This is a genomic window from Chitinophaga rhizosphaerae (assembly GCF_003958645.1).
Classification (GTDB): domain Bacteria; phylum Bacteroidota; class Bacteroidia; order Chitinophagales; family Chitinophagaceae; genus Chitinophaga; species Chitinophaga rhizosphaerae.
The window spans coordinates 115,343-173,013 of sequence record NZ_RXLO01000003.1 but is presented as its reverse complement, the minus strand read 5'-3'; the positions used below and the strand labels follow the sequence as shown (position 1 = coordinate 173,013).

Genomic DNA, 57,671 nt, shown 5'->3' with positions numbered 1-57,671 from the left:
CGCGCCGCGCACTTTACATTACCGACCAGGCCGCAGGTGCGATACGCATGCTCGATCTGGCGACGTTGCAGCCATCGGCGAGCATCCCCGTGGGCGGGAAACCGTTCAAGCTCATCGTAGCCGGCGACCAGGAAGGGCTCGAAGCCGGCGACCATTAAGCCGTCCATACCATAAATCAAAAGGGGGACCAGCAATTGCCGGTTCCCCTTTCCTTTTCTGTCACGACTATTTTTACTTGATTTCGATCGGGAATTCTGCCTGCGCGTCGGAGCTGCCGGGGCCGTAGGTCCCGTCTTTCCCGGTAGGCTGATGGCGAACCACCATGCGGAAATATCCTTTGAAACCTCCTTTGGTAGCCACATGCACCTGGAGGCCGACCGGAAGGTTCTTCACGTCTTTATCCAGCGGCGTCACGGTTGCGGCGGTAGTTACCGAATCGGTCACCTGCGCGTTGGCATTCACGAAAAACAGGTGAAAGATGCGATGCTCGTCAGACTCTTCTTCGATTTCCTCCGTCACGTTATCTGCCGGGTTCTTGCGTTCGTCCAGCAGTTCGGTGGCCAGCAGGTAAGCGGTGTTGGCTTTCAGGTTGATGGGCGTGATCTGCGGAGCGGCACCACCGGTCCCGTCCATGTCTTTCCATGTTGCGATCACTTTTTCCGCCGGCGTGGCGGCGTTGGTGAAGGTGAGCTTCACGGTGGTGATCTCTTCGTTCTCGTTTTCGTGCTCATGGTCACCTTGTTTCTCCTTTTTACAGGCGGAAAATGCGAGCACGGCGGCAGCGGCGAAAATTGCGATACAGTTGCGGGATGTGAATATTCTTTTCATGATGATCAGGAGGATTTTTTGCCGAAAATGAGCGGCAGTTTGAGTTTAAGGTAAACGTTGGTACCCGGTTCGTCTGCATAATACCGGAAGAGGTTCATGTAGTCGCGGTAACGGGTGTTGAGAATGTTGGTGGCGCCGAGGATGACAGACAGGGGTTGCCTGCCGAAATGAACGGTGCTACCGGCTTCCAGGTTGAGCAAATTGTATGCGTCTGGCGGCGGGATAAGGTCTTGCCCGGCCGGATCGTAAGGATTTTTCGGATCGGCAGGAATCCGCGTTTGCTTCGTCACGTTTTGCATGCTGATGGCGAAATAGTTGTTTTTCAGACGCTTGGTATTGCCGGGAAAGAAACTGATCTCATGCTCGAAACGGTCAGACGGCATACTGATGAGCCAGTCGTTGATATCGTCGTTCCAGGCGCGGAGCACCGATGCTTTCGTGGTGAGTTGCCATTTGGGAAGGAAGCGCCAGCGCAACTGGGCGTCCATCCCTTTGGTGGTGGCATCGGCGCTGGTGTAATACATGAACGGGAACGATCCACGGATCGACACCACGATACTGTCTGTCGGCTGCAGGAAGATAAAGTTGGAAAACTTGTTGTAATACAGGTTCACATCGGCTTCCAGTTTGTCGCCCAGGTCGTAGTGCAGCCCCAGGTTGAACTTGTTGGCCGCTTCGGCCTTCAGCCCTGCATTCCCCAGTTCGAACGTTCCCGTGCCATGATGAAGCCCGTATGCATACAGCTCGTTCACACCGGCGGGCCGCCATGCGCGCGCGTAATTCACCGACGCGTGGAAATTGTCCGTCATGCGGAACTGCGCGCCGGCCGATCCGGAGAAACTGCCGTACGTCTGCGTTTCATAGGCGATATCGTTCGTATTGTCGTTGATGTTATAGTACTCTTTGTTGTCGTACCGCACACCGCCTTCGAACAGCCATTTATTGTCTGCACTTTCCCATTTTTCCGTCCAGAACACGCCCCACTGGCGGCTTTCATAATTGGGTATGAAGAGCCTGCGCTGGTAGCTGTTTTTCTGATACATACCGCTGGCGCCGATGGTGCCGCGCAGGCCGTTCCAGGATTTGTGGTCCCAGAGCAGCTCGCCCGTCCAGGTAGTGAGGAATAGGTTCATCCGGTTCACGGAAAGGGCGGAATTGTAATCCAGTTCTTCGCGCTCGTTGAACTGCCGCGAAACCACGAGGTTCAGTTTCCCGGCGTTCCCCGTGTTCACATATCCTTTTACCTTGAACAGTTCGTGTGCTACGTGCTGGTAAGGCCGGTTGATGCTGTAAGAAAACCCTTCCGTGTACTGCGATAGCGGCCGGCCCTGTTTGATGGCCTGTTCCAGGTCGGTGCGGTTGCCGATGTGCGCGCCTTCGAACACGCCGAGGTTGGTGTTGAACTGCGAATAGAAAAGCTCCAGTCCATATTGCTTCTTTTTATACCCTGCGGCTGCGGAGAAGTTGTATTCTTCCACGCCGGTGTTATCGAGCCAGTAGCCGGGTGTTCTGGTGTTGCCCCCTTTGCGGAGGGTCCCTTGCAGGCGCCAGCTGAGCCCCGGCACGGCGGGCACCTGTTGCTCGAGAATGGCGCTCAGCGCGCCCAGGCGGTTGTTGGAAAAGGCGGACATATTCACTTCGCCCGACATGCCCGGCTTCACGGGCAATTCCCGCGGTTCCACGAGCACCACGCCGCCGATGGCATCGCCTCCATACCGGAGGGCGCCGGCGCCTTTCACGACCACGAGCTTATTGGCGAGGAAGGGATCCACTTCCGGCGCGTGTTCCGATCCCCACTGCTGGCCTTCCTGCCGGATGCCGTTGTTGAGGACGAGCACACGGTTGCTGTGCAGGCCGTTGATGACGGGTTTGGAAACGTTGGGCCCGGTGGTCATGGCAGTTACGCCGTTCACCCGCTTGAGGGCTTCGCCGAGGGTGAGGCCCCGTGTTTTTTCCAGCTCCCGGCCGCTGAGCGATTCCACCGGTGCGGTGGTCACTTCCTTGGCGGCATGGCCGGTAACGGCGACTTCCTGCAGCTGGGTAACGCTGTGCGGCAGCGCAATGTTCCGCCGCTCGTCTCCGCTCACCTGCCAGGAAAGTTCTACCGGCAAACAACCGATATGACTGATGTGAATGGTATAATTTCCGGGGCAAAGCCCGTCTATGATGAATTGTCCTTTTTCGTTGCTCTTCGTGATCTGGCCATTTTCTTTCACGACGATGGTGGCGCCATACAGCGGTTTCTTCGTTTCGCTGTCGGTCACCGATCCGCCGATGCGGATGGTGCATTGTGCCATCGCCGGTGCGGTCCACGCGAATGCGAGGAGCCCGCACAGCCATGCGCGTAATCTCAAATTTCTCATCTGGTTACAATACGTCGGGGGCAGTAAGCAATACTGCCGGTGATAAATGCGATGTGGGGATGAAGGGGTTAAGCGGCAGGGGGAGCCCTGAGCGAGCAATAAAGCACCGGGGCCACCGGCACGGGAACGGGCTGCGCGGATGGCAGCTCGGCGAAGACGAAAGGCACTGAAGCCAGGTGCACGCTATGCTCCGGGAGAAAAGACTCCATGGCGCTGTGCAACCAGTCGCAGTGCTGGTGAACGGTGGAGATAACCGGCCCGTGCGCGTAAATGTCGCTACAGGCTGGCTCGTCTACCGTATCCTCATGGCCGGAAAAATGGTGCAGGTACTCCCGGGGCGTCAGGTAAATACTGAAGACGCCCAGGAGGAGAAAAACGCTGATTTGTAGCAAACGCTGTTTCAATGTACCCGGTTTATCCGGCCAAAGATAGCCATTTTCCCGCAATTGCAACATTGTTGCATGGTTAACGGACTTTCATCATGGTACGCACCTGCTGGGCCGCACCATTCTGGAAGCGCACGTAATACATCCCGGAAGGAAGCTGCTCCCCGTCGAACGTATGGGTATAAGTGCCTGCGGCGTGCTGGCGGTCTACCGGCTTGGCGATCAGCCTGCCCATGGTATCGAACACCTGGACCAGCGTATGCCCGCCACGGGTTTTGTAGCTGAGTACCGTTTTGGTGGAGAAAGGATTGGGATAATTGGTGATGAGCGTTTCATCGTCGCCCACACCAGGGATGCCCGTCACAACGCTGCAAGCCAGCCCATTGACGAGCGGCAGGCTCTGGTAGTTGTTGAGCATGATCCTGTTCAGTTCGGAAGACGGTACGCAGAACCACTGTTCGAGCAGCGAGGCGTATACCGAACGGAAATCGTATTGCATGGGCACGTTATCCACCGGAGACGCCGCATCGGGCATGATCGGGTTATTGCCTAAAATCTGCTGGTTCACGTAATCGCCGAAAACGATCATGGGCGCGGAGTTACCATGGTCGGTACCCATACTGCCGTTGGATTTGATCCTTCTGCCGAACTCTGAGAACGTCATCCCCACTACGCGCTGCGATTTCTTCTGCTGCTCCAGGTCTTTCATGAAGGCATGGATGGAGGAAGACACCATTTCCAGCAAATGCGCGTGGGTACCGGTGGTGGTATCGCCGCTATTGGTTTGGCTGGCGTGCGTATCGAAACCGCCGATGCCTACCATGTAAAGGCGAGTCTTCAACCCGCCGGCCACCAGTCTTGCCACGATCTTCAACTGCGCGGCGAGGCGATTGTCCGGATATGCCCGCTGGTTGGTCACTTTCGAAGCCGCCGCCTTGATCACGTCTGCATACCGGTTGGTTTGCCGCTGGATCTGGCGGATGTATTTCAGTTCCTTTCCGGCCCGGGTATTGGGTACGGTATCTTCGATATTTTCGAGGAGGTTGTAGAAGTCTGTGGGGCTGGTTACCGCCATTCCGAAATTGCCGCCGGAGCCCACGAAAGAAGGGGAAACGATCGACCCGATCTGGATCGCGGGCGGATCGGGCATTTCTGCGTTCGGGAACCCTGTGGGGTAGCCGGGGTATTCGGTATCGAGGAAACGCCCGCCCCAACCGGTTTCCAGCACCACGTTCGCGTCCGAGCCCGTAAGCCAGATATCGGTTGCGCGGAAGTGGGAAAAGTTCGGGGAAGGATAGCCGACCGACTGGATGATGGACACATGGCCTTCGTTATACAAATCCCGGATGCCGGTCATGGAAGGATGGATGCCGGTTTTGGTTTGTCCGGCGAGGCGCAGCACGCTGCCTTCGGGGATGGCGATGTTGGAGCGCGCGGTGCTGTATTTGCCGTACTGGTCCAGCGGGATCACCATGTTCAATCCATCATTCCCCCCATTCAACTGGATCATCACCAATACGTGATCGTTGTCGAGCGCGGTCTTCTCCAGCGCCGCCAGGAACGGGGACGCGGCAAAAGCCTTGATGGAAAAGCCATTGATAAAGGAGGGCAGGATAGTTGCCGGGGCGGTATATCGGAGGAAATCTCTGCGTTTCATAATTAGGTTTTCAACGTGATCAGGCCAGGTGATATTCTGACAGGTTCATGATGGTTTTGTAAAGGGCTCTCAGCATGTCTACGACCAGTGCTTTGTTCATCGCGTCTGACGGGTCGGAGATGTAAATATTCCAGACCTGCGTCCAGTAATAATCCTGTTGCTGCCCCTTGAGAAGGATATCGTTTTTGAGATAGGCTTTCATGGCGTCCGACAAGTCCATCCGGTACAGGATCGCCAATGCATCGTTGATGAGCAGCACGGGATTGGAAGGGTCTGGCAGTTGCTGCGTGAACACGAGCGGATCGATGCGCAGCGTCTGGCCCATGGATACATACCCGGTGGTGATCATCTGGTCGGCGAGGAAATTCCGTTTCGGCAGGGTATCGGTATTGATCCACAGCTCGTGGAACTGGGGCGCGAGGTAATAAGCGTCCCACCCGGAAACACCCGGCGGATCACCGATATTCTGCTGCTGGTTGCCGGCGGCGGCCTGGAGGGACCGCCATTGCGCGTAAGCCTTCGCGTAGTCGGACGCCGGTGCGAATTGTACGCCGAACTCGCGGCACATGCCTACCGTATAGTCTACCGGACTTTTGATGAGGCACGACATATTCGCGGGATCGTAAAAATGTTCGCTTTTGAAGAGCGCCGAAAGCACCGGGCGAATGTCGTAGTTGGCGGCGCGGAAAATATCGGCCAGCGGGGAGATCACGTCGTTTTCAGCGGCGGAATCGATTTCGTAGTAGATGAAAAACTGGTAGAGTTTGCGGCAGATGAACTTGGCCACTTCATGCTGCGCAAAGATGATGGTGAGCAGATCGTCCAGCTCGGTAGTGCCGTTGGGCCCGGTTTTGCCGGTGATGACCTTGTTGGAGAACCAGCTGGAGAACTGTTTATTATGATAATCGTGTTTCGTGGGATCGAAGTAACTGGTGATGTTCGTTTTGTCGACCTTGTACCCTGTGAGCACATGTGCGATGGCGCGAACGTCTTCTTCCTGGTAAAGGGAATCGGGGCCTTTGCCGCAGGTGAAGAGTTCGAGGAGCTCGCGGGCATAGTTTTCGTCGGCCGATTCGGCTTCGTTGAGATAGCCGTTGAGGTAAACGAGCATACCGGGATCGAGGGTGACCGCTTTGGTGAGGGCTTTGAAGTTCCCCAGGGCGTGTGCGCGCAGGGTAACGTTGTGGGCGTACATGAAGCGGGCATCCTGGATGGTTTGTGTTTCGGTGGCGAAGTGGTTATGCCAGAACAGCACCATTTTTTCGTGGATGGATCGTTGCTGGTTGAGCATGAGGCCGATCCACCAGGCTTTGTAGCTATACCGCCGGTGATCGTTGAGGTCTTCATCTCCTTCGGGGGCTGTTACCCACGGCGCTCCGGGAACCACGCCGGTAGGGTCTACATAGCCGCCGGTCTGGTAGCTGTTGACGGGGGGCGTGGGAACGGAGGCGTTTGGCACGAGCAGGGCATCCACCGCCTGGTTGAGGCTCATGGCGCCGAAGTGCTTGACGTCTGCCGGTGCGGCGCCGAACATGGCGCGTTTCAGCAGATGCACCACCTGCGCGGTGCCCCAGGGGCCTGAATAGGGCGCGATGCCGGTAAAAGTCCGGGCAGCTTTGGCTGGAGCGGCTTTGCGGGAGGAGTTGAGTGTGAGGAACGATCTGCGGTCCATCTGGGATACGGTTAAATAGCGGTCAAAATTTTGAGATGAAAGACTGCCGGGAAACCCACTGCAGCCATATTCCGCATCCAAATTAGTAAAAAGTTTAATTCAATTGTATTATTTTATATGTTTGGCGGCGATTTACGTGAACGATTTACCAAAAGCTGAAGTTAAGCAATGAAAAAGCCGCCGAAGTGAGTGACACAACGGCGGCTGATAGTTGATGACAAGCTGGCTTTAAAAAAATCTTTACGGAAAGGATCACGCGAGGTTCTCGATGATGCCCGCGATGCCTTGTCCACCGCCCACGCAGGCGGTTACGATACCATATTTTTTGTTGAGTCGCTGCATATCGTTCAGCAACTGGATCGTCAGTTTGGTGCCCGTGCAGCCCAGCGGGTGCCCCAGTGCGATGGCGCCTCCGTTGATGTTCACGATGCCAGGGTCCATGCCCAGTTCGCGGATCACGGCGATGGACTGGGAAGCGAACGCTTCGTTCAGTTCCACGAGATCGATATCGCCGAGCGATTTGCCTGCCTGGCGCAGCACTTTCGGCACTGCGGCCACGGGCCCGATGCCCATGATGCGGGGATGCACGCCGGCAGATGCGCAGGCCACGAGGCGGCCGATGGGCTGGAGGTTCAGTTCTTTCACCATTTTTTCGCCCATCACGATCACGAAAGCTGCGCCGTCGCTCGTTTGGGAAGAGTTGCCCGCCGTTACGGAGCCGCCGGCGGCAAATACCGGTTTGAGCTTGGCGAGCGCATCGATGGAGGTGTCTGCACGCGGCCCTTCGTCCGTATCCACGACCCAGGATTTCGTCTGTTTCCTGCCTTTTTCGTTCACATACACGTCTTCCACCGTAATGGGCAGTATGCCGGGCTTGAAATAGCCGTTCTGGATGGCGTTGATGGCTTTGAGGTGGGATTGCAGGCTGAACTGGTCCTGCTCTTCGCGGCTTACTTTATATTCTTTGGCTACCGCTTCGGCGGTGAGGCCCATGCTGAGGTAATAATCGGGATTGGTGGTGGCCACGCTGTAGGCGGGAACGGTTTTCCAGCCAGCGGTGGGCACGAGGCTCATGCTTTCGGTGCCACCGGCGATGATGCAATCTGCCTGTCCGCTGCGGATCTTAGCCGTGGCGATGGCGATGGTTTCGAGGCCGGACGCGCAATACCGGTTCACGGTCATGCCCGGCACGTCGATCCCCAATGCGCGCACGCTGATCATCCGGCCGATCTGGAGGCCCTGTTCGGCTTCCGGCACCGCGTTCCCCACGATCAGATCGTCTACCCGGTTCGGGTCCAGCTGCGGAACGGAACCCAACAAACCCTTGATCACGTCTACGGCCAGATCGTCGGGCCGGTAGAACCTGAACCCGCCTCTCTTCGATTTCGTCACCGCCGTTCTGTATCCTGCTACGATAAATGCGTCTTGCATGGTTATCTCCTTTTGTTTGGTATTCTCCAAATTTAAGGAATTCCAGCCTTATTTGATCGGTATCTCGAGCCAGCCGGAAGAAACCCCGGCAAATATCCCGTACCCCTTGTCCACATTGGAAAAGACGACAGCCGGGTCCACAAAAAGATTGCCTTCGCCGGAGCTTTGGAGCTGGAGCGACTTCAAATACTGCCAGCTGGCGGAAGTGAGGCCGGTCACCTCCAGCAGCAGCACTTCATCTTTCACCAGCACCTGCCGCGTCTGGAGCACCACCAGGATGTCGCGCCCATCGAAACGCTCATCGGGGATGAGGGAATATTCGTGGTAGGTTTCGGTGATGAGGTCGGTAAAATTGTTGTTGTACGAGGGATCGAAGCGGTATTCTTTCCGAGATACGGGCACATATTTCCCGTCTGCATCTTTTTTCGCCCCAAACAGCCGGATCCGGTAGCGGTCTATGCCAGGCCGATCGTCCAGGTACACTTTCACGCGGTTGCCGCCCGCCTGGGCGAAGGGGTCGTGGAGCCGGGGCCGCCGGGGCAGCGTGTCTTCCGCTTTCACGGCGGGCAGTCCGCCGGCGGTCACTTCGATCCGGTAAGGTTTGCCGGCGGCCACCGTTGTGGCAGATACGTAATATCCTTTTCCGTTGATTTCGCGGAATTGCATCGCAACGGGCGCATCCCCGGCAGTCAGTTTGATGCCGGCATTCTTTATCTCCGGGAAAGTAGTGGCGCCGGGGGGCTGCGAGCGGGTAAGGCGGAGATAGATCACGCTGTCTTCCTGCATAAGGCTGTTCACGACGATCCTGTCGCCTTCATACGGCACCGGGATATCCGCACTTTGTTCGCAGGCCGCGAGCGCTGCGATGACGAGGAGATAAGCTGCTTTTTTCATATCAAAACCTGACTGACCACGAAACGCTGGGCAGCACGGGCAGGATGCTCAGCATCGTGAGCTCGCGTTTTTGCGATTCGGGATTGTGTTTATAATAGTAGAAAAACGGGTTCTTGCGATTGTAAGTGTTGTACAGCCCGAAACTGAGCATGTACCGTGCGTTCTTGCGCTGTTTGGTAAAAGTGGCGCCAAGGTCCAGGCGGTGCACGTCGTGCATGCGGACGGTATATTGATCGCGGTACACATCCACCGGCTGCGTGCCGGGCTCGAATTCGGGCGGAGGCAAATGGGGCGAGGGCTCCGTCACGTTTTCATAGCTCGCCAAGGGCAGCGTGAGCGGGAGGCCGCTGGCGTATTGCCATTGGGCGGAAATTTCCCATCGTTTCCCCAACTGGTGCGTCAGTACTACTTCCAACTCGTGCCGCCGGTCGTATTTGTAAGGGAAAACCCGGCCCTGGTTGATGTTCGGGAAAGCGCGGCGGCTCCAGGCAAGCGTGTAACCGATCCATCCCCTGAACCGGTCCTGCTTTTTCTGCAGGAGCACTTCGGTGCCGTAGCTCCATCCGCGGCCCACCACCACCAGGTCTTCCCAGCTTTTGGTCGCCGAATTGAAATCCGCGTCCTGCTCCTGGTACTGGATCACGTTTTCCATCCGCTTGTAATATCCTTCCACCGACATTTCGTACCGGTTATCGTTGGTCGTTTTCGCCAGGCCCAGCGCCAGTTGCTGCGCGTGCATGGGCGGCACTTTGTCTGTAGCGGCCACCCAGAGGTCGGTAGGCAGGAAAGTGGCGGCATTGTTGGTCAGCAGGTGGATGTATTGCGTCATCACCGTGTACGACATTTTCAGCGCCCATCTCCGCGGCAGCATATACCGGAATCCGAGGCGCGGTTGAACAGAAGTGTACGCCCTTCCCTCCACCAGAAAAGCGGACGTATGCACGCCGAGGTTGAGGTGCATGGAATCGCGGATCTTCCAGTCGTTCTCGAAATACAAAGACAGCTCCACGCCGCCGTGCGTCTGGTCGTTGTAAGTGGTATCGGCCAGCTGCTGGTCGTCCGACACATTGTTGAACGCGGTGATGCCCGGCCTGAACACGTGCCAGGTCCCCTGCGCCCCGAAACGCACGATATGGCTGGGGTTCGGCCGGTAATCGAAATCGATCTTCGCGCCGAGATTGTCCACTTTCGAATAATACCTGCCGAAAGCGTTATCGTTCTCGCGCAACCGCGGCGTATCGAGCGCCATGTATTTGTACCTGTAATCGGTATTGAAGCGGAACTGGGAATAATTGACCGTAACGTTGGAAAACAGCTGCGGATTGAAGATATGGTTCCAGCGGAGCGCATAGGCCTGGTTGCCCCATCCCAGCCGGAATTTCATCTCTTCATGATATCTTTTCGGCGCGCCCTGAAAGGAATCGAAAGTTTCGTTGCGATGCATCGTCAGATTGTCTTCCCCGCCATATGCGCTGAGGTAAAGGCGGTCTTTCGGGGAAAAGATGTGGTTGATCTTGAGGTTCGCATCGTAGAAATACGCCCAGAATTCGCCCTGTTCACCCAGCTTCAGTTCCTTGTTGGCCGCGTCCTGCAACAGCAAATCGGCGTATGTACGGCGTGCGGTGAGGATGTAGGAAGTTTTCCCTTTGACGATCGGCCCTTCCACCGCCAGGCGCGACGCCAGCAGCCCGATCGAAATCTCGCCGTGATGTTTGTACATGTCGCCGTCTTTCATCGAAATATCCACGACGGAAGACAGCCTACCGCCGTACCTCGCCGGGAACGCGCCTTTATACAGGTCCACGTTTTTAATGACATCCGGGTTGAAGACGGAAAACACCCCGAACAGGTGCGTCGAATTATAGACCGGCGTACCGTCGAGCAGGATGAGATTCTGGTCCGGGCTTCCGCCCCTGACGTGGATGCCGCTCGTTCCTTCCATCCCGCCGCTCACGCCGGGCATGGCCTGTATCGACCGCAAAACGTCCGCTTCTCCCAAAATCCGCGGCATCGTTTTCGTTTGCGACATATTGACGTTCACCTTGCTCATCTGCGTCTGGTCCTGTAACCGCGGCAAAGTTTCCGAGACTTCCACTTCCTTCAGGATGTTGGACGGGCTCAGCCTGAAATTGAGTTGTTTGCTGTCGCGGTCGCGGACGGGCACCTGCATGGCGTTGTAGCCGGTGTAGGACACGAAGAGCGACAATGTATCGCGAAGTGTGGTGAAGCTGTAGAACCCGTAATTATTGGTGACGGTGCCGGCTTTGAGATGCGGGGCGTAAACGGTGGCGCCGATGAGCTTTTCGCCGGTGGCCGCATCTTCCACATACCCGCTGATGGTGCGCTGGAAGGGTTGTCTGGCGGCCAGCACGAGGAGCCCTCCGATGCGGCGGTATTGGATGCCATTGTCGGCGAAGAGCTGATCGAGCACTTGGCGCAGGGGCATATCGCGGACGCGGAGGGTCATGCGGCGGTTGAGATTGACAACGTCGCGGCTATAGGAAAACGGAATGCCGTAAGTTTTTTCCAGATGGTCACAATACACGTAAAGGGGCTGATCTTCCAGGGAGACCGAGATCCGGGTGCGCCAGTTCCATGCGAACACCTGCAGGGGGAGTATTGCCAGCAGCAATAATCCCGGCAGGACTTTTTTCATTTGCAAGTAATTGACTATGACAAATAATTGTTACAGCGGCTGCAGCCGGTACGTGCCCGGCGCGGGCGTTTCCACCGATGCGGAAACCATAAACGCCAGGGCTTCCATCACTTCTTCCACCGATTCTCCGGAAAAGCGGGTGGTGATCCGTTTTTCCAGCATCGCGGGGTCGGCGACGGTGATTTTGACATGATATTCTTTTTCTGCCGCTTCCACTACCTGGGCGAAAGGCACGTCTTCGAAGCTCAGCCCCTGCGAGCCTTTCACTTCGAATTCCCCGCTGTCGGCGTTGCGCCGGAGGGTCATCCCTCCGGTCATCACCACGGGTTTACCGAGGTCGGGGTCGGTCACCTGTATTTTCCCGCTTTCGACGCGGATGAACAGGGAAGTGTCCCACTCCACGGTGAACTTCGTGCCCAGTACCTGGATCCTCGTTTCGCCGGCCTCCACGATGAAGGGTTTGCCGGCGGCGGGAGCGATGTCGAAGCTGGCTTTGCCTTTTACGCGGACACGCCGCTCCTTTTCTCCAAAATCCTCATCCACGGTCAGTTTCGCGTTACCAGCGAGCTGGATGCGGCTACCGTCGTGCAGATCAGCGGTTTGGCCGCCGGAAAACGACTGTTCACCGTTCCTGAAGCGCGTCACGCCCCAAATCCCCGCTACCACGAGCAATGCTACGGCGGCGGCCATCCATACCCTGTTTGTCCGGCGCATGGGCACCACTTCCGTTTCGGGAGCGGGCGTGGCCGGCTGGGCGGTGATGTTGGCGCGGAGGCGTTCCCAACTGCTATCTGTACTGATGCCGAAGGAGGGGTCTCCGGGGCGGGGGGCTTCCAGCAACTGGCGGATCGCTCCGAGCGCGGCTTCGTTGGCCGGCTGGTCTTTCCGCCATGCCTCTACCCACGCGCGCTCGGGGGCTTCCGCCTCGCCCAGCAGGTATTTGCACAGCAAAGAATATAATGCCTCGTCTGGTTGCAGATGGCTCATGAACAGTTGTAAATATTAACTAGACGGAAAGAAGACGCACGCCGGGGCGCCCATCCCCCATCCCGTATCAAAAAAACAGGTGCAGGTAATCCCGCAGTTCCTCATGGAGGATCCGCAGGGCCTTTCCCATTTGGTTCTCGACGGTTTTAACGGATATATTCATCACGGTGGCGATCTCGGCGTATTTGAGCTGCTCTTTCCGGCTCAGGACGAACACTTCACGGCAACGTTCGGGCAGTTTCCCGAGGGCCATCTCCAGCCTCCCCTCCAATTCGCGCGCCTGAACGGACAAGTGCACGGCATCGCCCTGCATCTTTCCGAAGGCGACTTCCTTTTCGGTCCGCACCTGTTGCTTCCGCCACTGGCTGATGGCCATATTCCGGATGGCCGTGAAAAGGTACGACCGCTCCGATCCGGAAATACGGATATTCTCCCGCTTTTCCCATAACTGGGAGAAGACGAGCTGTACCACTTCCTCCGCCTCCCAGGGGTCTCCCGTGTAATGCACGGCAAAGGCAAGACAGTGGCTGTGATGCTCGCGGAAGAGCTTTTCAAATTTGGCGAGGTCCAACATGATCGATGCGGCAAAATTAGGCGGCAGGGGCACATAAACCAAATAGTGCGCCGGACTGGGCAATTTTATATCTTTGCGCGACATGTACGGTTTTATCAAAAAAATACTGTTCGGCTTCCCCCCGGAGCGCATACACTACGGTGTGATGCGCGGGCTGAAAGTCGTGAATGCACTGCCCTTCGGCAAAAATCTGCTGGATGCATGCTGCCGCCCGAAAAACACGGGCCTGGAACGCAAACTCTGGGGCCTCACCTTCGCCAACCCGGTAGGCCTCGCCGCCGGGTTCGATAAAGACGCCCGGTTTATCGACGAACTGTCTCACCTCGGGTTCGGGTTCGTGGAAATCGGCACCGTTACGCCCCTGCCGCAACCCGGCAACGACCAGCCCCGCCTGTTCCGCCTCCCGGAAGATGAAGCCCTCGTCAACCGCATGGGATTCAATAACGAAGGCGTTCGCGCGGCCGCGAAAAGACTGCAGAAACGCAGGTCTAACATCATCGTCGGCGGTAACATCGGCAAAAACAAACTGACGCCCAACGAAGAAGCCGTGAGCGATTACGAAAAATGCTTCCATGCCCTGTTCGACGTAGTGGATTATTTCGTGGTGAACGTCAGCTCCCCCAACACCCCCGGCCTCCGCGCCCTGCAGGAAAAAGAACCGCTCAAACAGCTGCTCCATCACCTGCAAATGCTCAATAACCAGAAACAACAACCCAAGCCCATCCTGCTGAAAATAGCGCCAGACCTTACCAACGAACAGCTCGACGATATCATCGAGATCGTCCGGGAAACGGAACTGGCGGGGCTTGTAGCCACCAATACCACCATCAGCCGCGAAGGCCTCCAAACGCCGGCCGCAACACTGGAGAAGATCGGAGCCGGCGGGCTGAGCGGGCGCCCCGTGCGCGAGCGCGCCACGGAAGTGATCCGCTACATCCACCGGAAATCGGGCGGCAGCATCCCCATCATCGCCGTAGGCGGCATCTTCACCGCAGCCGACGCGCAGGAAAAACTCGACGCCGGCGCCAGCCTCGTACAGGTGTACACCGGTTTCATTTACGAAGGCCCCACCATCGTGAAGAAAATCTGCCAGGGATTATCTATTCAACCATAACCAATGATCGCATTTCAAGAACTCCTGACCGTTGATTCCCTCATCAGTTTGCTGACCCTTACCCTCATGGAAGTGGTATTGGGCATCGACAACGTCATTTTCGTATCCATCGTCATGAACAGGCTACCGGAGGAAAAACGCCTCAAGGCCCGGCGCATCTGGATGTTCACCGGCATCGCCGTGCGCATCGCACTGCTGCTGTGCATCGGCTACATCATCCGTGCCACACAGCCCCTGTTCTCCATTTTCGGGAACGACATCAGCCTCCGCGACCTCATCATGCTCGCCGGCGGTATCTTCCTCACCGTCAAAACCACGCTGGAAATCCACCACAAACTGGAAGGCGAAGAAGAGGCCACGCCAAAGAACGGCGCACAGAAAGCCGCCACCTCCCTCTTGAACGTGGTGGGGCAGATCATCGTGATCGACATCGTGTTTTCGTTCGACAGTATCATTACCGCCGTGGGTATCGCCAAGCACGTGGAGATCATGATCGTTGCGGTGATCATCGCGATGTTCGTCATGTTTACGTTCGCACCGAAAATCAGTGCGTTCATCCACAAGCATCCTACTTTCAAAATGCTGGCGCTGTCTTTCCTCATCATGATCGGCGGCATCCTCATCATGGAAGGCTGGAACTCCGACCTGGTGCATAATTTCCACCTGAAGAACTACGTGTATTTCTCGATGGTGGTGGCGCTGCTCGTGGAACTGCTGAACATGCGCGTCCGCAAAAAACAGGCCGCACATCCGGTGGAACTGCGCGGGCCGAAAGAGACCGACCTCGAACCGAAGCCATAAATCTATCCGTTATAGCACGCGAAAAGGCTGACCTGCGGGTCAGCCTTTTCTATGTTTATCTGCGTGTATACCTATCCGTTATTAACCGCCGCCAGCAGCGTGCAGCCCACCAGCCCGGCGGTTTCCGTGCGCAGGCGGGTGTTTCCCAGCGTTACGGGGAGATAGCCGTTTTGCAGCGAAAGTGCCACTTCCTCCGGCGTAAAATCCCCTTCCGGCCCGATGAGCAGCAACGCATCCTCCGCCGGCCGGGCGATCTGGAAAATGGATTTTTTCTCCCCGGGAAGACAGTGTGCGATGAAGCGCTGGCCCGCTGTCGCCATCAGCGATTCGAAAGGCTGCGGGGTATGCAGTTTCGGGAGATGCCATTGCCGGGATTGCAGCATCGCCGAAACGAGGATGCTTTCCAGCCGCTCCATTTTGAGATGTTCCTTTTCGGTGCGCCGGGTAACGAGGGGGATGATTTCCGACATACCGATTTCCGTCGCTTTTTCCAGGAACCACTCCATCCGGGATGCGTTTTTGGTGAACGCGATCCCTATGCGCAGGCGCGGCGCGGGCGCAGGTACCTGTTCCGATCCGATAATGGCGGATACGCATTTTTTGCGGTGATCGTCGGTGATCTCGGCCGTGAATTTCCCGCCGCGCCCGTCGGCCAGCAGGATTTTATCGCCTTTGGTTTTGCGCAAAACGGTCACGCAATATTTGGACGTAGGCTCGTCCATCGTATAGGCGGCTGCGCCAGGCGCCATATCTCCGGCGTAAAAAACGGGCAATTCCATCCGGCAAAATTAGCTATTTCCCGCATTCCTTTCCAGCCGGCGGGTAAAGTCCTGGAACCGGAAGAACAGTAGCACCGATGCCACCACCAATCCCAACAGCAGTCCCCACCAGATCCCCTGCACACCGAGCCCCAGCGGAAAACCGAGGATATACCCGACCGGGAGGCCGATCACCCAGTAAGCGATCATCGTGATGACCGTGGGCACCCGCACATCGCCCAGGCCCCGCAACACACCGAGCCCCACTACCTGCGTACCGTCGAACAGCTGGAAGAACGCGGCGATGAGCAACAATCCAGAAGCTATGTGCACCACTTCCGGATCGTTGATGTACATCAGCGGCAACCACCGGCTGCCCAGCACGAACACCAGCGCCGCGATCCCCATCATCACCGCCACCATATGATAGCTGGCGATGGAAGAACGCCGCAGATCGGAGAAGTTGCCGGCCCCGAAGTTATTGCCGCTCCGGATGCCCGCCGCCGCTGATATCCCGCTCGCCATCATATACGTCATGGACGCGAGGTTGATGGCGATCTGGTGCGCCGCCTGCTGCGTGGAGCCCAGCCATCCGGCCATCACCACCGCTCCGCTGAATGCGCTCACTTCAAAAATATATTGCAGCGCCACGGGCGTCCCCAATCCGGCGATTTTCCGCAGCAGCGATTTCGATATGTCCCGGAAATGGAAATCACCGAGATATTCCCGGAACCGCGGCGATTTCAGTACATACCACGCCATGGTGATACCCATCAGCAAGCGGTCGGTAAACGTAGCGATCCCCACACCGGAAATCCCCATGCGCGGCACGCCGAGCAGTCCGTACACCAGCGTAACGCCGATCACGATATTGAGGACATTGCCGATGATACTGATGTTCATGGCCTGGCGGGTAAAACCCAGCCCTTCCGCAAATTGCTTGAACGTAAGGAACACCATAAGTGGGAGGTAGGAAAATGCGAGGTACCGGAGGAAGATACGCGCTTCCGGCGCCACAGCCGCCGGTTGCCCCATCCGTTCCAGGTTTTCTGCGGTGATCAATATCCCGGCGAACATCACCAGGCCGGTGATAGTATTGATGATGAGGCTATGCGCGAGCAACCGGCCGCAGATATTCTTTTCGCCCCGCCCGTTCGCCTGCGCGATGAGCGGCGTAAGGCCGTACGAAATCCCGATCCCGGCCACCATGAAAATGCTGAAGAACCCCACGCCGAGCGACACGGCCGCCAGCGAAATTTCGCCGGTGTGGCCCATGATGATACTGTCGCTCAGCCCCACCAGGGTATGGCCGAGCTGGGAAATCACGACGGGGTATGCGAGCTGGAAATTATCCTTATAATGATGTTTGTACTTTTCGTAAATCCATTTCATGTTGATCCATTAAAAAAGCCGGCCCATCTTTTCAGAACGAACCGGCTTTCGATTATGTGCGATGCTATCGTTTAGAACGGAGCATCACCGAATGCGTCGTCGTCAAAATCCATATCGTTCATCTTCGATCCTTTCTGGATGAACACTTTCGCTTCATCGAACCCGCCAGGACCTTTACCGGGGAAGCCTGCAGGGCCACCGGGGCCGCCGATGGGGGCGGGCGGGCCGTCTACGAAACCATCGTCTTCGAAACGCTGGAACTCCAGGATGGCGCGGAGCTTCACGGTATCGAGCTGGCCATTACGGTGTTTCGCGATACGAACGTGGGTTTCGCCTTTATTGGATTCTCCCATTTCGTTGGTCGTGATCTCGTAGTATTCAGGACGGTAAATGAACATAACCATGTCCGCATCCTGCTCGATCGCACCCGATTCACGAAGGTCGGACAGCTGCGGCATCTTGTTGCCGTCTTTCCGTTTCTCCACATCGCGGGAAAGCTGGGAAAGCGCCAGTACCGGCACGTGCAGCTCCTTTGCGAGGCCTTTCAGATCGCGGGAGATTTTGGAGATTTCCTGTTCACGGTTGGTATTGCGGCCGTCGTTCGGGCCAGACATCAGCTGCAGGTAGTCAATGATGATGATGCCAACGCCGTGGTTGTGCACGAGGCGGCGGCATTTGGCGCGGAGCTCGAAGATGTTGAGACCGGGAGTATCGTCGATGAAGATCGGGGCTTTTGCGAGGCGCTCGATACCGTGGGTCATCAGCTTGCGCATTTCATGCTCTTCGAGCTTGCCCCGCGTGATCTTCTCCAGCCGGATTTCGGATTCGGCGGAAAGGATACGCTGAACGATCTGTCCGCTCGACATCTCCAGGCTGAATACCGCCGCGCCTTTCGCGAATTTCGGGTGGAGGGCGGCGTTTCGCGCGAGGTTGAGGGCGAACGCGGTTTTACCTACCGCAGGACGGGCAGCCAGGATGATAAGATCGGAGGGTTGCCAGCCGTAGGTGATTTTATCGAGAGACGGGAAGCCGGAGGGGACCCCGGTGATTTCGTCGCCTTTGTTGCGGAGGTCTTCGATACGCTTGATCGTATTCACGAGGATACGGTCGATGGAGTCGTAGTTCTTGCGAAGGTGGTTATTGGTGACTTCGAAGAGTTTGGATTCCGCGGCATCGAGGAGGTCGAACACGTCGGCCGTATCTTCATACGCTTCGGAGATGATTTCGCCGGAGATGCGGATCAGCTCGCGCTGGATGAATTTCTGCAGCACGATACGGGCGTGCGCTTCGATATTGGCGGTGGAAACCACCATGTTGGTGAGGCGGGAAACGAAGAACGGGCCGCCAACGGCTTCGAGGTCGCCGCTGGACTTGAGCTCTTCTACCACGGTGAGAATGTCTACCGGCATCGATTTACCGGCCAGGCGCTGCATGGCGGAAAAGAGCTTTTGGTGGGCATCTACGTAAAAACATTCAGCTTTCAGGATCTCAATTACGGTATCGAAGGCTCCTTTTTCCAGCATCAGTGCACCCAGTACAGCTTCTTCCAGCTCCTTGGCCTGTGGGGGCACTTTTCCATACACCATCGTCGACAGGTCCACGCCGGGCTTGCGGCGTGTATTACGGTCTTTCTTCGTGAGATCCATTATATGTGCAATACGTTAAGAAAGTTAAAAAAATGGTTACTGAACGAGGCCGGACATAGGTTTTCTACAATTCCGCATGCTTTCCATTCACCCATCTTTAACAAATTGTAAAATTTTTATTAGCCAGGAAAACTAAGGTAACGGACTTTATCCATTTCCCTCCCGCACAACGGAATTATATTTGTTCGACCCAATTCCACCGCTATCCGCACACTTCCAGACCAGTTATCCACCGTTTTGCACTACCTTATCCACAAAATCAGCAAACAACACACCGCAAATGTCCGACAATTCACAATAAGTGTGCATAAAGATTTTTCCACATTTTCTTGCGCAAAATTCCATCTTCCCGTACGGGAGATTTGTTAACTTTACGCGGCGCGACCTGCATCCATATACGGAGGCAATCATCCCGCAAATTATTGATTGACAATAAATTAAAACGATCCGGCGGAAGCCGGACAGCATAATACAAGGAGCATCCAATGACAATTTCGTACAACTGGTTATGTGATTATTTGCCGGTAAAGCCCGCACCGGAGGAACTTTCCGTGATTTTGACCGGCGTAGGCCTGGAAGTGGAAAGCCTGGAACGTTTTGAAAGCGTGAAAGGAAGTCTCGTAGGACTGGTAATCGGCGAGGTGCTGACCGTAGAAAAGCACCCCAACGCCGACAAGCTCCGCCTCACCACCGTGAACATCGGCAACGGAGCGCCCCTCGCCATCGTGTGCGGCGCTCCCAACGTAGCCGCCGGCCAGAAAGTGGTGGTTGCCCCCGTTGGCACCACCATCTATCCCGCCAACGGCGAGCCCCTCACCATGAAAAAAGCCAAAATCCGCGGAGAAGACAGCTTCGGCATGATCTGCGCGGAAGATGAAATAGGCCTCGGCGCCAGCCACGACGGCATCCTCATCCTCGACGCCGCCCTTACACCCGGGACCCCGGCCAGCGAAGTGTTCCATCCTTACCAGGATTGGGTATACGAAATCGGCCTCACCCCCAACCACATGGACGCCATGAGTCATATGGGCGTAGCCCGCGACGTATGCGCGTTCCTCAACAACCGCGAAAACACGCAGGTTTACCAGCTCCGCAAACCCGGCATCAACGCCGCCGCCAAAGCGGAAAAACCGCTTCCTGTTGCCGTGGAAGTAAAAAATACCGAAGCCTGCCCGCGGTACTGCGGCCAGTCGATCACCGGCGTAAAAGTAGGCCCCTCCCCCGCCTGGATGCAGCATCGGCTGCTCGCCATCGGCGTCCGGCCCATCAACAATATCGTAGATATCACCAACTACGTGCTGCACGAAACCGGCCAGCCCCTCCATGCGTTCGACGCTTCCCGGATCAAAGGCGGCAAAGTGATCGTGGAAAACCTCCCGGCCGGCACACCCTTCCTTTCCCTCGACGGTAAAGAACGCAAGCTCGATGCAGGCGACCTCATGATCTGCGACGGGGAAGATAACGGCATGTGCATCGCCGGGGTGTTCGGCGGCCTGAACTCCGGCGTGAAAGACGAAACCACCCAGATCTTCCTCGAAAGCGCCTATTTCGACGCCACCAGCATCCGGAAAACGTCGATGCGCCACGGTCTGCGGACCGATGCGGCCATCCGTTTCGAGAAAGGGCTCGATATTTCCCTCGCGCCTTTCGCGCTGGAAAGGGCCGTGGCGCTCATCAGCGAACTGGCGCACGGCGCGGCGGCATCCGATGTTACCGACGTGTACCCTTCACCGAAGCAGCCCTGGCAGATCGACGTTACTTATGCGTACATCCGCACCCTCAGCGGTCATCAATATCCCGAAGCGCAGATCAGGAATATCCTTTGCAGCCTCGGATTCACGATCCATGAGGAAAATGAAGGGCGCCTCCGCGTGGCGGCCCCCCTCCACAAACCCGATATCACCATCCCGGCCGATATCGTGGAGGAAGTGATGCGTATCGACGGGCTGGACAATATCCCCATCCCTGCCCTTGTATCCATGGCCCCCTCCGTACAGGCGCAGCCCGACAAGGAGCGCGTGAAGGAAAGGATCGCGGACTACCTCGCCGGCAACGGGTTTTCGGAGATTTTCACCAACTCCATCACCAACAGTCAATATTACAAACACCTCGACGCGGATTCGCTGGTGAAAATGCTCAACAGCCTCAGCGCCGACCTCGACGTGCTGCGCCCGTCCATGCTGGAAACCGGCCTGGAGCGCATCGCCCATAACCTGAACCGGCGGAACGAAGACCTGCTGTTCTTCGAATTCGGTAAAACTTACCGCCAGGAAGCCGTGGGGCAATATCCCGAGAAAGCCCATCTCTGCCTGTACCTCACCGGCCGCAAACAGCCCGAAAACTGGATGCATAAAGAAAAACCGGTGGATTTCTACGACCTGAAGGCTTTCATCGGCAACATCCTTCAAATGCTGGGCATCAGCGCTCCGCAGATGACGGCGGCAACCGTTCATGGCCTACAGCCTTCGTTCGAGATTACTTCAGGCGGCAAAACCATTGCCGTGGCCGGAAGCGTGGCGCCCGCCCAGCTGAAAGCGTTCGACATCAAGCAGCCTGTCTGGTTCGCAGATTTTAACTGGGACGTGATCCTGACCCTGCTCCCTACCAAAGACGCGTTCTACGAAGAGATCCCGAAATTCCCGGCCGTTCGCCGCGACCTGGCGCTGGTGCTCGACAAAAACGTGCCTTTCGCCGCCGTGGAAACCGCCGCCAGGTCCGTGAAAACGAATCTTTTGCAACAAATCAACCTGTTCGACGTTTTTGAGAGTGACAAACTAGGCGCCGGCAAAAAGTCGTACGCCGTGAGCTTCACTTTCCAGGACAAGCAGAAAACCCTGACCGACCAGGATACCGACGCACTCGTGAACAAACTCGTAAAAGCCTTCGAAACCCAGTTACAGGCGGAGATCCGCAAATAAACCATGGAGATCGAACAGTATATACAAAGCATTGAGGACAAGCTGCAGCAGCTGTTCCGTAAACTGCAACAGGCGCAGGCGGATAACGTCACGCTCCGGGACCAGTTGAAGGCGCAGCAGGAAGAGCTGCTGCAGCAGCAGTCCACCATCGCATCCCTCGACGAAAGGCTCAAGCTTTCCAAAATCGCTACCGCTACGCAGGGGAACGGGCTTTCGGAAGACGAAGACGCCTTCCGGAGGGAAGTCCGCGGGAAGATCAACGATTACATCCGTGAGATCGACCGCTGCATCGCCCTGTTGAATTCATGAGAAAATCCTGGCCTGCCGGGTTTGCCCGGGCTGCCTGATGGCGGGGTAATAGTCGAGCACACGGATTTGTTTGGCCAGCGGATGCGTGATATTGATGATGTAGATCCATTCCCGGTGAAGGGAGATGGAAGGAAAAGCGAGCAGGAGTTTTTTAGTTTTCCGGAGGCGGGCGGTACCAAAATCCCGCGCCACAAGCCGTACCCTGCCATCGTCCCACCCTTCCGGCAATTCCTCTTCCGGGAAATATTCGATGCTGCCGTCGGGCACATCCAGCACGATGATCTTCGCGTCTTTGGGGATCATGCGAAACCGTTTCACCATCTCCTTTTCCAACAGGCATTGGGAAGATTGCCCAACGGCATACCTGCAGGGCACTCCGGCATGATTCCAATAGCCGGCGTAATTCACACGGCGCAGCAGATCGACTGAACCGGCGCTCCGGCTCAACATAAACAAGGTCATATCTTCTGTTTAAAGGATAAACGCATCTATCCGGTACAGCGCATTCTTCACCTCTTCGATACCGGTAAGGGTATCCATCACTTCCAGCGGGGCTTTATCCCCGAACTCCCGTGAAGGATCGCGCAGCCACGCGTGAAACCCTTCCCTGCTTCCAAATACGTTGTACCCAACACTGAACACATCGGCGATGAAGATCAAACGGTCGCTGATCCCGCGGTTCATCCGCTCTTTCCCCTTCTTGAGATGTAGGGAGCGATTGGTGACCGCAAGCAAGACACTCAACGTGTCGTAATCCAACCCGAAAATCTCTTTTAACCGCGTGAGCTGGTCTTTCGAAACTCCCGACCTGACCATCTCGATCTTCCGGCCATAAGGGAATGACCTGAGCTCCACTACATCGGCGTAGCTTTGCAGCACCATTTGTTCTTCCTGTGCATGCTGTACCGGGACTTCCGACTTCCGCGGCCTGCCCCGGCGCCCTTTCCCATGCAAATTATCCATTCGAAGATAGGTTTAATTTCCCAAAAAATGTTGATATTCGTAAACTGCATAGAATAAGTTCAATTTCCATGAAACAATGAATATCAATATGATAATACTTGTTTCATGGCCAACCTGCTGTGCAGTTTCATCAAACATTATACTGATAAAGCCTGATGGAAACTTTTTTCATCGCGTAATTTTCCGCTTTTTTTATTAACATGTGGATAGCTAAAAGTAGCCACCATGAATAGTTTCACGAAATCTACAGCATAACTTCATCTTTGAACGGGCGATGAAAAAGTGGCATTCGCTGCATCGAAAACCTTACTTAATAGTATATAAAACCCTTTACCATCAATGGTTTCGGCACATCTTGGAATGGCTTTTGTTTACATATGATACACACGTTTTTATCGCAACCGTCAACGCCCACCCCCGCACAGTTTTTCCAAAAACCGCCACCACGAATGGTTTCACCACGCAAATAGCATATCTTCATTTTCGAATTGTTAATTCGTTCATTTATTACATTTGTATAAAGACCATCAACATGGAACCGCAACTGATACCTGTTAATATAGTCGTAGCAGACCGCACCTACCGCATAAAAATCCGGAAAGACGAAGAAGAGGACGTAAGGAGGGTGATGAAGGAAGTGAACGAGAAGATCGTCGAGTTCAAGGCCGCCTACGCCGGCAAAGACATCCAGGACTACATCGCCATGGCGCTCATCATGTACGCCACCCACCCGGCCACCATCGGCGGCAAGGCCCAGGCCAATATCGCCCCGTTTTTAAGGGAAAAACTGCAACATCTTGACAATCTGCTGGATGAACAGCTGAAATGACGGGGAACCGCCACCGCACCCGTTCGCAAATAACTCATTATCACGCCCCATGATGCGTTCCTGACAATTTTTACTTATTTTCGCGGGTCGGCTGGGCCGTTTGGAAAAAACGGGCCTTAGTCGTATTTTGATATACCTAAACAATACTTTTATTAAACAAAACAGAATATGGACATAATGGTGTTAGTAGCCGGCGTTGTCGCCCTGGCTATTGGAATAATACTAGGAAAACTGATTTTCGCGAAAAATACCCAGATAAAGATCCAGGAAGCAGAAGAAAAAGCCAGCCGAATCATCGAAGAAGGAAAACTGAATGCAGAGAATATAAAGAAAGATAAATTACTCGAAGCCAAGGAGAAATACATTCAGATGAAGTCGGAGCATGAGAAAGAAGTCATGCAGCGCAACCAGAAAATCGCAGAATCCGAAAACCGCATCAAACAGAAAGAGCAGAGCCTGAACCAGAAGAACGAGAACTTAACGAAGCAGGTTACGGAAAATGAAGCGATCAAGGAAAATCTCGCCCGCCAGATCGAACTCGTGAACATCAAACGCTCCGAACTGGAAAAACACCAGGAAGAGCATATACGCCGACTCGAAAAAGTAGCCGGCCTCACCGCGGAAGAAGCCCGCAACCAGCTCGTGGAATCCCTGAAGGAAGAAGCCCGCAACCAGGCCTTCAGCCACATCCAGGAAATCATCGAAGACGCCAAGTTGAAGGCCAACAAGGAAGCCAAGAAGATCATCATACAATCTATCCAGCGCACCGCCGCCGAGCAAACCATCGAGAACGCCATCACCGTATTCAACCTCGAAAGCGACGAAATCAAAGGCCAGATCATCGGCCGCGAAGGCCGTAACATCCGCGCCATCGAAGCCGCTACCGGTGTAGACCTGATCGTGGACGATACCCCGGAAGCCATCGTGCTCTCCTCCTTCGACCCGCTCCGCCGCGAAATCGCCCGCCTTTCCCTGCAGCGCCTCGTGCAAGACGGCCGTATCCACCCGGCCCGTATCGAGGAAGTGGTAGAAAAAACCAAACGCCAGCTGGAAGAACAGGTAATGGAAATCGGCGAGCGCACCGTGATCGAGCTCGGTATCCACGGCCTCCACAAAGAACTCGTTCGTATGGTCGGCAAGATGCGGTTCCGCTCTTCCTACGGCCAGAACCTGCTCATGCACTCCAAAGAGACCGCCAACCTTTGCGCCGTAATGGCCGCCGAACTGGGCCTCAATCCCAAACTCGCCAAACGCGCCGGCCTCCTCCACGATATCGGTAAAGTTCCCGATGAAGAATCCGAACTGAGCCACGCCCTCCTCGGCGCCAAACTCGCCGAGAAATACGGCGAACATCCCGCCATCGTGAACGCCATCGGCGCCCACCACGACGAGATGGAAATGAGCTACGTGATCTCCCCCATCGTACAGGCCTGCGACGCCATCTCCGGCGCCCGCCCCGGTGCACGCCGCGAGATCATGCAGAGCTACCTCCAACGTATCAAAGACCTCGAAAACCTGGCCATGAGCTACGACGGCGTTGAAAAAGCCTACGCCATCCAGGCAGGCCGCGAACTGCGCGTTATCGTGGAAAGCGAAAAAGTGACCGACAACGATGCAGACCGCCTCAGCTTCGAGATCGCCAACAAGATCCAGAACGACATGCAGTATCCCGGCCAGATCAAAGTGACCGTGATCCGCGAGCGCCGCGCCGTAAACGTTGCCCGCTAATACCGCAGGTCTTCCCATATTTGCAAGAGGCCGCCTCCCCGGGCGGCCTTTTCATTTCCGCTCCCCTTCCACCCAAATCGGCATTTCCCCACCCGCCATTTCCCGGGGTACTTCTTAAACTTTTTTAATTATCTTACCCGTCCACAAAAAAACTACAGGAGCATGAAAACAAAATTGATGACGCTGGCTGCCATCGCCCTCCTTTCCGCCGGAACGGCTTTCGGGCAGAAAGCCCAGAAACTCTTCAACGGGAAGAACCTCGACGGCTGGAAGATCCATGGCACGGAAAAATGGTATGTAGAAAAAGGGGAACTGATCTGCGAAAGCGGCCCGGATAAAGAATACGGATATCTCGCCACCGATAAGACTTTCAAAGACTTCGAACTGACCGTGGAATTCAAACAGGAAGCCAACGGCAACAGCGGCGTCTTCTTCCACTCCTCCCTCGAAGGCACCAAAATCGCAGGCTGGCAGGCTGAAGTGGCGCCTCCCGGCCAGCACAGCGGCGGCATTTACGAATCATACGGCCGCGGCTGGCTCATCCAGCCCGCAGCCGAAAAAGATAAAGCACTGAAAATGGGTGAATGGAACACGATGAAGATCGTGGTAAAAGGCAACCAGGTAACCACCTGGCTGAACGGCACGGAAATGATCACGCTGAACGACGAAAAGATCGGCGCCAAATCCGGCCAGATCGCCCTGCAGATCCACTCCGGCGGCGGCATCAAGGTGCGCTGGAAAAACATCAAGGTGAAAGAACTGAAGAGCTGATCTTCTTTCGAAACGATAAAAAAAGCGGTCCCGGCAAATGCCTGGACCGCTTTTTTTTATGGGGTGTTATGCAGTGGATGGCTGGATATGAAAAATGCTTCGCCGGCCGGGGTTATTGCCGTCATCAAACGTTACATCCATCGGTAGTGGCTATTATTCGCCCAGCCATTTACGGAAATCCGGGGCGCGCAGGCGAGACACGATGACGTCTTCCTCCAGCGCGGGCTTCACCTGCACTTTCAGCTTGCCGTTGAACCAGGCCTGCACTTTCAGGATACTGCGGTAATGCACGATACACTGGCGGTTGAGGCGGAAAAAGTCGCGCGGATCGAGCTCGTTTGCGATATCGTCCAGACTTTTGTCGATAAAGTAGTCCGTATTCTGATGGGTGCGGATGCAGGCCATACGGTCGCGGATATAAAAGAACGCGATGTCCTGGATGGCGACGGAAATGAGGCGCGTGCCGCTGCGAACGAGGTATCGCTGAACGGTTTGCGTGGTACGCAGCCCGGATAGCAGCATGTCTATCTGGCTGTTGAACTGCAATATCTCCACATCGGGGTCAATGGTGGAAATCATGTCTTTCAGCTTTTGCGCTGCGATGGTTTCGGTTTCGTTGATGAGAATCTTCATGATGGGAACATTTAAAAAGCATGGATTGTCCCCAAATGTAGCAAGTGCCCCCTGAGCAGCACGAACAAATCGATGAAGTGCATGAATCGGCGATGAAATGACCGTAGCGGCGATGAAATTGCAGACGGGCGTTAGTGCGGGTATTTCTTCAGGATGTCTTCGATGCGCTCGTCGGGCACGAGCTCGGTGGTCTCGATCAGGCGGATGCGGCGGAATTCGGGATGGAGGGTGTGGAGCACGTAGTTGGAGGATTCGGGCAATACGGCGGAAGGCACCTTCAGGACGGGCGTTTTCCCTTCATCGAACCATTTGTTGCCCAGGGGCTGGCAGTGGCTGTAGTCTTTGAAATCGCGCCATTTGGCGGGTAGCTGTCCGGGTTGGATGGAGGAAATCTCCAGGCCGTCGGGCACTTCGATGATCATGATCTTGAAATCCTGGTTGAAGCCAACGCCCTGGCGGCGGATCATGTTTTCCAGGAAAGCGAGGGAAATGGATTCGGCACAATAAATGACCTTCCGGCCGGCGCCGTTCCAGCGGCCCTTGATGCCGGAGGCATAGAGTTCCTGGCTGAATTGTTTATGGGTGATGCGAAATACCAGCATGTAAAAGGGTAGGATAGTTAAACAGGGTAACCTTCGGCGAGTTTGTCGAGCTCCTCGGAGATAATATCTACGCCGCCGGGAGTTACCAGCCAGTCGATCGGTGTTTCGCGGGCGCCCCAGAACGGTTTTTTCAACCAGTAACTGAATTCGTCGACGGTGCCGAAGATGGTTTCGCCTTTTTCGTACAGGGCGATGAGCTTGAGCAGGTGCTCGCTATAAATGGGTTCCAGCACTTTCTGCTGTTCCTTGTAATTGCTGATGGTGCGGGCAGACAGGTTGATGATGCCTGCCAGTTCTTTTTCAGGCATTTTGATGGTTTCCGCAAAGTCATAGAACACTTTGGTTTTCACGCCTTTGTGTGCGGATGTTACCAGCCTGTAGAGGTTCCCCAGTTCCAGGCCCATGAACCGGTGCAGGACGGAGTACTTTTCCTTTTGCAATGCGATGGCTGTGGCAGGCATACGTCAATCATTTGTTCCTTACAAAGGTAGGAAATTTTTCCGTTTGAAAATAGAAATATTTCAACTCACAAATGACTGATCGTCAATTCCGGTCGTCTTTCCCTTCTTCCTCCTCTTCTTCGTCTTCTTCATCATTCAGGCGGTCGTCGGCGTCTTCGATGGCCTGTTCTTCGTCGTCGGCCTTTTCGGCATCGTCGCTGTCGTAGGGATCGTCCTGGTAGGGAATCGTACCGGCGGCTTCGCCTTCATCATCGTCATCATCGTCGTCGTCAGGCTCCTCTCCGTCTTTACGGTCGCCGAGCATGGCTTCGATTTCGCCGTCTTCGTCGAGTTCGTCTTCATCATCTTCCCCGCTGTCGGCCATTTCAGGATCGCCGCCGGAGCTGTTGCCGGAAGCGTGGGGATCGTCTTCATCGTCGCCGCTTCCGCCGTCTCCCGAAGATGCTTCGGGGATGTTTTCTTCGGAAGGTTCATCTTCCATGACAACGGTGGTGGTTTCTGTGAGCTCGCCGTTTTCGGTGACAACGAAATGTCCGTCTGGCAGGGTTTCTTCGTCCACTTCCAGGTTTTCGACCGCTTCGAGCGTGAGTTGTGTGGGCGGCACGAAATCTTCTTCGAATACTTCCTTGAGCTTAGGCAGATCTGCGGGAGAATTGAGCCCGAAATAGTCCATGAACGCTTTGGAAGTAGAGTACAGGAGCGGTTTTCCGGGTAGCTCTTCGGAACGGCCGGAGATGATGATCAGTTCCTTTTCCAGCAGTTTGGTGATGGAATAGTCGGTGCTGACGCCGCGTATATGTTCGATTTCCCCTTTGGAGATGGGTTGTTTATAGGCGATGATGGCGAGGGTTTCCAGCGCGGCGGTGGAGAGCCGTTTGAGAAATTTCTCGCCATTGAGTTGCGCAACGGTTTGATAATAGTCCCTTTTGGTGAGGAACTGGTAGCCGCCACCGCTTTGGCGAACGCTGAACGAGTAAAACTCGGAGCTGTATTTTTCCTGGATGGCCTCAATGGCAGCTTCTACCTGCTCGGGCGTGGCGCGGTCTTCGAGGAAGGCCAGTGCGTTGTTGAGCAGCTCCAGGATGTCGGCGGCCGGAAGGGGCCGGTCGGCGGCAAAGATCAGGGCTTCGACATGCGGAATGAGCTGTGAGATCTCCATGGGAAATGCGGTTTAGGTCAAATAAAAATGTCAAAGGCCGAAAATAAGACCTTTGACATTCTTTATAAAATATAAAAAAGTTGCTGTGGATGAATTGTTGAAAACATCATCCCATCAGTGCTGCGGCACCAGACACGATCTCGGTGAGCTCGGTGGTGATGGCGGCCTGACGTGCACGGTTGTATTCGATCTTCAGGTTGCGGAGCAGTTCGCCGGCGTTGTCCGTAGCTTTGTCCATCGCGGTCATCCGCGCGCCATGCTCGGAAGCGTGGGCGTCGAGGACGGCTTTGAAGAACTGGGTGTTGAGGATTTTGGGCATCAGTTCGGCTACGAGTACGTCTTTTTCGGGTTCGTAGATGAAATCTGCCTTGCGGCCTTTGTTTCCTTCGTTTTCCACCTTGGCGATGGGGAGGAATTGTTCCAGTTTATAGCGTTGGGTAGCGGCGTTTTTGAATTCGCTGTAGATGATATCCACGGCATCGTATTCGCCTTTCACGAAACCATCGAGGGCTACGGCAGCAGCGGCTTTCACGGCATCGAAGCTGAGGTGACCGAAGAGGTTCCAGAAGTTTTCGTTCACTTTGTAGCCGTTCTTGGTGAAATGTTCCCAGGCTTTTTTGCCGATGGGAAGCACTTCCACGTGGCCTTTGGCGAACTGGGCGGCGTACTTTTCGCGGATGGTTTGCTTGGCCAGCTTGATAAGGTTGGAGTTATACGCTCCGCAAAGCCCGCGGTCGGAGGAGATTACCACGATCAGGACTTTTTCCACCTGGCGGTTGGCAGCGAGTGCCATATCGATGTCTCCCTCGGTATTGCTGACGATGTTTTGCAGCATTTCCTGCAGTTTCTCGGCGTAGGGGCGCATCTGGAGGATGGCGTCCTGCGCGCGGCGCAGCTTGGCAGCACTCACCATCTTCATGGCTTTGGTGATCTGCTGGGTAGACTGGATGGATTTAATACGGTTGCGAACTTCTTTAAGCTGTCCAGACATATATTATAAAATATTTATAAAAAAGGGCATCCGGCCCCTTATTTTGGGCGCAAAGGTAAGTAAAGGCGGGATCATTCGGAAATCCCCCCGCCGATATTTCTCCTGATTCTGGTCAGGTTTCCCGTCAAGGTTCGATCCGGGTGCCGAGGACTTTCAGGAAAGCCGCCATCCACTGGGGGTGAGCGGGCCAGGCGGGGGCGGTCACCAGGTTGCCGTCGGTCACCGCTTCGTAGACGTTCACCGATTCATAGGTGCCGCCGGCCATGGTTACTTCGGGCTCCACGGCCGGGTAGGCCGTCAGTTTCTTCCCGCGCACCACATCCGCCGCCGTAAGAATCTGGATACCATGGCAAATGGCCGCGATCGGCTTGCCGGCGCCGGCGAATTGCTGCACCATCTCGATCACCTTTTTATTCAGCCGCAGGTATTCCGGCGCGCGGCCTCCTGCCAGTACGAGGGCGTCGTATTCCGCAGGGTTGATGTCTGCGAAGGAAGCGTTCAGCACAAAATAATGCCCCGGCTTCTCGCTGTACGTCTGCTGCCCCTCAAAATCATGGATCGCCGTGATCACCTTCTCCCCGGCCGATTTGTCCGGGCACACCGCGTGCACGTTGTGCCCCACCATCTGGAGCATCTGGAACGGCACCATCGTCTCATAATCTTCTGCATAATCCCCCGTAAGGAACACGATCTTCTTACTTGCCATGTCTTATTTTTTTAGCTGGTTATAAAGATAAGGTATTATATTGTCCCCCGGAATCCATGCCCTGTCCCATGCCATTGGATAGAACAAACAATTTGCAACCGATTGTAATTGTGCGGCAAAATGGCTATCTTGGCTTCGCCGGGCGGCGGTAAACCGTGCCCGGGCGCAATGTTACGGGCAGCAGGCGCAAACAATGGTCAACTTACAACAAGGAAAGCGGGGTCGCAAACAGCCCGGATTGTCAACGGCCGCTTTTACTGATACAAAACACAATCGATGAAAAAGCACCTCCTTCTGGGCTGCGGGGTTTTGCTCATGTCTGTTTCCTATGCGCAGACGGCCAAATGGCAGAACCTGTTCAACGGCAAAGACCTGAAAGGCTGGAAACAGCTCAACGGCAAGGCAATTTATGAAGTGAAGAACGGCGAGATCGTGGGTACCACGGTGCTCAGTGAACCTAATTCCTTTCTGGCTACGGAAAAGGATTACGGTGATTTTATTTTCGAAGTGGAGTACAAACTGGAAAGGGATTTCAATTCGGGCATCCAGTTCCGCTCCCAGAGCAAGGCTGATTATCAGAACGGCCGGGTATTCGGTTACCAGATGGAAGTAGACCCCTCTCCCCGCAAATGGAGCGGCGGCGTGTACGAAGAAGGCCGCAGGGGCTGGCTGTACCCCCTCGATCTGAACCCCGGCGCCCAGAACGCCTACAAACCGGGCGACTGGAATAAATACAGAATTGAATGTCGTGGCTCCGAAATCCGTACCTTTATCAACGGAGTATCGGCCGCACACGTTATCGACAGTGAACTTCCCTCCGGGTTCATTGCCCTGCAGGTCCACGGAATCGGCAAAAAAGCCGAAGATGCAGGCAAGAAGATCCGCTGGCGCAATATCCGCATCATGGAGAACCCTGCCGCATCGCAGTTTTCGAAGTATGATGACGTGTACGTGGTGAACAACATTTCCAACAACATCTCCGAACAGGAGAAACTGCAGGGCGTTCGCCTGTTGTGGGACGGGTCCAGCACCAAAGGCTGGCGCGGCGCCTACAAACCTGATTTCCCGGCGAAAGGATGGGAAATCAAGGATGGCGTCCTCAGCGTGCAACCGTCTGACGGCGGAGAATCCACCAACGGCGGCGATATCGTGACCGAAGAGGAGTTCGCAGCGTTCGACCTCGAATTCGATTTTAAACTAACGCCGGGAGCCAACAGCGGCGTGAAGTATTTTGTGACGGAATCCGAAAACAACAAAGGCTCCGCCATTGGTCTGGAATACCAGGTGCTGGACGATGATCAGCATCCCGATGCCAAACTGGGCGCAGCCGGCAACCGCAAAGTGGGTTCGCTGTACGATCTCATTCCGGCCTACAGGATGACCAACTCCCATCGCAAGATCGGGGAATGGAACCACGGCCGTGTGGTAGTATACCCCGACAACCGCGTAGAGCACTGGATGAACGGCCATAAAGTCGTGAGCTATACCCGTGGCGACAATATCTACAAAGCTCTCGTGGCACGTAGCAAGTATGAGAAATATCCGAACTTCGGGCTCGCAGAAAAAGGCCGCATCCTGATCCAGGACCACGGCAATAACGTGAGCTTCAGAAGCATCAAGATAAAGAGTTTGAAGTAGTCAGCGACTATTTCATTGTTCACTGTTTTTCAAACCGACATCCCTGATTCTTCGGGATGTCTTTTTTTTGCCCAATAAAAAAGCCGGTTTGGGGAAACCGGCTGATTATTTATGTTTTATCCTATGTGCTCCAGGATGATATCCCTCACATCGGTGGCCTGTACCGATTGCGGGACGGGCCTCGAGGTCAGCAGCACCGCATGATCCTTCACGTCTTCCGCCAACCTGCCGTGCGAACCCTTGATCAGCGTGGCATCCAGGGGGATGACGTTCATGAGGTACCGGAATCCCAATTTCTTTTTCAGCACCTTACCGATCACTTTCAGCTTCACCAGCGGGTCTGCCGGATTGAGGAACATCTCCACAGGGTCGTATCCCGGCTTGCGATGGATATCCACCAGCCGCGCGAAGTCAGGCGCCTTCGCATCGTCGAGCCAGTAATAGTAGGTGAACCAACTGTCTTTGTCGGCCACCAGCACGAGGTCGCCGCAGCGCTCGTGGTGCAGGTTGTGCGCACGGATCCCGTCGCGGTCGAGCACCTGTCCCACCCCGGGCAACTGCTCCACCAGGTCGCGGACCTTCTTCGTCACGCACCGGTCGTTGATGTAAATATGTGCGATCTGGTGATCGGCAACTGCGAACGCTTTGGAAGCGCCCGCGTCCAGCAACTCCGTTCCCCGTTCCACACGAACATCGATCAGCCCGTGCTCACGCAGCAGGCGGTTGATGTGTACCGGGCGGTTGACGTTGGTGATGCCGTATTCGGAAAGGATGATGACCTCTGATTGCTGCTGTTCGTAATATTCGATGAGCTGTTTCACCACACCGTCGATGGCGCGCAGTTCCGGGCCGATCTTCGTATAGTCGTGACCGAATTTCTGCAGGCAATAGTCGAGATGGGGCAGATAGATGAGCGTGAGATCGGGATGGTGCCAGCGGTCTGTGAGGATAGACGCGTCGGCGATCCATTGCGAGGATTTGATGTTGGCGCCGGGGCCCCAGAACTGGAAGAGCGGAAAAGTGCCCAGCTCCTGCTGCAGGCGGTCTCTCAGACCGGCCGGGTACGCATAGCAATCGGGCATCTTCCGGCCGTCGGAAAGGTACTGCGGGCGCGGTGTTACGGAGAAATCGGCGGTGGAGTACATGTTATACCACCAGAACATCTTGGAACAGGTGAGCCCGGGATGTTTCCGGCGGGCGGTTTCCCAGACTTTTTCCCCGTGAACGAGTTTATTGGATTGTTTCCAGAATTTGATCTCACTGTCTGTCCGGTCGTACCAGCCATTCCCGACGATGCCGGTTTCACTGGGCCATGCCCCGGTAAGGTAGGTCGACTGCACGGCGGTGGTAACGGCGGGCAGCATGGGCCGGATGGACGACTGGTGATGCTTCTTCGCCCAGGCGCTCAGGAAGGGTGTGTGCTCCCCGATGAGGGCGCCCGACAATCCTACGATATCCAGCACTACGGTTTTTCTCATATTCTTGGCTTCTCTAATTGCGTATCTAATCTAAATATCCAGCTGCTTCATCACCCATTTCAGTTCCCTTGCGATGGAGGCGCCCATTTCCTGCTTTAGGCCGGCGGGCAATACTTCCCAGGTATAGGTTTCCACTTCGAGATGGGTAGTGAAGGGTTTGGATTGCTGGCGTGAAAGCACGCGAACGATATCGTCGCGCGTGGAGCTGAGGGCCCCGAATTCGCCGGTGAATACGGGCACGTGGAAGTGCGCGCGCCATTCCTCCACATCTTCCCTTCCCGCTTCCGCGAGGGCTTCCGGCAGATCGGGATAATGGATCTTGCCGCCATCGTTTTTCCGGGCGATCACCTGGTGGAGGTAAACCGCCTCGTTGAACTGCCGGAAAGCGGACACCACGTTTTCCCTGTCGCCCTTTGGCAGCAAGGCTTTCAGCGCGGCGCTTATCTGTATTTTCCCGACTTTCAAACCGAAAAACTGCATGCGTTCCAGTACCACCTGCGGGTCTTCATAAGACACGGCGAAGTGGCAAACGTCGTAGCAAAGCTGCACGTGCCGTTTGATGGCGAGCGTGGCTTCTTCTTCGCTGAAACCGAACTTTTCGGTGAACAGCATCACGCCAGCGGGCAGGAGGTATTGGAAGTACCAGTCCAGGTACTCTTTCGAATTTTCCAGGAGGCCGTCGGGCTCGGGCTCGATGTCGAGGTGCAGCAACGGCCCCCCGTTCCTATGCACCTGGATGAGTTGTTCCACGACGAGCAGCATATTGAAAGTGGCGCCTTCGGTCACGGATTTCCTTTCTTCTTCACAACGGTGCCAGAACTTGTAAGACAGTGGTGAAGTGGAGATGCCGCCTTCCATCCCTTCCGGCAGCAAAACGGCCAGGATGCGGAACAGGCGGGCGGTGTAGGCGGCGCGTTCGGCGGTAGACCAATCGGGCGTATGCACCTGGTCTTTCACGCGTTCGTGATGGAATCCGCCGAAGGGGAAACCGTTCATGGTAAAAACGTAGCAGTCGTTTTCCTGCAGCCATAGTTGGAACTCCTCCAGCGCAGGCGCCTTCGACAGTTCGAGGCTGGCGAGGTTACTGAGCCGCAGCCCGATCCCGAAAGGTTTGCCGGGGCTCACTTCGGCTTTCACGGCGGGGATGAACCGGCGCAATTGCTCGAAATGATCGGGCCAGCTTTCGCCGGAGTGAATATTGGTACAATAGGTCAGATGCCCGAATGGTGTTTCCATGTTATTTATTGTTGACGGGGGCAGTTTAGCGTTGAGGTGCTACCATTTATCGCGCAGCATGTTCACGGCTTTGCGGAGGTTGTTGACGTCGATGGAATGTACTTCCTTCCCTTTGCCGATGGCTTCGAGGAGGGAAATGGTGAGCCTTCCGCCGAGGTGCTCGCGGAATTCCTGCAGGCCGGCCACGATGGGCGCTTCGTCGTCTTCGATCTCCAGCAACGGGTGATAGAGCGGCAGGCGCAGGGCTTTCAGCAGCTGGATGATGCGTTCCAGGCTTTCGGGGTCGAGCAGACCGGTGAGCCAGGAATACACACTGTCCAGCGCGATGCCGATAGACACGGCTTCGCCGTGGCGCAGTTCGAAATCGGTGAGCTGTTCGAGCTTATGCGCGCTCCAGTGGCCGAAATCCAGCGGACGGGAAGAGCCGCTTTCGAAGGGATCGCCGCCGCCGCCGATGTGCTGCATGTGCAGTTCCGCGCAGCGGTGAATGAGGTAATTGAGGGCTGCCGGCTCCGCTTCGGTGAGTTGTGCGGCGTTCGCCTCCATCCAGTCGAAAAAGGCGGCGTCTTTGATGAGCGCCACTTTCACCGCTTCCACCATGCCGCTGCGCCAGTCGCGCTCATCGAGCGTGGTGAGGAAATGCGCGTCGTTGAAAACGGCCGCGGGCGGGGCGAAGGTGCCGAGGAAGTTCTTTTTGCCGTGATAGTTGATGCCGTTTTTCACGCCTACGCCGGAATCGTTTTGGGACAGCACGGTGGTGGGGATACGGATCAGTTTAACGCCGCGATGGCTCACACCGGCTACGTACCCTACGAGGTCGAGCACGGAACCGCCGCCGATGGCTATGATATAGGAATGACGGTCGATGGCATGCTGGTCTACCGCGTTCACGAGCCAGTGGAACAGCTGGAGATCGTTTTTGGAAGCTTCGCCACCCGGTACCACGATCACATCTTCCACCAGTTCAAACCCTTCGATATCGGCGCAATAAGCCGTGATCTGCTCCTGCAGGTAATCGTGCCGGCTGGAAACGCCATCGTCTACGATGAAAAGTAATTTCTTACGAAAGCCTTTCTCTGCGCGGGTTTCTAGGAATTGTGCGAAAACCCGGTTGTCTGTGCTGAACAGGTGCTCCGTGAAAAAAACCTTATACTCGAATGCAACACTGAATGATTGTTGAATAAAAGCCATAGCAAAGATCCTGAAGTCCCGGTGTTTGCGGGACGGTTTAAAACGGTTAAAAGTACGAAAACGGGACTACCGGAACAACAATAAAATGGCGGATGTGAAAGGGGGACGGATGAACGGGGGAAACGGCGGAAACCTCCGCAATCCTGTTGGTGCGTTTTAGCTGAAAGTAGCCGTGGATCAGGTAACGGCGAAGAGTTTACCGAGGAAGATGGACAGTGGCAGGAAGGCGAGCACGGCCAGGCCGAAGGGGGCGCCGGCGAAGGCGGCCGTCCACGCGGCGTTCATGGCGATGAGGCCCAGTACGCCCCATTTGACGGACTTCCCGATGTTGGGGCCCGTGGGCGCTTTCATCGCATTGAGGAGCGGTTTATAGATGAGCCAGGCGAAGAATGCGAGGAACAGGGGGACGGTTAGCCATTGGCCGGTCATGTAACTGAAAAAGCCGATGACCCCGATCACGAGCGCATAGGTGACCGCTGCGCGCATGAGCGGTGTTGTTGTGCCGCCGTGCACTTCATCCCGCGAAATCATTGTTACGGCCGCGATGTAAGCTACCGGCACAACGGCGATCCACCAGAGGAAATCTCCCTGGAGGGAAACGAGGTAAACGCTCATCCCGAGCGAGAGGTTCAGGCCGCGGCAAACGCCCATCAGCAAAGGCCCGAGCACAGAATGATGTTTCGCCCATTTATCGTAAACGAGCGCCGAAACGGCGGTCAGCACCGCGATCCAGCCGGAAAAATTACTGACGGTGAAAGCGGCGAGAATCCCAACCACGAGGAGGTACCCGCCCAGCACGCTGGCTTCGGTGATGGAGATAACGCCGCTGGGGATAGGCCTTTCCGGGCGTTCCACCTTATCGAGTTTTGCATCGAACACGTCATTGAAAACCACGCCGCCGCCATACAGCCCGATGGTGGCGATCACGAGGCATCCCAGCTGGAGGATGGATTGCAGATCTTTCAGCCCATGTTCAAAAAAGCCTACGATGGCCGCTCCGGCAATGATGTCGGTAATGGCGGTCAGGATATTGGCCGGCCGCATGAGCCGGAGGTAGCCCATCAGTTTGCTAAGGATATAGTTCACGCTTTTCCCAGGTTTTCAATACGATACGATAAAAATTCGGTCGGTTTCTTATCGTATGATCGTGGATTGTTTGTTTGGTCTTGGCTGCTGACCGCCTCTCAAAACGGTGCTGCCATTGAATTTCAGGCTTTGATCGATTTCCGCGGGCCGTTCGAAATCCGCTACGTTGATCTGGCCGCTCTGCGCGAAAGCCGTAATGGCGTTGCGATAGGTGACCATTTCGATATCTTCTTTCGATATACCCCTTTCGAGCATGAGCGCGGCGGTTTTGGGAACGGCCAGCGGATCGCTGATGCCCCAATCTGCTGCGGAATTCACCATGATGCGCTCCGTACCGTACTGTTTCACGATATCTACCATCCGCTCGTTGCCCATTTTGGTGAACGGGTAGATGGTGAAAGCCGCCCAGAAACCACGGTCCAGCACTTCTTTCACGGTTTCTTCGTTGTTGTGGTCTACGATCACCATGCCCGGATCGAGCCCCATTTCGATGGCGATGTCCATGCTGCGGGTGGTGCCCTGCTTTTTGTCGCGGTGCGGTGTATGGATCTGCACGGGCAGCCCGGCTTCTTTGGCGAGCTGCAGCTGTGCGCGGTAATATTTTTCTTCCAGTGCCGTCTGATCGTCGAACCCGATCTCGCCCACGCCTACAACGCCTTCCTTGTAAATGAACAGCGGGAGGATTTCCATCACCTGTTCACTGAGTTTTTCGTTGTTGGCTTCTTTGGAATTGAGGCCGATGGTGCAGTAATGTTTGATGCCGAACTGGGAGGACCGGAAGCGTTCCCACCCGATTAGACTGCTGAAATAATCGCGGAAGGTATCAATACCGGTCCGCGGTTGCCCGAGCCAGAAGGCCGGCTCAATGATGGCGACCACGCCGGCGTCGGCCATGGCCTGGTAATCGTCCGTGGTCCGCGAGGTCATATGAACGTGCGGGTCGAAAAACCGCATGCCTTTGATGGCATCCAGGAAGGCCGGGTCATATGATTGCGGGACTAAATCCTTTTCCGTCAGCTGAGCATTACAACACATATAAGTACGAATTACGATTGGATTAAATTAATAAAAGGGGCGTTGCCGGATATAACATCTAAAGACCATTTACACGGGCGGCAACGGTGTCCCAGGTCAGTTGCTGCTGCTGTATTTCCGCGGCCATGCCGGCGCGGGTTTCGAGCAGTTGCCTGGCCGGCGCGTAGGTTGACAGGTGGCAAGCCAGTGCGGCGGCTTCGCGTTCGGCGTGCACTTCGGAGAACCAGGCGCGTTCGAGGTCTTCGAAGTTATCTTTATCGATGAACGGGCCAACGAGGCGCCAGAGCATGGGCGGAACGGGGCGCGCGGCGGCGCGGCGCTCGCGGGAGAAATCTCGCAGGATGCGGGCCAGTTCCGGGTTTGCACGTTGGTCGAGGCCGGAGATGAGATGAACGGGTTTGTCGGTGAAGAAGGCTTTCATGACGAGCTGGTTCCATGCGGGTTCGTCGAGATACTGCGCCGGGTAAGGGTTGCGGACCATGATGGCTTCGAGGACGGAGCCGATGTTGGAGCGGATGCCTTCGGCGGTGCGGAGTTTCCATGCCTGCGGGAATGCGAGGAACGGTAGCGCGCCGTAAAGGGCGGTGAGCTCGTACATTTCTCCGGCAAGGAAGAGGTTTTCGACGGCCTGTACGTAGGTGGTTTGATCGGCAACCGGCAATTGCAGGAGCCACCAGGTGCGGAAGAGGCGATCGGCGGTGAAACCGTCTACCGATCGGGGCAGCAGGGCTTCGCGGGCGGCGGGCGGCACGGAGATTTCGTCGCGGCCCAGGAACCTGGGGGCGGCGGTGAATGCGATATTGAAAGATTGAAGAGTGCCCTTCGTTTGCCAGGCTTCCAGTTGGCCGGCTATCCATTGCTTACCCTTTTCGGGGACCTGCTGTTGAATGATCTCTGCTAAAACTGCGGCTGTACCCGGTGCTTCGTATGCGTATCCCATGCAGCTAAAATAAATAAATAATCAGCGTTCCTGCTGCTGATTGTGATCAGCGATGCCCATGACCCAAAATAAAAGAGAGGCAACTAGTGCCTCTCCTTCCGCCATTCTAAAACCTGATTAGTAACCAGGATATTCTTCAGGGGTGGTGCCCCAATATTTTTGTCAGGGTTAGCAGGAAAAATGGCCGGAGGTTTCCGGTTCCGGCCCTAATTCTTTTGCAATATAAGGATTAAATATCGTTCGGCGCTCACCTGAATGTGTGAAAATTTTAACTTTTCCTTCAGGAAAAACGATTTTGCATGGGTTATCGCTGATCGGGAGCCAGTGTCGGCAATTTTTTCAACTATACTGAGGTGGAATTTATAAAGGCAAATAAGTTTGTTGGCCTCCTCGTAATCAGCGTAGATCGTTGTTCATGCAAAGTTCCGTACGATGGGTCCGTCCTTACGTTCTAAAATTATAACATTAATTTAACAACCGCAAACTTCCGTCCGACTTTTTTTTACGCGTGTTTATCTAGTGTTCCAGTTTAGTTTAACTGCCGGATTTTCCGTAAGTTTATCGGATATACCATTTAGCATGATGAAGATTTTCAATGTGTTTTGCTGTGTAATGTTTGTGCTGTTCGCCGCCCTTCAGTGGAACGATCCGGACCCCTACATCTGGATCCCCGTTTACCTGTTCGGAGCCATTCTCTGCGGCCTCGCCGCCAGCCGCCGCTATTATCGCGGCTGGTACCTTTTCGGCATCCTCGTTTTCCTCGCCTACGCCACCTTCCTCTTTTTCGAGAAAGACGGCGTGCTCAGCTGGGCAACCGAGCACCAGGCCCAAAACATCGCCGGCGCCATGAAAGCATCCACCCCCTGGATCGAAGACACCCGCGAATTCTTCGGGCTCTTCATCCTCATCATCGCATTACTTGTCAATTTCGTGCACTCCAGCCAGAAAAAAGCCAAGAAAATGCGCAAAAAAATGATGAAAATCGGGTAATCCCCTCACCTGAAGTCGTTCCGCGAAAAGGGGCCGCATCTCGCAGATGCGGCCCCTTCGCATTTGTTCCGATTACCCCGGCAAATTATCCCGGCAAAAAATCCGTCTCGCCCTGAAGATGGCCTTGGTCGGTGATCACGTCCTAAAAAAGGCTTTACACTCTCATGCAGTAGGGATACAGTAACCGCTTAGTACAGATACCGTACTCGAACCGTAGTAATTGAGTATTTGAACGACAACCTTAGTTTCATAAAGAAAGCCGTCCCGCAGCAACGGAACGGCTTTCTTATAATTTGAAAATCAATTTATTTCGCCTGCAATCTGAAGTAATCGATCGCCACCGGCGTTTGCTCGGCCGGATCGGCCGCCTTGATCACCAGCACCAGCGACTGCTTCTTCCCTCCCGCAATTGCCGGGAAGGAAATGTTCGCCACGTTCGGCTGGCCCGCTTTCGCGCCCTTGCCGATCGTTACGCTGCCCAGCGCCGCGCCCGCCTGGCTGTCCAGGTGTACGGACACGGTATAGCCGTGAGCAGGGATCTCCCGCACGAAATACGTCAGCTCGATGCCGGATACGCCGGTCAGATCGAGGTTGGGATATGCCGCCCAGGTATTGGCGCCCGGAACCAGCAGTTTCATCCCTTCGATCTCTACGGAATTCGCACCGTCGGATTCCTTGTAGCTTTCCGCCTGGATTTTCGGGTTGCGCAGTTCCACACTGGCGGTTCCCGTGATCGGCCGGATGCCGGGGCCGCCCTTGTCGGTATAGGTGGCGATCAGGTAAAGGATTCCCCTGTCTTTCACTTCATTGCCCAGCGTCGCGTTCAGGCTGCCGCTCGCCGGCAGCGAGGGGTCCTGTTTGGCGCCGCCCGCCAGGGAGAAGATGTATTCCACGATCTGTTTGGCTTCGCCATGAGAAATGCCCGGGTGCGCGGCCATTGCCGTTTCTCCCCAAACACCGCCACCGCCTTTGATGATCTTGTCTGCCAGGTAGTCGGGCGATTTCGGATCGGCCTTATACTTGTTCGCCACTTCCACGAAGCTCGGGCCGATGGATTTCTCGTTCGGTTTGTGACAGGTTTTACAATCGGAAGATTCCATGATGTTTTTCCCTGCGATCGCACCGGAGATGATCTGGTGGCCCTGAGACATCGCGGCCTTGTCGCGCCCTTCCATATAAATCGCTTTCACGTACAGGCTGGCGACGTCGAAACCACCGGCAGCGGTCTGCCCGTCTTCCTTGTCAGCCACTTCCACCGCATATTCCACTTTCTTTCCGGGGAAATAGAACATGCTGTTGCCTTTCACCTGGATGTTCACGGCGGGCGTTTCGTTCCCCGCGTACACCTGGATGGTTTGGCTCAGGGTATGTGCGCCCTTGTCGTCGGTCACTTCCACGGAAACCGGGTATTCTCCGGCGGTGGTATAAGTGAATTCCGCCGAAGGCGTCGTCGTTTCTTTTTTGTTGCCGTTCCCGAAATTCCAGGTATAGGTGATCGCGTCCCCGTCGGGATCAACGGACCCTTCGGCGGAAGCTTTCACGGTAAACGGCAGGGCGCCGGTCAGTTTTTCCACGTCCATCTTCACTTTCGGCGCGCGGTTGCCGCCGTTGTAATCGATGCGGACCAGCCCTGCGTCGGCGTTTTTGGAGAACCAGCCATTCCCGTATTCGAGGATGTACAGCTTCCCGTCGGGGCCCATTTCCATATCGATGGGCGCGTTGAATTTCTGCGACGGCAGGAAGCGTTCCATTTTCACATAATTACCGTCTTTATCCATCGTAACCGCCATCACCCAGCCCCTGATCCAATCGTAGATGAACAGTTTGCCGTTGTAGTAATCGGGCAGGCGGGTTTCTTTCGGATAGAATTCGCTGTAATACACAGGTCCTGCTTCCGCGTTACGGCCACCGGTACCCACCAGCGGGAACTCGTCCGATTTGCCGTAAGGGTACCAGATGAACGCGGGCTGCGCGGGTGGCAGCTCGGTCAAACCGGTATTGTTGCGGGAATTGTTGATGGGCTTCTTTGGATCGTTGTAAGGCCCGGAAACGCCCGTTGCGTAGTCGTATGCGCGATATGGTTTATTGTCGGCGATGAACAGCGGATACCCGTAATAGCCGGCCTTCTTCGCCTGGTTCACTTCGTCGTAACCGCGCGGGCCGCGGGTGGAATCGTCGTTCGCCGCATCGGGCCCCACTTCGCCCCAATAGAGGAAATTCGTTTTGCGGTCGATGGAAATGCGGTACGGGTTGCGGGTCCCCATCGTATAAATCTCGGGTTTCGTTTTCGCGGTACCTACCGGGAAAAGGTTGCCCTCGGGTATTTCGTAAGAACCGTCTTCTTTCAAACGGATGCGCAGCACTTTACCGCGGAGATCGTTGGTGTTGGAAGAACTGCGGCGGCCGTCGTACTGCAGGTGGCCGGGACGGTCGTCTACAGGCCCGAAGCCTTTGCTCACGTAAGGCTGGCCGGCTTCGTCGAACGGTGTAGTATTATCGCCGGTGGAAAGGTACAGCAATCCGTCTGGACCAAACGCGATGGAACCGCCGGTGTGGCAGCAGATATCGCGTTGGGAATAGAACTGCAGGATCACTTTTTCGGATTGCATATCCAGCTGGCCGTTCACGAATTTGAACCGGCTGAGGCGGTTCACGGAAGTATCGGTCGGGGAATAGAAGAGGTAGATGTAGTTATTTTCCGCGTAGTCCGGATCGGCGGCGAGGCCCATGAGCCCTTCTTCCGCGTTCACATTGGGGACTTCCGTTTTATGGTACACGTGCAGCAGGCCTACCTGTGAAAGTTTCTGCGAAGCGTTGCTATAGAGCATCAGTTCGCCACGGCGCTGTGCAACGAGGATATCGAGGTTGGGGAGGATGGCCATTTCGGTGGGTTCGAAGAACTCGCCGCTGGTGAGGGTTTGGCGGGTGAAGCGGTCTTCTTCCGGAACGCGGAGCGATTTGGCTTTCGCGTAGTCGAGTTCCAGGTTTTTGCCGATGGCGTACTGGATGCCGCCGAGCACATGCTTCAGGAAGTTCTCCTCTTTGTAGGCTGCTTCCGTATGGCCCAGTTCGGTGTAGAATGCACGGCCGCCGTCGTATTCATGGTACCAGGAGATGTTATGGTCGTTGCCCATCTTGCCGCCGGTGTAGGAGGATTCGTCGACTTTCATGAGCACTTTCGTCTCCTTGTTCACGTTTTTAAAGTTATACCATTCGTCTGTATGCTCCCAGGTGTCGGGGAGGTTGGCGGTGGACGGGTGTTTTTTGTCGGTAACGATGAGTTTGGCTTTGTGGGTGCCGGCCGGGTGGTCGGAGAAGTATGCGCCTACCAGTTTACCGTACCAGGCCCAATCGTACTCGGTGTCGGTTGCCGCGTGGATGCCCACGAAGCCGCCCCCGGATTGTACGTATCGTTCAAAATCGGCTTCCTGTGCGGTGTTCAGGACATCGCCGGTGGTGTTGAGGAAGATGATGGCGGAGTATTGTTTGAGATTGTTCTCCGTAAATTTGCCGGCATCTTCGGTGGTGTCGACGTCGAAATTATTTTCGGCGCCCATTTTCCGGAGCGCCTCGATTCCCGCGGGGATGGAGGCGTGGCGGAATCCGGCGGTTTTGGAGAAGACGAGCACTTTCGCTTTTCCGGGCCGGGTTTTGCTGCAGCTGAGCATGGTTGCCGCAACGATAAAGACGAGCAGGTATGTGATATGCTTCATGGTATCGTTCAATTAATCGATAGTAAACGTGGTATTTAAAAGCAAGTAGAGACGCATGGAAGCGTCTCTACCGGTAAGTTATGCATGGTTGCCTACTTCTTCTTTCCTGCGGCGTAGTTGATTCCGCCGAGGATGTGTTTGAGGAAAGCGGGCTCGCTGTACGACTCTTTGGTATGGCCCAGCTCGGTGTAGAAGGTGCGGCCGCCGTCGAACTCGCGGTACCAGCTCATGGGATGGTTGCCGTCGTTCTTGCCGCCTTCGTAGGAGCTTTCATCGATTTTGATGAGGACGTTCAGTCCGGGCACGATGCTTTTGAAGTTGTACCATTCGTCTTTGCGCACCCAGGTCGGGTCCAGATGGGCCGTTGCCGGGTGGTTCCTGTCCACTACGTTAAGCGTAGCCGTTTGCTGGTGCGGGTGGCTGAGGAAGTACGCGCCAACCAGCTGGTTGTACCAGGGCCAGTCGTACTCCGTATCGGTGGCCGCATGCACGCCTGCGTACCCGCCGCCTTTCCGGATGTAGCCTTCCAGGGCGGACTGCTGATCATCGTTGAGGACATCGCCGGTGGTGTTAAGGAACACGACGGCTTTATACCGGGCGAGGTTTTTAGCGGTGAACAGGGATGCGTCTTCGGTGGTATCCACTTCATAACCGTTTTCCGCTCCCAGCTTCAGCATGGCCACTTTGGCCACGGGGATGCAATCGTGTCGGAACCCTGCCGTTTTCGAGAAAACGAGCAGGCGGGGCTTTGCTTTTTTGAAAGCCACCAGGCCGGTGGAGATGGCAACCACGGCGCAGAGGAGGAGGAGATATTTGTAGCGCATCATATGTTAAGGCTTACAGTTGGCGGATCTTGATGTTTCTGTACCAAACTTTATCGCCATGGTCTTGCAGGGCGATGTGTCCTTTCTGGAATTTGCCGAAGCCGTCCCAGGCTTTGAATTTCGATCCGGCAACGAGTTTGTCCCACGCTTCGGAGCCCATGGTCACTTCTGCGGTTTTGTGGCCGTTGAAGACGAGGGTGAGCTTGCCGTCTTTCTTGATGATCTTCGCGGTGTTCCACTCCCCTACGGGTTTGGCGTAGCGGGCGGGAGAAGCGATGAGGTCGTAGAGATCGCCGGAGTTATGTTTGTGGATTTTACCGTCGGAATGCTTGTCGTCGTCGAGCACCTGCATTTCGGGGCCGGTTTGGTAGGTGGCGCCGAATTTCGGGTCTTCATGAACGCTGAAGATGATGCCGGAGTTGCCGCCTTCGGAGATTTTCCATTCCAGTTCGAGCTCATAGTTTTCGTATGGCTCGGCGGTCATGATATCGCCGCCTTTGGCACCGGCTTTTTTGGCATCGGTGTCGAGGAAGAGGGCACCGTTTTCCACTTTCCAGGCAGCGGGGGCTTCCTGGGTTTTGTATCCGCGCCAGCCGTTGGTGGTTTTACCGTCGAACAGCAGCTTCCAGCCGGCTTTCTGTTCTTTTTTTGAAAGCGTGGCTTCCTGCGCCAAAGCGGTAGTACCGGCAGACAAGGCGCCGATCAGTATAACGGTGGATAATATACGTTTCGTCATTATTGAACTGTTTATAGGGTTGTTTCTTATTTAACAGTCAGGATGTACTTCACCATTTCTTCCGCGTCGGGTTTGGAAATGCCGGCGTGCGGAGCCATGGGAATTTCGCCCCAGTTACCGGAACCGCCGCTGATGATCTTGTCGGCCAGCGTGGCGATGTTTTCCGGGGTGTTGGGATATTTCGCTGCAATTTCCTTGAAAGCGGGCCCGATCACTTTTTCGGTTTCCTTGTGGCAGGTGGCGCAATCCTGCGCTGCCATCAATTCTTTTCCTTTGCCCGTTACGTCGGCTACCATGGAATTGTCTGCCGCGGGAGCCGTGGCTTCTTGAGATGCCTTCTCTTCGGCTTTCTTTTCTTCTCCGCCGCCGCCGCATGCTGCCATGAATACTACGGAACCAATTACCACCGGCATCAAGAATAATTTCTTCATCGTTTACTGAGTTTTAAAGTCTTTAGGAAATCGTTATTGTAAAGCCATTACAGCCCTAATATACGTCTGTTCAGGTTTTCATCCGCACCCGTTCCGGCAAAATCGTCGAACGCCTTTTCGGTAACGCGGATAATATGTTCTTTAATGAACGGCGCGCCTTCGCGGGCCCCGTCTTCCGGGTGCTTCATGCAGCATTCCCATTCCATCACGGCCCAGCCGGAGAAATCGTACTGGGTCAGCTTGCTGAACACTGCCTTGAAATCCACCTGTCCATCGCCCAGGGAGCGGAAACGCCCCGGCCGGTCGATCCACGACTGGTACCCGCCGTACACGCCGGAGCGGCCGGTGGGATTGAATTCCGCGTCTTTCACATGGAACATCTTTATTTTCTCGTGGTAGATATCGATGTATTCGAGGTAATCCATGGCCTGGAGCACGAAGTGGCTGGGATCATACAAAAGGCAGGCGCGGTTGTGGTTGCCGGTGGCAGCGAGGAACCGCTCGTAGCTGATACCGTCGTGCAGGTCTTCGCCGGGGTGGACCTCATAGCAGAGGTCTACTCCATTCGCGTCCATTTCATTGAGGATCGGCAGCCAACGGTTGGCCAGTTCCCTGAACCCTGTTTCCACGAGCCCTGCAGGGCGCTGGGGCCAGGGGTATACCGTTTGCCAGAGCAACGCGCCGCTGAAAGTGGCGTGGGCGTTCAGGCCCAGGTTTCGGCTCGCTTTGGCGGCGTATTTCAGTTGCTGGACGGCCCATTCCGTACGGGCTTTCACGTTGGCGCTACCGCGCAGTTCCGGGGGAGCGAACCCGTCGAACAGTTCGTTATAGGCGGGGTGAACGGCCACCAGCTGGCCCTGCAAGTGGGTCGACAGCTCGGTGATCTCCATCCCGGCGCTTTGTACGATGCCTTTGATCTCGTCTGCATAAGTCTGGCTCTCGGCGGCTTTCTTCAGGTCTATCATCCGGGCGTCCCATGTGGGGATCTGCACACCTTTGAAACCCAGGGAGGCAGCCCATTGGGTGATGCCTTCGAGGGTATTGAAAGGCGCTTTGTCGTCCAGGAACTGCGCCAGGAAAATGCCGGGCCCTTTGATCGTCTTCATATGCTTTTCCTTATCAGATTTAATAAAATTCAATTTCCGCAATCTCTTCGAAAAGTCGGCCTAAATTTCGAAGGTCGTCCATTTTTCGGTACTGGCGGAGCTTTTCACCACATTATCGATAAAAGCCATGCCCCGTACACCTTCGTTCACGGAAGGGAAGTCGAGTACTTCTTTCGATGCTTCCGTACCGTCTATACGGGCCTGGAGCGACAGCGCGAAGTTGCGGTACAGGTTGCCGAACGCTTCGAGGTACCCTTCGGGGTGACCGCCCGGCGTGCGGCAGTTGTGGGTGGCGAAGGAGCTGAGGTGCGGGTTGCCGGCACCTGCGCGGAGGATCTCGGCGGGTTTGTCGAGCCAGCGCACGATGAGCGTGTTCGGCTCGTGCTGCGCCCATTCCATACCGCCTTTCTCTCCGTATACGCGGATTTTGAGGGCGTTTTCTTCCCCGGCGGCTACCTGCGAGGCCATCAGTACGCCTGCGGCGCCGTTGGTGAAGCGCATGAGCACGGCGCCATCATCGTCGAGGAGACGGCCGGGCACCATGATGTGGTTGTCTGCACAGAGTTTTTCCACGGTGTCTCCCGTGATGTATTCGGCGAGGTTGAAAGCGTGGGTGCCGATATCGCCCATGGCGCCGGCTTTACCGGAGCGTTTGGGGTCCGTACGCCAGGCAGCCTGAGCGTTACCTTCGCGTTCGCTGAGTTTGGACAGCCAGCCCTGCGGATATTCCACCCATACTTTGCGGATTTTGCCGAGGGTGCCGTTGGCCACCATCTGGCGGGCCTGTTTCACCATGGGGTAGCCGGTATAAGTGTGGGTGAGCAGGAGGCTGAGGCCGGTCTGCTCCACTTTGGCTTTGAGTTGTTTGGCTTCGTCGAGGGTGAAGGTGATGGGCTTTTCGATCACGACGTGGAACCCTTTATCGAGGGCCATCATGGCGGGCTCGAAGTGTGCGAAGTTGGGGGTCACGATGGTGATGAAGTCCAGCCGCTTTTCAGCCGGCATGGCGGCTTCCTTGTCGAGCATGGTTTTGAAGTCCGTATAGATGCGGTCGCTATCCAGGAAGAGCGAGCGCCCGGAGTCTTCGGCCACTTCGGGGTTGATGCTCAAGGCACCAGCTTTCAGTTCGATGAGCCCGTCCATATTCGCCGCGATGCGGTGGATGGCCCCGATGAAGGCGTCTTTCCCGCCTCCGATCATTCCCATTCTGAGTTTCCTGTTCATACTATATAGTTTCAGATACTTTTATGCAGTTTGTAATTGTTGTTTGCTTCTGCCTCTCATATAAAAATAAAGGCCGCCAAAGGCAACGATGAGTATAATGGGTATTACGAGGGTCACGTTGATGATTTCCGGACCTGCAACCGCCTGTGCCTGTGCGTAGGCCGCTGCTTCGGCGGTGCCGGGGGCGGCGGAGCGGAAGGTATCGAGCGTGCCGCCGGAGGGGAGGTTCTTCCCGATGATGCTGTCGTAGAAACCACCCATGAACATCATATAAATAGATACGGCGAACATCCCAGCGCCACCCATGAGGTTCATGCCGAGCGCGCCGGATTCCGGGATGTTTTCGGAAACGAACCCGAGCATGGTGGGCCAGAAGTAAGTGATGCCAAGACCGAAAATGACAGCGGCCACGAAGAGCATGCTGCCAGACTGGCTACCCATGAGGTAAAGCCCGAGGGCCGACAAAATCGCTGAAATGAACAGCACGCCGGTGGGCGACAGCCGGTGAACGATAGGCCCTGCCACCGCACGGCCAAGCACCTGCACGCCGGCGGTGAGCGCCAGGATGAGGATGCCGTTTTCCGTTACATTTTTCAGGAGTATTTCGATCCATTGGTTGGTGAACAGTTCCGTGATAGCCGTGCCGAACATGCAGATGAACATGAAGAAGAACAGCGGGCTGGTTACCGAACGGTACATCTGTGCGTTGGAAACCCCAGCAGCCACGCGCTCCGTAACGGGGAAGTCCAGTTTGGAGAAGAGGTAGCCGTACAGCAGCGTTGGGATGATCATGAGGCCTACCTGCAATTGCCAGAGGCCGGCATATCCCAGTTCCTTGAACAGGAATACCACGAGTGCGCCTACTACGATACCGCCGGGGAACCAGAGGTGAAAGTGGTTCAGCTTGGTGGTTTTATTATCGGGGAAGATGGTGGCTACGAGGGGGTTACAGGCAGCTTCCACCGTACCGTTCGCCATGCCGATGAACAGGGTGGAGATGAACAGCGGCCAGAACCCGGAGCTGAAATAAGGTGTGGCGATGGTGAGTACGATGCCGAGCAAATGCAGCACGAATGCCGCGATGAGCAAGCGTTTCATGCCGATGGCATCTACGATGAAACCGCCCAGCACAACGGCGAGCGGGAAACCCCAAAAAGCAGTACCGGCGATGATGGATAATTCCTGGGCGTTCAGATGGAATTGCACGCCCAGCTGTCCGAGGATGCCGGCGCGAATCCCGAAGGATAAGGAAGTGACAAGCAGGGCCAGGCAGCTGGCAACGAAAAGACTCTTAGGCTGTATCTGCTTCATAGACGTGTTGTTTGTAAAAAATCTAATACGGTGATTAAAACCTTTAAATTTATAAAAAGTATTTCCACATTTTTTACTTTTTGTGATGGAAAAGCGGAAAATACCGAACACGAATGTGCTCATTTTTTGTGGGATAGTGTCTATCCAACACTAATTATTTTTTTTAAGGAAGTCGGGATGGAGAACCGGGCTGAAAAAAGGGGGTCCGGGGACGGGGGCGGCTCCCGTCCGCAGAAATCCCGCATTTTCCCTTTCCAGACGGCAGAAATACCGCGGCAGGCTTAATTTTTCCGGGATTTGATACGGTCATCCCCCAAAAATTCCTAATTTTACCAGCCTTGGTCCGCAGGCCCGCTCCTGCCACCTTGTCACAACCTGGCATCCGGGCTTAATATTTGACTATATTTCCCCCGCAACCAGGTTCCTTTATTCTTTTAGACATCGAAAATTTTAACATGCTAGGTTTTTTAACAAAGCTTTTCGGAGGAAACAAGTCTGAGCGAGATATCAGGCTGATCCTTCCCATGGTGAAGCAGATCAACGAGGAGTATGAAAAACTGTCATCCCTGCCTATCGACGAACTGCGTGGCAAAACGCAGGTTTTCCGTTCCCGCATCAAGGACCACCTGGCCGAAATAGACCGGGAGATCGCAGAAAAGAAAACTTCCGCAGAGTCCGAAGAGGACGTGAACACCAAAGATCTCATCTACCGCGAGATCGACAAGCTCCAGAAAGATCGTAACAAGAAAATAGAAGAAGTACTGAGCCAGATCCTTCCCGAAGCATTTGCCGTAGTGAAGGAATCTGCCCGCAGACTGAAAGAAAATACCACCATCACCGCCACCGCCACCGAAATGGACCGTAACCTCGCCGTGCTGCGCGACTATGTGACCATCGATGGTGACAAAGTGACCTGGAAGAATTCCTGGATCGCGGGCGGTACGGAAGTTACCTGGAACATGGTGCATTACGATGTGCAACTGATCGGCGGCATCGTGCTCCACCAGGGTAAAATTTCCGAAATGGCGACGGGGGAAGGTAAAACCCTCGTATCCACGCTCCCCGCTTACCTCAACGCCCTCACCGGCGAAGGCGTGCATGTGGTGACCGTGAACGATTACCTCGCCCGCCGCGACTCCGAATGGAACGGCCCCCTGTTCGAATTCCTCGGCATCACCGTGGATTGTATCGACAAGCACCAGCCCAACTCCTTCGAGCGCCGCAACGCTTACCAGGCGGATATTACCTATGGCACCAACAACGAATTCGGCTTCGATTACCTGCGCGATAACATGGTGCACAGCCCCGAAGAAATGGTGCAACGCAAGCATCACTTCGCCATGGTGGATGAGGTGGACAGCGTATTGATCGACGATGCGCGTACACCGCTCATCATCTCCGGCCCCATCCCGCGTGGCGACGAGCAGGAGTTCCACGCCCTGAAGCCCCGCATCCAGCGGCTGGTGGAAGAGCAGCGTAAGATCGTGACCTCCAGCCTCCTCGAAGCCAAGAAACTCATCGCCGAAGGGAAAGACGACCCGAAAACGGGCGGCCTCGCGCTCATGCGCGCCCATCGCGGCCTTCCGAAGAACAGCGCCCTCATCAAATACCTTAGCGAACCCGGCATGAAAGTGCTCCAGCAGAAAGCGGAGAACTACTACATCGCCGACCAGCAGCGCGAAATGCCCAAGGTAGACGAAGGCCTCCTGTTCCATATCGATGAAAAGAACAACAGCGTAGACCTCACCGATAAAGGTATCGCCCTCATCACCGGCGCCGGCGAAGACCCCGCGTTCTTCGTTATGCCCGACGTAGGCTCCGAAATCGCGGAACTGGAAAAAATGGACCTGACCGCCGAAGAAAAAATGGCCAGGAAAGACCAGCTCCTGCAAGACTTCGCCGTAAAATCGGAACGCATCCACTCCGTTCAGCAGCTCCTCAAAGCGTACACCCTCTTCGAAAAAGACGTGGAATACGTAGTGATGGACGGGAAAGTGAAGATCGTGGACGAGCAGACCGGCCGTATCCTCGATGGCCGCCGTTACTCCGACGGTCTCCACCAGGCGATCGAAGCCAAGGAAAACGTGAAAGTGGAAGCCGCCACCCAAACGTTCGCCACCATTACCCTGCAGAACTACTTCCGTATGTACCACAAACTCGGTGGTATGACCGGTACGGCCACCACCGAAGCCGGTGAATTCTGGGAAATCTACAAGCTGGACGTGGTAACCATCCCCACCAACCTGCCGATCACCCGTAAAGACGCGGAAGACCTCGTATATAAAACCAAGCGCGATAAATACCGCGCCGTGATCGAAGAGATCAAGAAACTGAAGGAAGCAGGCCGCCCCGTACTGGTAGGTACCACCTCGGTAGAAGTATCCGAGCTCCTCGGTAAAATGCTGACCTTCGAGAAGATCCCCCACAACGTACTGAACGCCAAACAGCACGCCCGTGAAGCCCAGATCGTGGCCGAAGCAGGTATGCCCGGCGCCGTGACCATCGCCACCAACATGGCCGGCCGTGGTACGGACATCAAGCTGGGGCCCGGCGTAAAAGATGCAGGCGGCCTCGCCATCATCGGCACCGAACGCCACGAAAGCCGCCGTGTAGACCGCCAGTTGCGCGGCCGTGCCGGTCGCCAGGGAGACCCCGGTACTTCCCAGTTCTTCGTTTCGCTGGAAGATGACCTCATGCGCATGTTCGGCTCCGACCGTATCGCCGCGCTCATGGACCGGATGGGTTACAAGGAAGGCGAAGTGATCCAGCACAGCATGATCACCCGCTCCATCGAACGCGCGCAGAAGAAAGTGGAAGAGAACAACTTCGGCATCCGTAAGCGCCTCCTCGAGTACGACGACGTGATGAACAAGCAGCGTACGGTAATTTATTCCAAACGCAACCACGCCCTGTTCGGCGAGCGCCTCTCCATCGATATCGACAATTCCTTCTACGAAGTAGCGGATAACCTGGTAAACACGCATCGCGCCACCGGCGATTTCGAAGCGTTCAAACTGGAAGTGATCAAGAACTTCGCGATAGACACCGTGATTTCCGAAGACGAATTCCAGAAAGGGAACGTGCAGGAAATCGCTGAAAAACTCTATGGTGAAGCGGTTGCCAATTACCATCGCCGTACCAACGAAGTGGTGACCGGCACTTACCCCGTCATCAAAAAGATCTTCGAAGAGCAGGGCCAGCATATCGAGAACATCTCTATCCCGTTCACCGACGGCCGCCGCGGCCTCCACGTGCTGGCGCCCCTCCGCAAGGTAGTGGAAACCCAGGGCAAGGAGACCATCGCCGCCCTCGAGCGTTCCATCACCCTCAACCTGATCGACGACGCCTGGAAAGAACACCTCCGCGCCATGGACGACCTGAAACAGTCCGTTCAAAGCGCCGTGTACGAACAGAAAGACCCGCTGCTGATCTATAAATTCGAAGCGTTCGAGCTCTTCAAACAGATGAGCGCCGAGAACTCCAAAGAGATCGTCTCCTTCCTCTGCAAAGCCGGCATCCCCGGTCAGCAGGCCGAAGAAGAAGCGCAGATCACCGAAGGCCATGAAGAAAAAACCGACATGAGCCACATGCGCGCTTCGCACCAGGACCCAGACGCTTCCAACGGCCACAGCGCCCCGCAGCAACAGCAAGGCTCCGCCTCCGCCCGCCGCGAAGATTACGCGCCTGCCATGGACGAGCCCAAACAGGAACCCGTTCGCGTAGGCCCGAAAGTCGGCAGAAATGATCCCTGCCCCTGCGGTAGCGGCAAAAAATTCAAAAACTGTCACGGGAAAGAACAATAAACGCCCGCTGCGTAAAATAACCAACGGAGTTACCCGGGACCATCCTGCGTAACTCCGTTTTTTTATTTTTGGAAAACACCCTTCAGAAAATGAACATTAACCGGTACATCGACCATACCATTCTCAAACCCGTTACCTCCCTCGACGATGTAAAACACCTCAGCATGGAGGCCGTGGAATACGACTTCGCCGCCGTGTGCGTGCCGCCTCCTTTCGTGAGCACGGCCAAAACATTCCTCAGCGGCACCACCACCGCCGTAGCCACCGTCATCGGTTTCCCCTTCGGCTATTCAGCCATAGAGGCCAAAGTAGCCGAATCCGTGCTGGCCATCATCGACGGGGCAGACGAGCTGGACATGGTCGCCAACCTCATCGCGGTACGCGGGGGCGACTGGGCATTCCTCGAAAAGGAAATCGCGACGATCATGCCCATCATCCGCAACAAACAGCGCAAGATCAAGGTGATCATCGAAAGTGGCATATTATTGGAGGAAGAGATCGTGCGATGCTGCGAGCTGTACGGGAAATACGGGGTCGATTTCGTGAAAACCAGTACCGGCTACGCCGAAAAGGGCGCTTCCGTGGAAGCGGTGGCCCTGATGCGGAAAAACCTTCCCGCCAATATTCAGATCAAGGCTTCGGGAGGGATTCGTACCTTTGCTTTCGCGAAGGAACTGATCGCCGCAGGCGCTACCCGGATCGGGACCAGCTCCGGCGTGGCGATCATGAAAGAAGCGGCCGCCCTGCAATAGGGACCGAAAAACCATTTTGCCATCAAACGAACCACACATATGATGTTAAGAACAGGCTGCCTGTTGCTGTTGCTTTTATCCGCCGCTACCGGCCTGCACGCGCAGGAATCGGTGCAGCAGGAAGGCAATGTTAAAGTGACCAAAGACAGCCGGATAGACATCCTCATCCGTAAACAGGTGTATATCAACAACCTGGCTATCCGCAACCAGCCCGGCTTCCGCGTTCAGGTGCTCACCACCAACAAGCGCAACGAAGCCAACGAGGCCAAAACCCGCGTGATGCAACGCTATCCCGATTACCGCACCTACATCGACTTCGAAGCCCCCTATTTCAAGGTGCGCGTAGGCGACTTCAAATCCCGCGAGGAGGCGACCGAACTGCGCAAGGAACTGGCCGAATTCTTCCCCAACGGCGCGTTCGTAGTGCCTACCATCATCAACGTATCACCGGAAAAAGAAGATTAATGAAAGAGCGGATCAAAGCCCTGGCCAGCGAATACGCCGCTGACCTGGTAGCTTGCAGAAGACATTTGCATTCACATCCCGAACTATCCTTCCAGGAATTCGAAACGTCGAAATTCATTCAGCAACAGCTCGAAAGCTGGGGCGTCACCTATCGCGCCGGCGTTGCCGGAACAGGCGTAGTGGCCCTCATCGAAGGGAAAAACCCCGGCAAAAAAGTCATCGCCCTTCGCGGCGATATCGACGCGCTGCCGATCGAAGAAGCGAACGACGTCCCCTATAAATCGCAAAACCCCGGCATCATGCATGCCTGCGGCCACGACGTGCATACTACCGTGGCCCTCGGCGCCGCGCGCATCCTGCAACAACTGCGGGGCGAGTTCGAAGGCACCGTGAAAATCCTTTTCCAGCCCGGCGAAGAAAAGCATCCAGGCGGCGCCAGCCTCATGATCCAGGAGGGCGCGCTGGAAAACCCGAAACCCGAAGCCATCCTCGGCCTCCATGTGCTCCCCGCGATGGAAACGGGGCTCCTGGGCTTCCGGGAAGGAAAATATATGGCGAGTGCCGACGAGATCTACATCACCGTGAAAAGCAAAGGCGGCCACGCCGCAGCGCCCCACCTCACGGCAGATACCATCCTCATCGCATCCAACCTGGTGGTCAGCCTCCAGCAGATCATCAGCCGCAACAACGATCCTTTCTCCCCTTCCGTATTGTCTATCTGCGCCTTCAACGGCGGGCACACCACCAACGTGATCCCCAGCGAAGTGAAGCTCATGGGCACTTTCCGGGCGATGGACGAAACCTGGCGATTCAAGGCGCATGAGCTCATCCGCAAACAGGCGACCGAACTGGTACACGCCATGGGCGCGGACATCGATATCGACATCCTCGTGGGCTACCCCACCCTGTACAATAACGAAGCCGTGACCGCCAATGCGCGCAAACTCGCCGAAGATTACCTGGGCACGGATAACGTCGTGGACACCGAACTGCGGATGGGCGCCGAAGATTTCGCGTTTTACTCGCAGGTGATCCCCGCGTGCTTCTTTCGCCTCGGCACCGGCAACAAAGCCAAAGGCATCACCTCCGGCGTTCACACGCCGAAGTTCGACATCGATGAACGTGCGCTGGAAATCGGCGCGGGAACGATGGCTTACCTGGCTACGCAATTCTGATATCAATAACGTACATATGAAAACGCCTGGACAACTTGCCCGGGCGTTTTCATATTAAGCGGGCATTACTTCCCTTTCACCATCGCCGAATCGGCAATGATGCCTGATATGTTGAACGACGAATGTTTTCCCACCTTCACCATTTCCTTTTTCCCGATCACTACGCCTTTACTGACAGCCAGGCTTGCCTGGTCGCCCAACTCGTATTGCAAAGTATCCATTTTGCCGCCACTGATATGCATATACATGGCATTGCTTTTCAGGTTCAACCGGGGTACATCTACATACGAAATATTCGCTACCCCCAATTGTAAAAATTGCAGGTTTACCGGGCCGTGTTGCGCCAATTGGAAGATATTGAGATGGAGGCTGTCTGCCTGAATACTGGCGATTTTCGGAACCTTAATGCTCAATTCCCGGTAAGACCTTACCACGCTTCGCCAATCGCGGAAATTATCCGCTTCGAATGAACAGAACAGGGTATCGTTCCGGACTTCCGTTTTCAAAAAAGGCTTCATATCCGCCCGGAATTCCAGTTCAGGTTCCGTTACGTTCCCAACCCATACCTGGGCTTCTACATTGTAAATACTCACCTTTTTCCGTCTGCCGCCTTTCAGCCGTACGCCACCTTCCAGTACGATATGGTTATAGACGGGAAGCTTCCTGCGGTACCGCTGTTCGCCTTCATAGGTGCTCTCCGGTTGCGCCTTCACGTTTTTGAATTCCGCACGCAGCGCGAGGTTATGCATCAGCAGCCCGGTGGGGATAAGGAGGATAAGGATGAGTATGATAAGATTGCTTCTTTTCATATACAGTTGTTATTGCGCCTTCAAGGGGCGATTTTTGAATTGCTCGTACCTGTCTTTCAGCTCATCGAGCCCGATGCCGAGCAGATAGATCTTACGGAAGAATTGCGGCAATTCCTCTTCGAGAAACTGTTCTTTCCGCAGCTCCGTTATTTTGGCCGCTGCGCCGGGAGACACGAAATACCCCAGGCCGCGCCTTGTATAAATGATCCCAAGTTGCTGCAGGTGTTCGTACGAACGCATCACCGTATTGGGATTGACCTCCAGGCTTACCGCCAGCTCCCGCACAGAAGGGATCTTCCCTTCCTCCGACCATTCCTTCAACTGTATGCGGTCGCAGACATGATCGGCGATCTGGAGATAGATGGATAGTTGATTATTGAATTCCATGATTTGCAATTGAGGTTTTCACGATAGTTGCCGTTCGCGGAGTTTCAACACCGTGAGGTACACCAACCCGGCAAGCATCAGGTAACCAGCAATGTTCTCGATCAACAATATG

51 protein-coding genes (2 of these 51 running past the window's edge) are annotated in these 57,671 nt (G+C 55.4%); 14 read left to right on the top strand and 37 right to left on the bottom strand.

What is annotated here, in order from left to right; translation table 11 throughout:
- A protein-coding gene (locus EJ361_RS07890) for a YncE family protein (RefSeq protein WP_126244948.1) crosses the window boundary here: on the top strand, positions 1 to 158 show its 3' portion. The gene continues 1,048 nt to the left of window position 1, outside the view; 158 of the gene's 1,206 nt are visible here — the last part of the coding sequence; the start codon falls outside the window, past its left edge; it ends in the stop codon at positions 156 to 158.
- Positions 159 to 231: 73 nt separating this feature from the next.
- Here the strand turns inward: EJ361_RS07890 and EJ361_RS07885 are convergent, their stop codons facing one another.
- From EJ361_RS07885 to EJ361_RS07840, 10 genes are all read right to left on the bottom strand, one after another.
- On the bottom strand, positions 232 to 828 hold the full coding sequence (locus tag EJ361_RS07885) for a hypothetical protein (RefSeq protein ID WP_126244947.1): 597 nt from the start codon (positions 826 to 828) through the stop codon (positions 232 to 234).
- A gap of 5 nt (positions 829 to 833) precedes the next feature.
- Positions 834 to 3,182 (bottom strand): TonB-dependent receptor, encoded by a 2,349-nt coding sequence (locus tag EJ361_RS07880; protein ID WP_164714130.1) that lies wholly within the window; start codon positions 3,180 to 3,182, stop codon positions 834 to 836.
- Positions 3,183 to 3,259: 77 nt separating this feature from the next.
- On the bottom strand, positions 3,260 to 3,595 hold the full coding sequence (locus EJ361_RS07875; protein WP_126244945.1) for a hypothetical protein: 336 nt from the start codon (positions 3,593 to 3,595) through the stop codon (positions 3,260 to 3,262).
- A gap of 61 nt (positions 3,596 to 3,656) precedes the next feature.
- Complete coding sequence (locus EJ361_RS07870; RefSeq protein WP_126244944.1) at positions 3,657 to 5,234, bottom strand: DUF1501 domain-containing protein; 1,578 nt, start codon at positions 5,232 to 5,234, stop codon at positions 3,657 to 3,659.
- Between the two features lie 19 nt (positions 5,235 to 5,253).
- Positions 5,254 to 6,906, bottom strand: a complete 1,653-nt coding sequence (locus EJ361_RS07865) for a DUF1800 domain-containing protein (protein WP_126244943.1) — start codon at positions 6,904 to 6,906, stop codon at positions 5,254 to 5,256.
- A 252-nt stretch (positions 6,907 to 7,158) separates the two neighbouring features.
- A complete protein-coding gene (locus tag EJ361_RS07860) occupies positions 7,159 to 8,337 on the bottom strand; it encodes an acetyl-CoA C-acyltransferase (RefSeq protein ID WP_126244942.1) in 1,179 nt (392 codons plus the stop codon).
- Between the two features lie 48 nt (positions 8,338 to 8,385).
- The gene (locus EJ361_RS07855; RefSeq protein ID WP_126244941.1) at positions 8,386 to 9,231 is read right to left on the bottom strand and encodes a DUF4249 domain-containing protein; all 846 of its coding nucleotides are present in this window, start codon (positions 9,229 to 9,231) and stop codon (positions 8,386 to 8,388) included.
- 1 nt (position 9,232) lies between these two features.
- Positions 9,233 to 11,887: a TonB-dependent receptor gene (locus tag EJ361_RS07850; protein ID WP_126244940.1), complete on the bottom strand. Its 2,655-nt coding sequence runs from the start codon at positions 11,885 to 11,887 to the stop codon at positions 9,233 to 9,235.
- A gap of 30 nt (positions 11,888 to 11,917) precedes the next feature.
- Entirely contained in the window at positions 11,918 to 12,874 is a 957-nt protein-coding gene (locus EJ361_RS07845; protein ID WP_126244939.1) for a FecR family protein, read from the bottom strand.
- 67 nt (positions 12,875 to 12,941) lie between these two features.
- The gene (locus EJ361_RS07840; protein WP_164714129.1) at positions 12,942 to 13,448 is read right to left on the bottom strand and encodes an RNA polymerase sigma-70 factor; all 507 of its coding nucleotides are present in this window, start codon (positions 13,446 to 13,448) and stop codon (positions 12,942 to 12,944) included.
- An 82-nt stretch (positions 13,449 to 13,530) separates the two neighbouring features.
- Here EJ361_RS07840 and EJ361_RS07835 point away from each other — a divergent pair, with 82 nt between their 5' ends.
- Both EJ361_RS07835 and EJ361_RS07830 read left to right on the top strand, forming a co-directional pair.
- Positions 13,531 to 14,562: a quinone-dependent dihydroorotate dehydrogenase gene (locus EJ361_RS07835; protein ID WP_126244937.1), complete on the top strand. Its 1,032-nt coding sequence runs from the start codon at positions 13,531 to 13,533 to the stop codon at positions 14,560 to 14,562.
- Positions 14,563 to 14,565: 3 nt separating this feature from the next.
- Positions 14,566 to 15,363, top strand: coding sequence for a TerC family protein (locus EJ361_RS07830; RefSeq protein WP_126244936.1), 798 nt, complete (start codon positions 14,566 to 14,568; stop codon positions 15,361 to 15,363).
- A 71-nt stretch (positions 15,364 to 15,434) separates the two neighbouring features.
- Here EJ361_RS07830 and EJ361_RS07825 read toward each other — a convergent pair whose 3' ends face one another.
- The 3 genes from EJ361_RS07825 to dnaB form a co-directional block, all read right to left on the bottom strand.
- Positions 15,435 to 16,142 carry an RsmE family RNA methyltransferase gene (locus tag EJ361_RS07825; protein WP_126244935.1) on the bottom strand — a complete coding sequence of 236 codons (708 nt, stop codon included), beginning with the start codon at positions 16,140 to 16,142 and terminating at the stop codon, positions 15,435 to 15,437.
- Positions 16,143 to 16,151: 9 nt separating this feature from the next.
- A complete protein-coding gene (locus EJ361_RS07820) occupies positions 16,152 to 17,513 on the bottom strand; it encodes an MATE family efflux transporter (RefSeq protein ID WP_126244934.1) in 1,362 nt (453 codons plus the stop codon).
- 71 nt (positions 17,514 to 17,584) lie between these two features.
- Positions 17,585 to 19,159, bottom strand: a complete 1,575-nt coding sequence (dnaB, locus tag EJ361_RS07815; protein ID WP_126244933.1) for a replicative DNA helicase — start codon at positions 19,157 to 19,159, stop codon at positions 17,585 to 17,587.
- A gap of 485 nt (positions 19,160 to 19,644) precedes the next feature.
- On the opposite strand from dnaB, the gene pheT reads away from it, so the two are divergent.
- Complete coding sequence (gene pheT / locus EJ361_RS07810) at positions 19,645 to 22,077, top strand: phenylalanine--tRNA ligase subunit beta (RefSeq protein WP_126244932.1); 2,433 nt, start codon at positions 19,645 to 19,647, stop codon at positions 22,075 to 22,077.
- Between the two features lie 3 nt (positions 22,078 to 22,080).
- Complete coding sequence (locus tag EJ361_RS07805) at positions 22,081 to 22,386, top strand: hypothetical protein (RefSeq protein ID WP_126244931.1); 306 nt, start codon at positions 22,081 to 22,083, stop codon at positions 22,384 to 22,386.
- Here the strand turns inward: EJ361_RS07805 and EJ361_RS07800 are convergent.
- Positions 22,381 to 22,848 (bottom strand): RES family NAD+ phosphorylase, encoded by a 468-nt coding sequence (locus EJ361_RS07800; RefSeq protein ID WP_126244930.1) that lies wholly within the window; start codon positions 22,846 to 22,848, stop codon positions 22,381 to 22,383. The two genes, EJ361_RS07805 and EJ361_RS07800, sit on opposite strands and share 6 nt — an antisense overlap.
- A 9-nt stretch (positions 22,849 to 22,857) precedes the next feature.
- Positions 22,858 to 23,349 carry an antitoxin Xre/MbcA/ParS toxin-binding domain-containing protein gene (locus EJ361_RS07795; protein ID WP_126244929.1) on the bottom strand — a complete coding sequence of 164 codons (492 nt, stop codon included), beginning with the start codon at positions 23,347 to 23,349 and terminating at the stop codon, positions 22,858 to 22,860.
- Positions 23,350 to 23,881: 532 nt separating this feature from the next.
- Between EJ361_RS07795 and EJ361_RS07790 the strand changes: the two genes are divergently transcribed.
- From EJ361_RS07790 to EJ361_RS07780, 3 genes are all read left to right on the top strand, one after another.
- Positions 23,882 to 24,178, top strand: coding sequence for a cell division protein ZapA (locus tag EJ361_RS07790; RefSeq protein WP_126244928.1), 297 nt, complete (start codon positions 23,882 to 23,884; stop codon positions 24,176 to 24,178).
- A gap of 168 nt (positions 24,179 to 24,346) precedes the next feature.
- Positions 24,347 to 25,906, top strand: a complete 1,560-nt coding sequence (gene rny / locus EJ361_RS07785) for a ribonuclease Y (RefSeq protein ID WP_126244927.1) — start codon at positions 24,347 to 24,349, stop codon at positions 25,904 to 25,906.
- A gap of 162 nt (positions 25,907 to 26,068) precedes the next feature.
- Positions 26,069 to 26,677, top strand: a complete 609-nt coding sequence (locus EJ361_RS07780; RefSeq protein ID WP_126244926.1) for a 3-keto-disaccharide hydrolase — start codon at positions 26,069 to 26,071, stop codon at positions 26,675 to 26,677.
- A gap of 153 nt (positions 26,678 to 26,830) precedes the next feature.
- On the opposite strand, the gene EJ361_RS07775 is transcribed toward EJ361_RS07780, so the two are convergent.
- The 6 genes from EJ361_RS07775 to EJ361_RS07750 all read right to left on the bottom strand — a co-directional run bounded on the left by EJ361_RS07775 (position 26,831) and on the right by EJ361_RS07750 (position 31,229).
- Positions 26,831 to 27,310 (bottom strand): LytR/AlgR family response regulator transcription factor, encoded by a 480-nt coding sequence (locus tag EJ361_RS07775; protein ID WP_126244925.1) that lies wholly within the window; start codon positions 27,308 to 27,310, stop codon positions 26,831 to 26,833.
- 131 nt (positions 27,311 to 27,441) lie between these two features.
- Entirely contained in the window at positions 27,442 to 27,912 is a 471-nt protein-coding gene (locus EJ361_RS07770; protein WP_126244924.1) for an RES family NAD+ phosphorylase, read from the bottom strand.
- Between the two features lie 17 nt (positions 27,913 to 27,929).
- Entirely contained in the window at positions 27,930 to 28,373 is a 444-nt protein-coding gene (locus EJ361_RS07765; RefSeq protein WP_126244923.1) for an antitoxin Xre-like helix-turn-helix domain-containing protein, read from the bottom strand.
- 82 nt (positions 28,374 to 28,455) lie between these two features.
- Positions 28,456 to 29,532, bottom strand: a complete 1,077-nt coding sequence (scpB, locus tag EJ361_RS07760) for an SMC-Scp complex subunit ScpB (RefSeq protein ID WP_126244922.1) — start codon at positions 29,530 to 29,532, stop codon at positions 28,456 to 28,458.
- A 106-nt stretch (positions 29,533 to 29,638) separates the two neighbouring features.
- The gene (gene atpG / locus EJ361_RS07755) at positions 29,639 to 30,523 is read right to left on the bottom strand and encodes an ATP synthase F1 subunit gamma (protein ID WP_126244921.1); all 885 of its coding nucleotides are present in this window, start codon (positions 30,521 to 30,523) and stop codon (positions 29,639 to 29,641) included.
- A gap of 124 nt (positions 30,524 to 30,647) precedes the next feature.
- On the bottom strand, positions 30,648 to 31,229 hold the full coding sequence (locus tag EJ361_RS07750; RefSeq protein WP_126244920.1) for a DJ-1/PfpI family protein: 582 nt from the start codon (positions 31,227 to 31,229) through the stop codon (positions 30,648 to 30,650).
- Positions 31,230 to 31,505: 276 nt separating this feature from the next.
- On the opposite strand from EJ361_RS07750, the gene EJ361_RS07745 reads away from it, so the two are divergent.
- A complete protein-coding gene (locus EJ361_RS07745; RefSeq protein ID WP_126244919.1) occupies positions 31,506 to 32,867 on the top strand; it encodes a 3-keto-disaccharide hydrolase in 1,362 nt (453 codons plus the stop codon).
- 116 nt (positions 32,868 to 32,983) lie between these two features.
- Here EJ361_RS07745 and EJ361_RS07740 read toward each other — a convergent pair whose 3' ends face one another.
- The 6 genes from EJ361_RS07740 to EJ361_RS07715 form a co-directional block, all read right to left on the bottom strand.
- Positions 32,984 to 34,345 carry an alkaline phosphatase family protein gene (locus EJ361_RS07740; protein WP_126244918.1) on the bottom strand — a complete coding sequence of 454 codons (1,362 nt, stop codon included), beginning with the start codon at positions 34,343 to 34,345 and terminating at the stop codon, positions 32,984 to 32,986.
- A gap of 30 nt (positions 34,346 to 34,375) precedes the next feature.
- A complete protein-coding gene (gene eboE, locus EJ361_RS07735) occupies positions 34,376 to 35,581 on the bottom strand; it encodes a metabolite traffic protein EboE (RefSeq protein ID WP_126244917.1) in 1,206 nt (401 codons plus the stop codon).
- 39 nt (positions 35,582 to 35,620) lie between these two features.
- The gene (locus tag EJ361_RS07730) at positions 35,621 to 36,772 is read right to left on the bottom strand and encodes a 3-dehydroquinate synthase (RefSeq protein ID WP_126244916.1); all 1,152 of its coding nucleotides are present in this window, start codon (positions 36,770 to 36,772) and stop codon (positions 35,621 to 35,623) included.
- Positions 36,773 to 36,949: 177 nt separating this feature from the next.
- A complete protein-coding gene (gene eboC / locus EJ361_RS07725) occupies positions 36,950 to 37,858 on the bottom strand; it encodes a UbiA-like protein EboC (protein WP_240646574.1) in 909 nt (302 codons plus the stop codon).
- A gap of 48 nt (positions 37,859 to 37,906) precedes the next feature.
- Complete coding sequence (locus EJ361_RS07720; RefSeq protein ID WP_126244915.1) at positions 37,907 to 38,893, bottom strand: TatD family hydrolase; 987 nt, start codon at positions 38,891 to 38,893, stop codon at positions 37,907 to 37,909.
- A gap of 58 nt (positions 38,894 to 38,951) precedes the next feature.
- Positions 38,952 to 39,833 carry an EboA domain-containing protein gene (locus EJ361_RS07715; protein WP_205686953.1) on the bottom strand — a complete coding sequence of 294 codons (882 nt, stop codon included), beginning with the start codon at positions 39,831 to 39,833 and terminating at the stop codon, positions 38,952 to 38,954.
- 579 nt (positions 39,834 to 40,412) lie between these two features.
- Here EJ361_RS07715 and EJ361_RS07710 point away from each other — a divergent pair.
- Positions 40,413 to 40,823: a transmembrane 220 family protein gene (locus tag EJ361_RS07710; RefSeq protein WP_126244914.1), complete on the top strand. Its 411-nt coding sequence runs from the start codon at positions 40,413 to 40,415 to the stop codon at positions 40,821 to 40,823.
- Between the two features lie 305 nt (positions 40,824 to 41,128).
- Here EJ361_RS07710 and EJ361_RS07705 read toward each other — a convergent pair whose 3' ends face one another.
- The 7 genes from EJ361_RS07705 to EJ361_RS07675 form a co-directional block, all read right to left on the bottom strand.
- Positions 41,129 to 44,536, bottom strand: a complete 3,408-nt coding sequence (locus EJ361_RS07705) for a ThuA domain-containing protein (RefSeq protein WP_126244913.1) — start codon at positions 44,534 to 44,536, stop codon at positions 41,129 to 41,131.
- A gap of 92 nt (positions 44,537 to 44,628) precedes the next feature.
- Positions 44,629 to 45,363: a ThuA domain-containing protein gene (locus EJ361_RS07700; protein ID WP_126244912.1), complete on the bottom strand. Its 735-nt coding sequence runs from the start codon at positions 45,361 to 45,363 to the stop codon at positions 44,629 to 44,631.
- 10 nt (positions 45,364 to 45,373) lie between these two features.
- On the bottom strand, positions 45,374 to 46,096 hold the full coding sequence (locus EJ361_RS07695; RefSeq protein WP_126244911.1) for a 3-keto-disaccharide hydrolase: 723 nt from the start codon (positions 46,094 to 46,096) through the stop codon (positions 45,374 to 45,376).
- Between the two features lie 26 nt (positions 46,097 to 46,122).
- Complete coding sequence (locus tag EJ361_RS07690; RefSeq protein WP_126244910.1) at positions 46,123 to 46,527, bottom strand: c-type cytochrome; 405 nt, start codon at positions 46,525 to 46,527, stop codon at positions 46,123 to 46,125.
- 47 nt (positions 46,528 to 46,574) lie between these two features.
- The gene (locus EJ361_RS07685) at positions 46,575 to 47,633 is read right to left on the bottom strand and encodes a sugar phosphate isomerase/epimerase family protein (protein ID WP_126244909.1); all 1,059 of its coding nucleotides are present in this window, start codon (positions 47,631 to 47,633) and stop codon (positions 46,575 to 46,577) included.
- 60 nt (positions 47,634 to 47,693) lie between these two features.
- The gene (locus tag EJ361_RS07680) at positions 47,694 to 48,857 is read right to left on the bottom strand and encodes a Gfo/Idh/MocA family protein (protein ID WP_126244908.1); all 1,164 of its coding nucleotides are present in this window, start codon (positions 48,855 to 48,857) and stop codon (positions 47,694 to 47,696) included.
- A 21-nt stretch (positions 48,858 to 48,878) separates the two neighbouring features.
- Entirely contained in the window at positions 48,879 to 50,168 is a 1,290-nt protein-coding gene (locus EJ361_RS07675; RefSeq protein ID WP_126244907.1) for an MFS transporter, read from the bottom strand.
- A 455-nt stretch (positions 50,169 to 50,623) separates the two neighbouring features.
- Between EJ361_RS07675 and secA the strand changes: the two genes are divergently transcribed.
- The 4 genes from secA (at position 50,624) to EJ361_RS07655 (ending at position 56,363) form a co-directional block, all read left to right on the top strand.
- Positions 50,624 to 53,971: a preprotein translocase subunit SecA gene (secA, locus tag EJ361_RS07670; protein ID WP_126244906.1), complete on the top strand. Its 3,348-nt coding sequence runs from the start codon at positions 50,624 to 50,626 to the stop codon at positions 53,969 to 53,971.
- 89 nt (positions 53,972 to 54,060) lie between these two features.
- Positions 54,061 to 54,723 (top strand): deoxyribose-phosphate aldolase, encoded by a 663-nt coding sequence (gene deoC, locus EJ361_RS07665; protein WP_126244905.1) that lies wholly within the window; start codon positions 54,061 to 54,063, stop codon positions 54,721 to 54,723.
- Positions 54,724 to 54,762: 39 nt separating this feature from the next.
- Positions 54,763 to 55,188, top strand: coding sequence for an SPOR domain-containing protein (locus tag EJ361_RS07660; RefSeq protein ID WP_126244904.1), 426 nt, complete (start codon positions 54,763 to 54,765; stop codon positions 55,186 to 55,188).
- Entirely contained in the window at positions 55,188 to 56,363 is a 1,176-nt protein-coding gene (locus EJ361_RS07655; protein ID WP_126244903.1) for a M20 metallopeptidase family protein, read from the top strand. Before EJ361_RS07660 ends, EJ361_RS07655 begins: the two co-directional genes overlap by 1 nt.
- 65 nt (positions 56,364 to 56,428) lie before the next feature.
- Here the strand turns inward: EJ361_RS07655 and EJ361_RS07650 are convergent, their stop codons facing one another.
- The 3 genes in view from EJ361_RS07650 to EJ361_RS07640 are tightly spaced (at most 18 nt apart) and all read right to left on the bottom strand, a layout consistent with a single transcriptional unit that may run on beyond the window.
- On the bottom strand, positions 56,429 to 57,172 hold the full coding sequence (locus EJ361_RS07650) for a hypothetical protein (protein ID WP_126244902.1): 744 nt from the start codon (positions 57,170 to 57,172) through the stop codon (positions 56,429 to 56,431).
- 9 nt (positions 57,173 to 57,181) lie between these two features.
- A complete protein-coding gene (locus tag EJ361_RS07645) occupies positions 57,182 to 57,559 on the bottom strand; it encodes a GntR family transcriptional regulator (RefSeq protein ID WP_126244901.1) in 378 nt (125 codons plus the stop codon).
- A gap of 18 nt (positions 57,560 to 57,577) precedes the next feature.
- A protein-coding gene (locus tag EJ361_RS07640) for a hypothetical protein (protein WP_126244900.1) crosses the window boundary here: on the bottom strand, positions 57,578 to 57,671 show its 3' portion. It continues 758 nt past the right edge of the window; the window shows 94 of its 852 coding nt (coding positions 759–852); its start codon lies off the right edge, out of view — the gene reads right to left on this strand; its stop codon occupies positions 57,578 to 57,580.

Excerpts from the sequence above, each read along its gene's own strand:
- EJ361_RS07830 (WP_126244936.1), top strand. The coding sequence starts at position 14,566 with ATGATCGCATTTCAAGAACTCCTGACCGTTGATTCCCTCATCAGTTTG.
- EJ361_RS07855 (WP_126244941.1), bottom strand. The coding sequence starts at position 9,231 with ATGAAAAAAGCAGCTTATCTCCTCGTCATCGCAGCGCTCGCGGCCTGC.
- EJ361_RS07795 (WP_126244929.1), bottom strand. The coding sequence starts at position 23,349 with ATGGATAATTTGCATGGGAAAGGGCGCCGGGGCAGGCCGCGGAAGTCG.
- EJ361_RS07850 (WP_126244940.1), bottom strand. The coding sequence starts at position 11,887 with ATGAAAAAAGTCCTGCCGGGATTATTGCTGCTGGCAATACTCCCCCTG.
- EJ361_RS07770 (WP_126244924.1), bottom strand. The coding sequence starts at position 27,912 with ATGCTGGTATTTCGCATCACCCATAAACAATTCAGCCAGGAACTCTAT.
- EJ361_RS07700 (WP_126244912.1), bottom strand. The coding sequence starts at position 45,363 with ATGATGCGCTACAAATATCTCCTCCTCCTCTGCGCCGTGGTTGCCATC.
- EJ361_RS07835 (WP_126244937.1), top strand. The coding sequence starts at position 13,531 with ATGTACGGTTTTATCAAAAAAATACTGTTCGGCTTCCCCCCGGAGCGC.
- EJ361_RS07730 (WP_126244916.1), bottom strand. The coding sequence starts at position 36,772 with ATGGCTTTTATTCAACAATCATTCAGTGTTGCATTCGAGTATAAGGTT.
- deoC (WP_126244905.1), top strand. The coding sequence starts at position 54,061 with ATGAACATTAACCGGTACATCGACCATACCATTCTCAAACCCGTTACC.
- EJ361_RS07710 (WP_126244914.1), top strand. The coding sequence starts at position 40,413 with ATGATGAAGATTTTCAATGTGTTTTGCTGTGTAATGTTTGTGCTGTTC.
- EJ361_RS07680 (WP_126244908.1), bottom strand. The coding sequence starts at position 48,857 with ATGAACAGGAAACTCAGAATGGGAATGATCGGAGGCGGGAAAGACGCC.
- EJ361_RS07820 (WP_126244934.1), bottom strand. The coding sequence starts at position 17,513 with ATGAAATGGATTTACGAAAAGTACAAACATCATTATAAGGATAATTTC.
- EJ361_RS07745 (WP_126244919.1), top strand. The coding sequence starts at position 31,506 with ATGAAAAAGCACCTCCTTCTGGGCTGCGGGGTTTTGCTCATGTCTGTT.
- EJ361_RS07685 (WP_126244909.1), bottom strand. The coding sequence starts at position 47,633 with ATGAAGACGATCAAAGGGCCCGGCATTTTCCTGGCGCAGTTCCTGGAC.
- EJ361_RS07740 (WP_126244918.1), bottom strand. The coding sequence starts at position 34,345 with ATGAGAAAAACCGTAGTGCTGGATATCGTAGGATTGTCGGGCGCCCTC.
- EJ361_RS07805 (WP_126244931.1), top strand. The coding sequence starts at position 22,081 with ATGGAGATCGAACAGTATATACAAAGCATTGAGGACAAGCTGCAGCAG.
- EJ361_RS07715 (WP_205686953.1), bottom strand. The coding sequence starts at position 39,833 with ATGGGATACGCATACGAAGCACCGGGTACAGCCGCAGTTTTAGCAGAG.
- secA (WP_126244906.1), top strand. The coding sequence starts at position 50,624 with ATGCTAGGTTTTTTAACAAAGCTTTTCGGAGGAAACAAGTCTGAGCGA.
- EJ361_RS07775 (WP_126244925.1), bottom strand. The coding sequence starts at position 27,310 with ATGAAGATTCTCATCAACGAAACCGAAACCATCGCAGCGCAAAAGCTG.
- EJ361_RS07750 (WP_126244920.1), bottom strand. The coding sequence starts at position 31,229 with ATGGCAAGTAAGAAGATCGTGTTCCTTACGGGGGATTATGCAGAAGAT.
- EJ361_RS07720 (WP_126244915.1), bottom strand. The coding sequence starts at position 38,893 with ATGTGTTGTAATGCTCAGCTGACGGAAAAGGATTTAGTCCCGCAATCA.
- EJ361_RS07840 (WP_164714129.1), bottom strand. The coding sequence starts at position 13,448 with ATGTTGGACCTCGCCAAATTTGAAAAGCTCTTCCGCGAGCATCACAGC.
- EJ361_RS07655 (WP_126244903.1), top strand. The coding sequence starts at position 55,188 with ATGAAAGAGCGGATCAAAGCCCTGGCCAGCGAATACGCCGCTGACCTG.
- scpB (WP_126244922.1), bottom strand. The coding sequence starts at position 29,532 with ATGGAGATCTCACAGCTCATTCCGCATGTCGAAGCCCTGATCTTTGCC.
- EJ361_RS07825 (WP_126244935.1), bottom strand. The coding sequence starts at position 16,142 with ATGGAATTGCCCGTTTTTTACGCCGGAGATATGGCGCCTGGCGCAGCC.
- eboE (WP_126244917.1), bottom strand. The coding sequence starts at position 35,581 with ATGGAAACACCATTCGGGCATCTGACCTATTGTACCAATATTCACTCC.
- EJ361_RS07645 (WP_126244901.1), bottom strand. The coding sequence starts at position 57,559 with ATGGAATTCAATAATCAACTATCCATCTATCTCCAGATCGCCGATCAT.
- EJ361_RS07845 (WP_126244939.1), bottom strand. The coding sequence starts at position 12,874 with ATGAGCCATCTGCAACCAGACGAGGCATTATATTCTTTGCTGTGCAAA.
- EJ361_RS07660 (WP_126244904.1), top strand. The coding sequence starts at position 54,763 with ATGATGTTAAGAACAGGCTGCCTGTTGCTGTTGCTTTTATCCGCCGCT.
- EJ361_RS07870 (WP_126244944.1), bottom strand. The coding sequence starts at position 5,234 with ATGAAACGCAGAGATTTCCTCCGATATACCGCCCCGGCAACTATCCTG.
- EJ361_RS07780 (WP_126244926.1), top strand. The coding sequence starts at position 26,069 with ATGAAAACAAAATTGATGACGCTGGCTGCCATCGCCCTCCTTTCCGCC.
- atpG (WP_126244921.1), bottom strand. The coding sequence starts at position 30,523 with ATGTCTGGACAGCTTAAAGAAGTTCGCAACCGTATTAAATCCATCCAG.
- EJ361_RS07650 (WP_126244902.1), bottom strand. The coding sequence starts at position 57,172 with ATGAAAAGAAGCAATCTTATCATACTCATCCTTATCCTCCTTATCCCC.
- EJ361_RS07885 (WP_126244947.1), bottom strand. The coding sequence starts at position 828 with ATGAAAAGAATATTCACATCCCGCAACTGTATCGCAATTTTCGCCGCT.
- EJ361_RS07800 (WP_126244930.1), bottom strand. The coding sequence starts at position 22,848 with ATGACCTTGTTTATGTTGAGCCGGAGCGCCGGTTCAGTCGATCTGCTG.
- EJ361_RS07765 (WP_126244923.1), bottom strand. The coding sequence starts at position 28,373 with ATGCCTGCCACAGCCATCGCATTGCAAAAGGAAAAGTACTCCGTCCTG.
- EJ361_RS07860 (WP_126244942.1), bottom strand. The coding sequence starts at position 8,337 with ATGCAAGACGCATTTATCGTAGCAGGATACAGAACGGCGGTGACGAAA.
- EJ361_RS07865 (WP_126244943.1), bottom strand. The coding sequence starts at position 6,906 with ATGGACCGCAGATCGTTCCTCACACTCAACTCCTCCCGCAAAGCCGCT.
- EJ361_RS07690 (WP_126244910.1), bottom strand. The coding sequence starts at position 46,527 with ATGAAGAAATTATTCTTGATGCCGGTGGTAATTGGTTCCGTAGTATTC.
- EJ361_RS07705 (WP_126244913.1), bottom strand. The coding sequence starts at position 44,536 with ATGAAGCATATCACATACCTGCTCGTCTTTATCGTTGCGGCAACCATG.
- rny (WP_126244927.1), top strand. The coding sequence starts at position 24,347 with ATGGACATAATGGTGTTAGTAGCCGGCGTTGTCGCCCTGGCTATTGGA.
- pheT (WP_126244932.1), top strand. The coding sequence starts at position 19,645 with ATGACAATTTCGTACAACTGGTTATGTGATTATTTGCCGGTAAAGCCC.
- EJ361_RS07790 (WP_126244928.1), top strand. The coding sequence starts at position 23,882 with ATGGAACCGCAACTGATACCTGTTAATATAGTCGTAGCAGACCGCACC.
- EJ361_RS07675 (WP_126244907.1), bottom strand. The coding sequence starts at position 50,168 with ATGAAGCAGATACAGCCTAAGAGTCTTTTCGTTGCCAGCTGCCTGGCC.
- dnaB (WP_126244933.1), bottom strand. The coding sequence starts at position 19,159 with ATGGATCTCACGAAGAAAGACCGTAATACACGCCGCAAGCCCGGCGTG.
- EJ361_RS07695 (WP_126244911.1), bottom strand. The coding sequence starts at position 46,096 with ATGACGAAACGTATATTATCCACCGTTATACTGATCGGCGCCTTGTCT.